Origin of the sequence: Enterobacter sp. Ap-867, from assembly GCF_011752855.1 — a bacterium.
Classification (GTDB): domain Bacteria; phylum Pseudomonadota; class Gammaproteobacteria; order Enterobacterales; family Enterobacteriaceae; genus Cedecea.
The window spans coordinates 514,372-572,042 of sequence record NZ_VWWS01000002.1 but is presented as its reverse complement, the minus strand read 5'-3'; the positions used below and the strand labels follow the sequence as shown (position 1 = coordinate 572,042).

The following is a 57,671-nucleotide window of genomic DNA, read 5'->3' as shown; positions in this document are numbered from 1 at the left end:
GTCCAGCAGGCTTGGAGAAGCGCGGCCGGTACGGATTTTGCTGATTTGGTTTTTAAACGCTTCGACGCATTTATCCATACGCACTTCAGCATCTTTTCTGATATCGCTAATCACGTTACGAATCCTTGAAAACTGGTTTAAGGCAGACCACGCTTATTCTCTGCAGCTGCAACGCCGCAGGCTAAGTATAGCCCTGTTTATTCCTGGCTGTAGATAAAGCCAAATCTTACCCTGATTACCGGGCAACTGAAATTATTCAGTAATTAAAGTGCCTTCTTTCTCACCCATTACCACACGACGCAGCGCACCCGGCTTGTTCATGTTGAACACGCGGATCGGCAATTTGTGGTCACGAGCAAGGGTGAACGCGGCAAGATCCATCACTTTCAGCTCTTTATCCAGCACTTCACTGTAGGTCAGCTGATCGTACATGGTTGCAGCAGGATCTTTTGCCGGATCGGCGGTAAACACGCCATCCACTTTAGTGGCTTTCAGTACCACGTCTGCTTCGATTTCGATTCCACGCAGGCAGGCCGCAGAGTCAGTGGTAAAGAACGGGTTACCGGTACCGGCAGACAGGATAACTACGCGGTTAGCGCGCAGCAGGCTGATCGCTTCAGCCCAGCTGTAGTTATCACAAACGCCATTCAATGGAATAGCGGACATCAGGCGGGCGTTCACATAGGCGCGGTGGAGCGCATCGCGCATCGCCAGGCCATTCATTACGGTCGCCAGCATGCCCATGTGGTCGCCCACGACGCGGTTCATGCCGGCTTTAGCCAGGCCCGCACCACGGAATAAATTGCCACCGCCGATTACCACCCCGACCTGAATGCCAAGTTCCACCAGCTCTTTAATTTCCTGAGCCATACGGTCCAGAATACTCGCGTCAATACCAAAGCCTTCTGTGCCTTGCAGAGCTTCGCCGCTCAGTTTGAGCAGAATACGTTTGTAGACGGGTTTTGCATTGGTAGCCATGTTTCTTTCCTGAGAACAGTCAACGAATGGGGGATGGTTAATTCTGGCGACATTCTGTCGCATTTCAGTCTGCTCGCCTAACGGAGCGCTCTGAAATTGTAAGGCTGGATAAAAAGGAACCGCCGGTTGGCGGTTCCTTTTAAACCATTAAGACTGCTTGGACATGGCAGCAACTTCTGCTGCAAAGTCAGTCTCAACTTTCTCGATACCTTCACCCACTTCGAAGCGGATGAAGTTAGTTACGTCAGCATTGTGCTCTTTCAGCAGCTGAGCAACAGTTTTGCTTGGGTCCATGACGAACGGCTGACCAGTCAGAGAAACTTCACCGGTGAATTTCTTCATGCGGCCTTCAACCATCTTCTCTGCGATTTCTTTGGGTTTACCGGACTGCATCGCGATGTCCAGCTGAACCTGGTACTCTTTCTCTACAACTTCTGCAGAAACGTCTTCAGGCTTAACGAACTCAGGCTTGCTTGCAGCGATGTGCATGGCCAGCTGTTTAACCAGCTCTTCATCAGCACCTTTAGCGGCAACCAGAACACCGATACGTGCGCCGTGCTGGTAAGAACCCAGAACTTCGCCTTCCAGGGAAGAAACGCGACGGATGTTGATGTTCTCACCGATTTTAGCAACCAGTGCAACGCGCTCTTCTTCAAACTGCGCTTTCAGAACTTCAACGTCGGTGATTTTACCCGCGACTGCTGCATCCAGAACTTTGTTAGCAAATGCCTGGAAACCGCCGTCTTTAGCAACGAAGTCAGTCTGGCAGTTAACTTCCAGAATCACGCCGTAGTTGCCGTCGATCTTAGTGATGATCACGCCGTCAGCAGCAACGTTGCCTGCTTTTTTAGCCGCTTTGATCGCACCGGATTTACGCATGTTCTCGATTGCCAGCTCGATGTCGCCGTTGGCTTCGGTCAGCGCTTTTTTACAATCCATCATGCCAGCGCCAGTACGCTCACGCAGCTCTTTTACCAGGGATGCGGTAATTTCAGCCATTCTAAAATCCTCGGAGATGTTGCCTGCCCGGCGCATTGGCCAGACGGGCTTAAAAGTGAAAAAGGGGCCATAAAAAGGCCCCTAACCAAACTAGATACTACCTGGTTAAATAAGGGCTCTAACGAGCGTGCCTTATTATTCTGCTTCTACGAAGCTTTCTTCCGCCTGGGAAGCCAGATCCTGAGAACGGCCTTCACGAACGGTTGCAGCTACAGCGCCCAGGTACAGGCTAACAGCACGGATAGCATCGTCGTTACCAGGGATAACGAAATCAACACCGTCCGGATCAGAGTTGGTATCAACGATAGCAAATACTGGGATACCCAGGTTGTTTGCTTCTTTGATAGCGATGTGCTCGTGATCGGCATCGATAACAAACAGTGCGTCCGGCAGGCCGCCCATGTCTTTGATACCGCCCAGGCTGTTTTCCAGCTTGTCCAGCTCACGAGTGCGCATCAGCGCTTCTTTCTTAGTCAGCTTGTCGAAAGTACCGTCTTGAGCCTGAGTTTCCAGGTCTTTCAGACGTTTGATGGACTGACGAACGGTTTTCCAGTTAGTCAGCATGCCGCCCAACCAGCGATGGTTCACGAAGAACTGATCGCAGCTGTTAGCAGCGTCTTTCACCGCTTCGCTTGCAGCGCGTTTAGTACCAACGAAAAGGATTTTGCCTTTGCGAGAAGAAATCTTGTTCAGTTCAGCCAGAGCTTCGTTGAACATTGGTACAGTTTTCTCAAGGTTGATGATGTGAACTTTGTTACGTGCGCCGAAGATGAAAGGCTTCATTTTCGGGTTCCAGTAACGGGTCTGGTGACCGAAGTGAACACCAGCCTTGAGCATGTCGCGCATGGAAACAGTAGCCATGTTTTAAAACCTCTATATAAAGTATGGGGTTATGCCTCCACGTATCCCATATTGCCGACCCCAAAGGGCACCCCGGAATATGTGTCGATACGTGTGTGTTATTTACACAAAGTGAGCGTATTTGGCTGTACCCGAAAAATCGGAATACAAGTCCGGCGCGCTTTATACCATAAATGGCGCCCAGACTCCAATAGTTGTTGCCGTGATACGCACTTGATGATTCTCAATTTTGCAGGGAGACGCCCCCCCTGATACCATTACAGCAACTTCCCTGCTCATTTCATGTCGACGTTATCGACATCTGCGGATCTGATATGGCTATCTCAATTAAGACACCTGAAGAAATCGAAAAAATGCGCGTCGCTGGCCGCCTGGCTGCCGAAGTGCTGGAAATGATCGAATCCCACGTTAAACCGGGCATTACCACCGGCGAGCTGGATCGCATCTGTAATGATTACATCGTGAATGAACAGCAGGCTATTTCCGCTTGTCTGGGCTATCACGGCTTCCCAAAATCCGTTTGTATCTCTATCAACGAAGTGGTTTGCCACGGCATTCCAGATGATGAAAAAGTGCTGAAAGACGGTGATATCGTCAATATCGACGTGACCGTTATCAAAGACGAATACCACGGCGACACCTCTAAGATGTTCATCGTAGGCAAGCCGACGATTCTCGGCGAACGCCTGTGCCGCATCACCCAGGAAAGCCTGTATCTCGCGCTGCGCATGGTGAAACCGGGCATCCGCCTGCGCACGCTCGGCGCGGCAATCCAGAAGTTTGTTGAAGCAGAAGGTTTCTCCGTCGTACGTGAGTACTGTGGCCACGGCATTGGTCGCGTATTCCATGAGGAACCTCAGGTACTTCACTATGACGCAGATGACGGCGGCGTAGTGCTTCAGCCGGGCATGACCTTCACTATTGAACCGATGGTTAACGCCGGTGATTACCGCATTCGCACTATGAAAGACGGCTGGACGGTGAAAACCAAAGATCGCAGCTTGTCTGCTCAATACGAGCATACTATTGTGGTGACGGAGAACGGCTGCGAGATTATGACCCTGCGTAAAGATGACACCATCCCGGCAGTGATTTCGCATAACGAATGATGCCCTGACGTCAGTCAGCAATCTAAGCCGGCCCTGAGCCGGCTTTTTTTATGGGTAGCGCACAATGAGTCCAGCTTTGCCAGAGCAGTTTGCCAACACCACCGAACCCGAGATCGCCGGCCAGCCGGACTATCCAAACAGCTGGCAGGAAGCCGAACTTAACTGCGCAGACATCAAGTCGCACTTAGACACTTTCCAGAAATGGCTGGGTAAAGCCTTCGATAGCGGCGTTTCCGCTGAACGGCTTATAGATGCCCGCACCGAATTTATCGATCAGCTGCTGCAGCGGCTGTGGATTGCCTACGGCTTTGCCGATGTTCCCGAAGCCGCGCTGGTTGCCGTGGGCGGCTATGGCCGCGCCGAGCTTCACCCGCTGTCGGATATCGATCTCCTGATTCTGAGTAGAAAACGGCTAACGGACGCCCAGGCGCAGAGTATCGGCGAGTTGCTGACCCTGCTTTGGGACGTGAAGCTGGAAGTGGGCCACAGCGTACGTACGCTGGAAGAGTGCCTGCTGGAAGGCTTGTCCGATCTGACGGTCGCCACTAACCTCATCGAATCTCGCTTGTTAATTGGCGATGTCGCCCTGTTCCTTGAGCTTCAGAAACACATTTTCAGCGAAGGTTTCTGGCCGTCGGCAAAATTCTTTGCCGCCAAAGTCGAAGAGCAAAACGAGCGTCACCAGCGCTATCACGGCACCAGCTACAACCTTGAGCCCGACATCAAAAGCAGTCCTGGCGGCCTGCGTGACATTCACACGCTGCAGTGGGTTGCCCGCCGTCACTTCGGCGCCACCTCCATGGGCGAAATGGTGGACTTTGGTTTCCTGACTGAAGCAGAGCGTAAAGAGCTGGATGAATGCCAGCATTTGCTGTGGCGCATTCGCTTTGCCCTGCATCTGGAAGTCAATCGCTACGACAACCGGCTGCTGTTTGACCGCCAGCTTAGCGTGGCCCAGCGCCTGCACTACAGCGGCGAAGGCAACGAGCCGGTCGAACACATGATGAAGGACTTCTACCGCGTCACTCGCCGCGTGGGCGAATTGAACCAGATGCTTTTGCAACTGTTCGATGAAGCCATTCTGGCGCTCGATGCCAGCGAAAAACCGCGCCCGCTGGATGATGACTTCCAGCTTCGCGGCACGCTTATCGATCTGCGGGATGAAACCCTGTTTATGCGCGAGCCGCAGGCTATTCTGCGCATGTTTTACATGATGGTGCGTAACCGCGACATCACCGGCATTTACTCCACGACGCTGCGCCACCTTCGTCACGCCCGCCGTCATCTTACCCAACCGCTCTGCTACATCCCGGAAGCGCGCGAGCTGTTTCTGGTGATGCTGCGTCATCCTGGCGCGGTAAGCCGTGCGCTGGTGCCAATGCATCGCCATAGCGTGCTGTGGGCCTATATGCCGCAGTGGTCGCATATTGTCGGTCAGATGCAGTTCGACCTGTTCCACGCCTACACCGTGGATGAACACACCATTCGCGTCCTGCAAAAGCTGGAAAGCTTCGCGAAAGAAGAAACTCGCTCTAAGCACCCGCTGTGCGTCGATCTTTGGCCGCGCCTTTCCCATCCTGAGCTGATTTTAATCGCCGCTCTCTTCCACGATATCGCCAAAGGGCGAGGCGGCGATCATTCCGTGCTGGGCGCGCAGGACGTGCTGAAATTTGCCGAGCTTCATGGCCTTAACTCCCGGGAAACTCAGTTGGTTGCGTGGCTGGTCCGTCAGCATCTACTGATGTCCGTCACCGCTCAGCGCCGTGATATTCAGGATCCTGAAGTCATTAAACAGTTTGCCGAAGAGGTGCAGACCGAAAACCGCCTGCGCTATCTGGTCTGCCTGACGGTGGCGGATATCTGCGCAACCAATGAAACGCTGTGGAACAGCTGGAAGCAAAGCCTGCTGCGTGAGCTGTACTTCGCCACCGAGAAACAGCTGCGCCGCGGGATGCAGAACAGCCCGGATATGCGCGAACGTGTTCGTCACCACCAGCTTCAGGCGCTTGCCCTGCTGCGGATGGACAACATTAATGAGGAAGCGCTGCATCACATCTGGGCGCGCTGCCGGGCAAACTACTTTGTTCGCCATACGCCAAACCAGATCGCGTGGCATGCCCGGCATTTGCTGAAGCACGATCTTAGTCAGCCAATGATCCTGCTGAGCCCGCAGGCAACGCGCGGCGGCACGGAGATCTTTATCTGGAGCCCGGACAGGCCTTATCTGTTTGCCGCCGTCTGCGCCGAACTCGACCGTCGTAATCTCAGTGTTCACGACGCGCAGATCTTCACGACCCGCGACGGTATGGCGATGGACACCTTTATCGTGCTCGAGCCCGACGGCAGCCCGCTGTCCATTGACCGACACAATATTATTCGCCACAGCCTCGAACAGGCGATCACCCAGACGACCTGGCAGCCACCGCAGCCACGCCGTCAGTCGGCAAAACTGCGTCACTTTACCGTCGATACCGAAGTCAATTTCCTGCCAACGCACACCGACCGGCGTACGTTCCTTGAGCTGATTGCGCTCGATCAGCCGGGTCTTTTGGCCAGGGTGGGTGAAGTGTTCGCCGACCTCGGTATTTCGCTCTACGGGGCGAGAATTACGACAATTGGTGAGCGAGTAGAAGATTTATTTATAATCGCCACCGCAGACCGGCGTGCACTTAATAATGTGCTCCAGCAGGAAGTGCAGCAACGGTTGACAGCGGCCCTTAATCCAAACGATAAATAACGGTCTTTTATTTTTTACCTTTTTAGCCCGAAAGCGACAGTCAAGTTGATTGTCGCCCAAAAGTTGAAAGGTAAGTCACAATCAGGAAATGTTCATCATGCAGCAGCTACAAAATGTAATCGAAACCGCTTTCGAGCGTCGCGCCGAGATCACCCCGGCAAATGTTGATACCGTGACCCGCGAAGCGGTAAATCAGGTGATTGCCCTGCTCGACAGCGGTGCGCTGCGCGTTGCTGAAAAAATTGATGGCCAGTGGGTTACTCACCAGTGGCTGAAGAAGGCGGTACTGCTTTCTTTCCGCATTAACGACAACAAAGTTATCGAAGGTGCAGAAAGCCGCTATTTCGATAAAGTCCCGATGAAATTCGCCGACTACGACGAAGCGCGCTTCCAGAAAGAAGGTTTCCGCGTTGTGCCACCGGCGGCAGTACGCCAGGGCGCGTTCATCGCACGTAACACCGTGCTGATGCCATCCTACGTCAATATCGGTGCTTATGTTGATGAAGGCACCATGGTCGACACCTGGGCAACCGTGGGCTCTTGCGCGCAGATCGGTAAAAACGTTCACCTGTCCGGCGGTGTCGGCATCGGTGGCGTACTGGAACCACTGCAGGCTAACCCAACCATCATCGAAGACAACTGCTTCATCGGCGCGCGTTCCGAAGTGGTTGAAGGCGTGATCGTTGAAGAAGGTTCCGTGATCTCCATGGGCGTTTACATCGGCCAAAGCACCCGCATCTATGATCGCGAAACCGGTGAAGTCCACTACGGCCGCGTGCCAGCAGGCTCCGTTGTCGTTTCCGGCAACCTGCCTTCTAAAGACGGCTCTTACAGCCTGTACTGTGCGGTGATCGTGAAGAAAGTAGACGCCAAAACCCGCGGTAAAGTGGGCATCAACGAACTGCTGCGTACCATCGACTAAGTTTTTTGCACCAAAAGGCGGGTTATCCCGCCTTTTTTGCATCTGGCACTAGCGGAAAAGGAATTTTCCGTTAACTCTCTAATGGTTATTGATATTGAAGGGTACCGCTTATGTACGATAATTTAAAAAGTCTGGGTATTACCAATCCTGATGAAATCGATCGTTACAGCCTCCGGCAGGAAGCCAACAACGATATCCTGAAAGTCTATTTCCAGAAGGATAAGGGCGAGTTTTTTGCCAAAAGCGTGAAGTTTAAATACCCACGCCAGCGCAAAACCGTGGTGGCCGATGGCGTAGGCCAGGGCTACAAAGAAGTGCAGGAGATCAGCCCCAACCTGCGCTATGTCATCGATGAACTCGATCAGCTTTGCCAGCGTGACCGCACCGAAGTCGATCTTAAGCGTAAGATCCTCGACGATTTGCGCCACCTCGAGTCCGTGGTGACCAACAAGATCAGCGAAATTGAATCCGATCTGGAAAAACTGACTCGCAATAAGTAGTGCAGAACTCAATAAAAAAAGGGCCGCAAACGCGGCCCTTTTCAGCTCTACACGAAGATTACTGCATCAGAAGGTAAATCTGCGCATCACCGCGCTGGATGCTCAGCGCCATCACCGACGGCTTGCTGTCCATCACTTTACGCAGCTCAGCGATATTGTTCACCGCCTGCTGGTTCACGCCGACGATAATGTCACCTTTTTTCAGGCCAATACGCGCGGCCGGGGTATTTGGCTTCACGCTGGTGACCTGCACGCCTTTCTGGTCTTTACCGCCGCGGTTGCTCATCTCCGCACCTTCAATACCGGTGAAGATAGTGGCGGCATCAACCTGATTCTGAGTGCTTTGCTGCAGCTCCAGACTCACCGTCACTGGCTTGCCATCACGCAGCAGACCCAGCGAGATTTTGCTGCCCACTGGCATAGAACCCACTTCTGCGCGCAGTGCGGCAAAACTACTGATCGCCTTGCCGTTCAGCGTGGTGATCACATCCCCTGCTTTGATCCCTGCTTTAGCCGCGGAAGAGTTCGGCATGACCTGGCTGACAAACGCGCCACGCTGAGCGTCGACTTTCATCGCTTTCGCCAGCTCGGAGTTCAGCTCAGTGCCCATAATCCCCAGCTCGCCGCGACGAACCTGACCGTACTGCACCATCTGAGCGGTCAGGTTTTTCACCATGTTACTCGGGATAGCAAAGCCGATACCGATGTTGCCGCCGTCCGGGGCCAGAATCGCCGTGTTGATACCGATAAGCTCGCCGTTCAGGTTAACCAGCGCCCCGCCGGAGTTACCGCGGTTGATCGCCGCATCGGTCTGGATAAAGTTTTCGTAGTTTTCCACGTTCAGGCCGCTACGGCCCAGCGCAGAAACGATACCGGAGGTCACGGTTTCGCCCAGGCCATATGGGTTACCGATGGCTACGGTGTAATCACCTACGCGCAGCGCGTCGGAGTCGGCAATTTTAATCGCCGTCAGATTTTTAGGATCCTGCAGCTGAATCAGCGCGATATCGGAGCGTGGGTCTTTACCCACCACTTTGGCGTCAAACTTACGGCCATCGCTTAGCTGAACTTTAATCACAGTGGCGTTATCCACCACGTGGTTGTTGGTCACGACATAGCCTTTCGCCGCATCAATAATTACCCCAGAGCCCAGGGCCATAAATTTCTGCTGCTGGCTGCCTCCGTCACCACCACCGCCCTGAGCGCCACCGCCCTGGCAGAAAGGTGAGCTTTGGAACGGCGAACCGTCCTGGCAGAACGGGGAATTGTCGCCGAAGAATTGCTGGAAATTACGCCCCATACGCGGAGTATTTACCGTTGTGCTCCCTTCAACGTTGATACTCACCACTGAAGGCATCACCTGCTCCAGCATCGGCGCAAGGCTTGGCAGCGGCTGCGCAGCAGATGCGGAAGAGGCCGTCTCAGCGGCGGAGGCAGACATCGGACTCAGCGCCAAACCCAGACTAAGAGCCAGCGCACTCATTGCTAACGTGGTTTTTTTCATGGAATCATCTCAACTTTCAAATAACGCAAAATTGCTGTGTTGGTACACCATTCAGAGTGAAGTTTACGCGCTAAGTTCAGCGCTTAAGTGCATGGAAAAAGTAAAAATTTATTCTCTATCTTTACAAAACTCCCGAGAAAACTCACTCCACCGCCATCAGGCGTCGATACTCATCCCAGGCATATAAATCGGTCATTCCACTGATGTAATCCTGAATAAGCCTTGCACGGAAATAGTATTCCCACACGGAAAAATCAAGGCTTGCCGGGTGCAAAGCGCTCACCGCTTCTACATAGGCAAGCCTATGTTTAGTTGAAAGTTTGTGGAAAAGTCTTGATTCAATAGGCAGACGACGCAGGCTTTCCTTGCTCACCAGCTCCGTGAAGTCCTCCGTTGAAAGCTCGAGTAAGGGACTGTAAATATCCAGTAAACCGCTGATAACCCGATAACCCTGCAGCTCCAGTTGCTCAATATCCGGGTGGCTGAAGACCTGCCGCACGGCCACCTGCTTGTACAGCTCCAGCAGTCGGGCATACGGGCTGTCGTCCTCCAGCAGCGCATGATTGAACTCGCCGGAATAAATCTCAGGCAAATTGTCGATAAAACGCTGGGCGGCATACGGCGCCAGTTTGTTTAGCGTATTGACGCGCAGGTACATAAAGAACTGATCTTCCGCACTGCGGCGCATTTGGTTGGTGCGGGATTTCTCCCAGGCATCTTTGACTACCAGCTCAAAGAGATCGCCTTTCTTCTGCTCGCCCCAGGACTCGCTCAGATGCTGATAAAGCTGCTCGACGCTGAAAATACGTTTCTCAACGGCATCTTCGAGATCCGCCACGCAGTAAGAAATATCGTCCGCTGCCTCCATGATCCAGGTTAGCGGAAAACGGCTGTACTCGCCCAGGTTCAACTCTTTGCGCAGGCGCTCGATGTATCCTTCTTCCGACAAATAAAAGCCCGGCTTCTTCATCAAATAAGCGTGGCTTGCTGGCGGCTTTTGGGCAAACCAGGCCGGGCGGGTGTATTTGAGAATGCAGCCGACCTGCGCCCAGGTCAGGTTCATCCGCAGCAGGCTGTGCACCAGCCGGATGCCTTGCGCATTCCCTTCAAAATGGCACAAGTCCTGGCGAACTTTGCTGCGTAACGTATTTAATCCCTCTTCGCCTTCGCGCAGCCGGAGCACATCCACCTTGCAGCGATCGTCACTGCGTGGTTGCCCGCCGCTGTCTTTCGGCTGCAGACGCTGGCGGAACCAGTCGTTAATCGCCGACTCGCCAAAATGCCCGAACGGCGGATTGCCGATGTCATGCATCAGGCAGGCCATTTCCACTATGCTTTCAAACGGGCCAGTTAGCTCATCCAGCCCATATTTCCCCAGCGCCTTCTGCTCTTTCAGGCGGCTAAGGATCTCTTTGGCAATGTAGCGCCCGACCTGCTGCACCTCCAGCGAATGGGTAAGACGGGTGCGCACGGCAGCATTACGCTCCAGCGGGAAGACCTGCGTTTTCTGCTGCAGGCGGCGAATTGCGGGAGAATTAATGATCCTGCCGCGATCGCTTTCGAAGATACGCAGGATCTCAAGTTCGCTCTTCTCTCCTTCGGGCGAGCGGAAGCGTCGGTGCCAGTTAATTTTTTTGCGGAAGTCTATTTCGCTCATGCCCACTCCTGTTCCGTTGATAAGGAGACTGTATGCCATGATAGACTATGCCCCGAAAATTGAGTCATGTTCCACCACATTAGCGAGTATCTCTATGAAAGCAGGCATTATTGGTGCAATGGAAGAAGAAGTTACGCTGCTGCGTGACAAAATCGAAAACCGTCACACTCTGAGCATCGCCGGTTGCGAAATTTATACCGGGACGCTGAACGGCGTTGAAGTCGCGCTGCTGAAGTCCGGCATCGGCAAAGTTTCTGCGGCCATGGGTGCTACGCTGCTGCTGGAACACTGCAAGCCAGACGTGATCATCAACACCGGTTCCGCAGGTGGCCTGGCGCCGACGCTGAAAGTGGGTGATATCGTGGTATCTGAAGAAGTGCGTTATCACGATGCTGACGTCACTGCTTTCGGTTACGAATATGGCCAGATGGCGGGCTGCCCGGCAGCTTTCATTGCCGATAAAAAGCTTATTGAGGCAGCAGAAACCTGCATTAAAGAGCTGGATCTGCACGCGGTTCGCGGCCTGATCGTCAGCGGCGATGCGTTTATTAACGGCTCAGTGGCGCTGGCAAAAATTCGCCACAACTTCCCGCAGGCCGTGGCGGTAGAAATGGAAGCGACGGCCATCGGCCACGTTTGCCATAACTTCAACACGCCGTTTGTGGTTGTACGCGCCATCTCCGACGTGGCCGATCAGCAGTCCCACCTGAGCTTCGAAGAATTCCTGGCCGTCGCCGCCAGGCAATCCACCCTGATGGTGGAAAAACTGGTTCAGCACCTGGCTCGTGGCTAAGCTCATCCCTTGGCGCGGGGCGACCGCCCTGCTCCTTTGCCTACCGGCGCTGCTGTTTGCGGCGCCTCGTGTCATCTCCCTCTCTCCCGCTAATACAGAACTGGCCTTCGCCGCCGGTATCACCCCTATTGCGGTGAGCGCTTACTCTGATTACCCGCCGCAGGCAAAGCAGATTGAACAGTTAGCCAACTGGCAGGGCGTGAACTTCGAGCGCATCGTTGCCCTGAAACCGGACGCAGTCCTCGCCTGGCGAGGTGGTAACCCGGACAGGCAGGTAAACCAACTGGTTTCGCTGGGCATTAAGGTCATCTGGCTGGATCCTAAAAGCGTTGCCGACGTTGAGGCCGCGCTGCGTCAGCTAGCCCCGCTCAGTCCAACACCAGAAAAGGCAATCAAAGCCGCAGAGACGCTATCCCGGCAGTTTGCAGAGCTAAAAACTCGCTACAGCCATACCCAAAGCAAAAAAGTGTTCCTGCAGTTCAGCCAGCAGCCGCTGTTTACCACCAGCAAAGATTCCATTCAGAACGAAGTCGTTGAGCTTTGCGGTGGGCGCAATATTTTCGCTGACAGCCGGGTTCCCTGGCCGCAGGTCAGTCGCGAGCAGGTTCTGACGCGTCAGCCGCAGGCTATTATTATCTCGGGCGATGCGAGCAATATTCCGTCGGTGCAGCAGTTCTGGAGTAATCAGTTGAAAGTTCCGGTTATTGCCGTGAATGATGACTGGTTTACTCGCTCGGGCCCGCGTATTATCCTCGCCGCAAAACAGCTCTGCGAAGAGCTGGCGAAAGCTTAACGTCATGCTCTGAGGGTCATAAATGCTGGTCTATTGGCTGGATATTGTCGGTACCGCCGTGTTCGCTATTTCCGGCGTTTTGTTGGCCGGAAAGCTGCGGATGGATCCCTTTGGCGTGCTGGTGCTTGGGGTGGTTACCGCGGTAGGCGGGGGAACTATCCGCGATATGGCGTTAGCCAACGGCCCGGTATTCTGGGTGAAAGATCCCACGGACCTTGTCGTCGCCATGGTGACCTGTATGCTGACGATCGTCCTGGTTCGCCAGCCGCGACGCCTACCTAAGTGGGTACTTCCCGTGCTGGATGCCGTCGGCCTGGCCGTGTTTGTTGGCATCGGCGTCAATAAAGCGTTTCTGGCCCATGCCAGCCCGCTGGTTGCAATCTGCATGGGCGTAATCACTGGCGTAGGCGGCGGGATCATCCGCGACGTATTGGCTCGTGAAGTCCCGATGATTCTGCGCACCGAGATTTATGCCACCGCCTGTATTATTGGCGGTATCGTCCACGCCACGGCTTACCACACCTTTAACGTCCCGCTGGAGCAGGCCAGTATGATTGGTATGGGGGTCACGCTGGCGATTCGCCTGGCGGCCATCTACTGGCACCTTAAACTGCCGACCTTTGCGCTAAATGACCGACAATAGCGATAAAAAAAGCCGCGTTTGATACGCGGCTTTTTTATTTCAGCAACTTATCAGATGCTGAAGGAGGAACCACACCCACAGGTGCTTTTCGCATTCGGGTTAGTCACCACGAAGCGGGAGCCTTCCAGGCCTTCGCTGTAATCCACCGCGCCACCGACCAGGTATTGCAGGCTCATTGGATCCACAACCAGGGCAACGCCCTGCTTCTCGATGGTCATATCGCCGTCGTTGATCTGGTCGTCAAAGGTAAAGCCATACTGGAAGCCGCTGCAACCACCACCGGTGATATAGACGCGAAGTTTCAGATTCGGGTTCTCTTCGTCTGCAATCAGACTTTTCACTTTATTGGCTGCGGCTTCGGTAAACTGCAGCGGCAGCGCTACTACGTCATCACTCATTTTTTGCTCCCAACAATTAACAAGTCGGGCAGAAAACAACCCGCACTTTTGCGGCATTATCTAATACCCGAGTAATTCGTTCAAGTATTCTGCCCGGCGGAAGCCTGCTCGCCTGCTCGCGCTTTCTCAGCTTCTTGTTTTGCCAGAGTTCTTGCCAGAATCACCGAGTATAGCGGTTTCCCGCCCAAAAATTGTGCCAACAGTGTCGCCCCAAGACAGGTGATAATCATTGGCAAAATGAGCTGGTAATTATCCGTCATCTCAAGCACCAGCACGATAGCGGTGAGCGGTGCACGCAGTGAGGCGGCGAGTAACGCTCCCATTCCGGCAATCGCAAAGGTGCCCATATCAAGATGATACGCGGGGAACCAGGCGGCACAAGCCGTGCCAAACGCGGTGCCAAGCAGCGTGCCCAGCGCCAGCATCGGGGCAAAAATACCGCCCGGTGCACCGGAGGAGAAACAGAGTAAAGTGGTGATGACCCGAGCGATGAACAGGAACAGCAGCATGCCGATGGTGTAATTCCCCACGGCCGCAATCGGGATAAGGCTAAACCCGCCGCCGGACGCCGCCTGCTGAATAAGCCCCAGCACACCGCAAAGCCCGCCAATAAGCCCGCCGATCAGCACCCACTTCTTAATGTTGCCGCCGTGAATGCGCTGGAACATATCCTGAGCGCCGATCACCAGCCGGTTAAACACCACGCCGACAATGCCAAAAATCATGCCGAGGATGAGATACAGCCAGAGCGTGTTGACCGGTGCATCCGCCAGCTTACCCACCTGAATCACCGTGGTTTCGGTATTAAAGATCCGGAACACGATGCTCGACATAATCACGCCGATAAACACCGCTTTTATCGAAACCAGGTTATAGCGGAACTGGGTACGCATCTCTTCGATGATAAACAGGATCCCGGCCAGCGGCGCATTAAATGCCGCAGACAGCCCGGCAGCAGCGCCAGTTGCCAGCAGCGAATGACGAGCTTCCGCACTTTTCATGCGGAAAATGTCCGTCACCATACGCCCGATGTTACCGCCAAGCTGTACGGTCGGCCCTTCACGCCCCAGCACCATTCCCGCGCCGAGCGTGCCCATCCCGCCGATGAATTTCACCGGGATCACGCGCCACCAGCGCACCGGCCGCAAATCCTCCAGTGCCCCTTCGATTTCAGGAATGCCCGACCCACCGGCTTCAGGCGCGAAACGACGCACCAGAAAATAGCCGACCATCGCCAGCAGCGCCGAGCTGATAAACGCCAGCGGCCATACCAGCCAGGCGCTGTCCGCGACCTGCGCCAGCATACCGATACGGTGCTGAAGCACCCAGTTAACCGACTTCTCAAACGCCACGCCGACCAGGCCCGCCAGCGTGCCAACCACCGCGGCCATCAGCAAAATCATTAGCGGCATTTTATCCTGGCCAATCAGACGACGCAGAATCGCTCCGCGACGCTGTTGGACGCTTTGCGCCTGATCGAGAGAGTTATGGGCTAAATTCATGGTTCCGAACCGGTTAGTCATACAAATAAGGCGGGCATTTTACCCACAGAAAAGACCTTCGTCTTATTAAATTAGCTAATAAACCGTAACGTTTGATTTGGGCAAATATTTCAACGCGAGGCAGGTTTCACATAGAATAGCCCGCTGTCACCATTTCCACGAATCAGGAGCCGATTCATGAGTAAGTCTGAAAACCTGTACGCCGCAGCCCGCCAGGTCATTCCCGGCGGCGTTAACTCTCCGGTACGCGCCTTTACTGGCGTAGGCGGAGTGCCTCTGTTTATCGAGCGTGCGGACGGGGCTTACCTGTATGACGCAGACGGTAAAGCCTATATCGATTACGTTGGTTCATGGGGCCCAATGGTACTCGGCCACAACCACCCGGCGATCCGCAACGCGGTCATTGAAGCCGTTGAGCGCGGCCTGAGCTTTGGGGCGCCAACCGAAATGGAAGTGAAAATGGCGGAGCTGGTTTGTGAGCTGGTGCCGACCATGGACATGGTTCGTATGGTGAACTCCGGCACCGAAGCCACCATGAGCGCTATCCGCCTCGCTCGCGGCTACACTGGCCGGGATAAAATCATCAAATTCGAAGGCTGCTACCACGGCCACGCGGATTGCCTGCTGGTGAAAGCCGGTTCCGGCGCTCTGACGCTCGGCCAACCAAACTCTCCGGGCGTGCCGGCTGACTTTGCGAAGCACACCCTGACCTGCACCTATAACGATCTGGCCTCCGTGCGCGAAGCCTTTGAGCAATATCCTCAGGACGTGGCCTGTATCATCGTTGAACCCGTCGCGGGCAACATGAACTGTATTCCTCCGCATGCGGACTTCCTGCCGGGCCTGCGAGCGCTGTGCGACGAATTTGGTGCACTGCTGATTATTGATGAAGTGATGACCGGCTTCCGCGTGGCGCTGGCGGGCGCTCAGTCTTACTACGATGTAGAACCAGACCTGACCTGCCTCGGCAAAATCATCGGCGGCGGGATGCCAGTCGGCGCCTTCGGTGGCCGTCGCGAAATCATGGACGCGCTGGCACCAACGGGCCCGGTTTACCAGGCGGGCACGCTCTCCGGGAACCCTATCGCCATGGCGGCGGGCTTCGCTTGCCTGACAGAAGTGTCGCAGCCCGGCGTTCACCAGACCCTGACCGAGCTGACGGAGATGCTGGCTAACGGCCTGTTGAATGCGGCTAAAGCAGAAAACCTCCCACTGGTGGTGAATAACGTCGGCGGCATGTTCGGCCTGTTCTTCACCGATGCCGAAACCGTCACCAGCTATAAAGACGTGGTTGCCTGCGATGTAGAGCGCTTCAAGCGCTTCTTCCACCTGATGCTGGAAGAAGGTGTATACCTTGCGCCGTCCGCGTTTGAGGCGGGCTTTATGTCCGTGGCGCATAGCAAAGAAGATATTCAGCGGACCCTCGAAGCGGCACGCCGCGTGTTTGCGAAGCTGTAATTTTACCCTCACCCGGCCCTCTCCCTGCAAGGGCGAGGGGGAAAACAGCAGATTTATGCTCTTTTCAGTTCCCTCTCCCCTTTGGGGGGAGGGTTAGGGTGAGGGGTTACCGCCCCTGCTTTCTCAGCAAATAAACGAAATAAGGCGCACCGATAAACGTCGCCAGCAGCCCCGCCGGCACCTGATTCGGGAAAAGAATCATCCTGCCGCACCAGTCCGCCAGAATCATTAACATCCCGCCAAAAATCCCGGCCATCGCTATCTGCGGCATTGCCCTGCGGAAGCCAAGCATGCGAGCAATATGTGGCGCCATCAGCCCGACAAAACTCAGCGGGCCGACGATTAACGTCGCCGTGGCGGTAAGCGTTGCCGCCAGCAACAGCAGCGCAAAGCGCGATGGTGTTAACGCCATTCCCACCGCCCGTGCGGTGGCACCGCCCAGCGGTAAAATTACCAGCCAGCGGCGCAGTAGCGGCGTGATGGCTAACAGCCCAACCATGACACCCAACGTTCTGACTGCCTGCTCGCCTGTAACGTTATACGTCGAGCCAGAAATCCAGGTCAGCAGCGTCGCCATACGCGGATCGCCGCTTGCCATCAGCATCATCAATAGCATGGTAAAGGCGGTGCTGAGCGCCATCCCGGCCAACAGCATACGCTGAGGAGAAAACCCGCCTCGTCCGGCAGCCATCATGATGATCAGCAGCGTTACCGCCGCCCCAAGACTGCCCGCCGGCAACAGCCAGACAAACGCGTTCCCCGGCACAATAAACAGCATCAACACCACGCCGAAGGCCGCGCCGGAGCTAATACCCAAGACTTCCGGACTTGCCATCGCGTTGCCGGTTAACCGCTGGATAAGGCAGCCCGCAACTGCCAGCATCACGCCTGCGGTCAAAGCCGCCATAACGCGCGGCCAGCGCCACGGCAGCACATCGTCAAAGAGCGCACCACTTAACCATCGCCAGCCGTGTGCGTCACGCCCCAGTGCCAGCGCGGCGGCAATCACCAGCAGCAGAATGCCAAGTCCCGTGGCCACCCAAAGCAGCACACGCTGGCGTTCAGCCTGAACATGATCTCCGGCGCTCATGGACGGCGCACCGCTGGTACGCAGACGAGGCAGCAGCCACAGCAGGATAGGTGCGCCAATCAGCGCAGTGACCGTCCCGGTAGAGACTTCACCCCACACGCTGGAAAGCCAAACTACCACCTGGTCAGACAGCCAGAGAATAAGCGCCCCAATTAGCGGAGCCAGGCACAAACGAGCAACCAGGCGCCGAGCCCCCAGCATTTTTGCCAGCAGCGGCGCAAACAGCCCGATAAAACCAACGATCCCGACCGCATTAACCAACTGAGCACTGATCACAATCGCCAGCGCCAGCGTCACCAGCCTGACCAGCGAAAGCGCCAGGCCCAGATTACGCGCCACGCCATCATCCAGTCCCATCAGCGTTAACGGACGCAGCAGCAGCAGCGTTAGCAGCAGGCCGCCCAGCAGGCGTGGCCACAGACTCTCAACGCTGCTCCAGTCCTGTTGATTGAGCGATCCAGTGCTCCACAGGAACATATTCTGCAGCTGGTCATGGTGGAAGATTGCCAGCAGTTGGTTGACCGCCCCGCAATAAAGACTCAGCACCAGGCCCGCAAGAATCAGCGTGACCGGCGACAACCGCTTGCCCCAGGCGATGCCAAAGACAAGCAGGCCAACGACCGCCGCACCAATCAGCGCCGCAAAGGGCTGGGCAGCCAGCGGCAGCACCCAAAGCGTAGCAACCGTGACGCCAAGCTGAGCCCCGCTGGCTACACCAAGCGTTGTCGGCTCCGCCAGAGGATTGCGCAGCACCTGCTGGAACAGCACGCCGACGAGACCCAGCCCGGCACCAACCAACAGCGATATTGCGAGACGCGGCAGCAGGCTGAAGTGAAACAGCATCTGTTGAACATTGTCGATGTCCGGCTGGATAAAAGCACTGCGCCACTGCGAAGAGGGTAAGACGCCATGCATGTTATGCAGCGTCAGCCATAGCGCGCAGACAAACAGCACCAGCAGCAGGCTGGAGGGGAAAATAACGTGACGTTTCATCAGGTCAGGCTCCTCAGGCCATCGTCCAGCACGCGGGCGAAGTGCATAGCCGACATCGTCGTGCCATAAAGCCAGACGGCGGGAACTTGCTGAAAACGGTTCTGGCGGATAAACGGCATCGCTTTCCACAGCGGCGTGGCCGTTACCTGGCGGGCTACCGCTTCGTTTCTATGGTCGAAGCACAGCACATCGGCGTCTTTGATCGACGCAAGGCGTTCAATCCCAACAACCGCCGTCCCCCAGAAGTTCGTTTCTTCTTGCCAGGCATTCGTCACCCCCAGCAAATCCATCACCTGCTGGAACAAACTATGTTTGCCCACCACCAGCGCATGGCGATTATCCAAAAATGACATCAGCAGCACTGGACGATTGCCGCGCGCGGCAAAGCGAGGCTTCATGCTGGCAATAAACGCATCAAATTCGGCCAGATGCCGACTGGCGGCCTGCTGCATACCCAGCGTATCCCCCAGTTGAATGAGCGATTTACGCGCAATATCCAGCGGCTTGCCGGAGCCATCGTTAAAATTGAACCCAAGCCCAGGGGCGATACGGGTGATTTTTTCCGGCGAAGGGCCGTAGCCCGCAGAATAGAGAATCAGCGATGGTTTTAGCTGCGCCATCAGCTCGAGGTTAGGTTCGGTGCGCAGGCCAACATCAATCACGCCTTCCGGCAGCTTAGGTTCGTTCACCCAGATTTGGTAATTAGGGATGTCGGCGACGGCCATCGGCGTGACGCCGAGCGCCATCATCAGCTCAACGGGCAGCCATTCCAGGGCGATGATGCGTTTTGCATCCGGCACCGCCGCCTGCGCGGCAGGTAATTTTAGCAGCAGCGGTGAAAGCGCCATCGCCGCCAAAAGGCGGCGACGGGTTAAAATAAAGTCATTCATACGGCTCATCAATAAACAAAACTCACCGGCGCAGCCCCCGCCGGGTGCGGCAGGATGCCCATCGGAATACCGTAGATATGCTCCAGCGTATCACTTTGCATTAAGGCTTCCGGCGTCCCTTGCGCGATCATTTCGCCACCGCGTAGCGCCACCAGATTGTCGCAGTACCGCGCAGCCATATTAATGTCGTGCAGAACGGCAACCACCGTCAGGCCGCGCTCCTGGCTAAGGCGATGGATCAGCGCCAGCACGTCCACCTGATGAGCGATATCCAGCGCAGAGGTCGGCTCATCCAGCAGCAGGCAGCGGCTATCCTGCGCCACCAGCATGGCGATCCATGCCCGCTGGCGCTCGCCGCCGGACAGGCTGTCCACCAGACGATGCGCGAACGGCTTCAGCCCTACCAGACTGATTGCCTCATCCACCAGCTCACGGTCAGCCACCCCAAAACGCCCTAAAGCCCCATGCCACGGATAACGACCAATCGCAACCAGCTCACGCACCGTCATACCCTCAGCGGCAGGAAGCTGCTGGGGAAGATAGGCCACCTGCCGGGCAAAAGCTTTGCTGCCCCAGCTGTCCAGCGGCTGTGAGTTCAGCAGAATTTCACCCTCAGAAGGTTTCTGGTGGCGACCCAGCATTTTCAGCAGCGTCGATTTACCGGAGCCGTTATGGCCAATCAGGCCAGTGACTTTACCCACCGGGAAGGTGATAGACAGCGGATGGAGTAGCGTGCGGCCGGGCACGCGAAACGTGACATCAGTGAGGCTAAAAGTCGTGTCGGGATGAAGCTGTTTATCCTGCATGGTAGCCATCTTAGTGAAGGGCACGGCGAACCGTGCCCGGGAGACAAGTTAGAAGCGGAAGGTCGCGGTAGCAACCACCTGACGCTCAGCGCCCCAATAGCATGCATAGTCACGATAGCAACTTGAAACATACTCACGGTTGAACAGGTTGTTGACATTTACAGCGACGGAAGAGCCAGGTAAACCAAATCGAGCCAGATCATACTTAACCATAGCATCGGCAACCGTATAACTTGGCACGTTAAAGGTGTTATTAACCTGTGGGCCAGAAGCATAGAAGCTCGAGGTTGCCCCAACATAACGAGCACCAGCCCCGAACGTGAACCCGCTCAGAGCAGTTTCGTGGAAGGTGTAATCAGCCCAGAGAGAGGCCATGTTACGTGGAACTTCTGCCGGACGCTTACCTTGATACAGTGTGTCATGCGTATACTCAGCATCGGTGTATGTATAAGCGGCAGTCAGGTTGATATTTGCGTTAACAGCAGCTTTAGCTTCAAGTTCAAAGCCACGAGAACGAATCTCTCCCCCCTGAACACTAAAGGCATTATCGTTAGGATCTACGGTTAAATTTTTATCTTTTGTCAGCTGATAAACGGCAGCGGTGACGGTGACTGGCATATCTTTTGGTACATATTTCACGCCAGCTTCATACTGTTTCCCTTTAGAGGGATCAAATGGCTTACCTTGTTTAGTAGAGCCTGAAACCGGTTCAAAAGATTCGCTATAGCTTACGTAAGGAGAAATACCATTATCAAACAGATAATTAAGACCACCACGCCAGGTGAACTGGTTATCACTTACTTCAGCTAACGTGCCGGATGAGCGAGTAAAGGTGGAAGTTTTAGCAAAATCGTACCGTCCCCCCAGCGTCAGAACAAACTTGTTCCACTCCGCCTGATCTTGCATGTAAAGCCCCGTCTGCTGTTGACGGTTAATTACTGCATAAGGGAAGTTAGCCACAACGTTCGCATTACCGTACTGCGGATTGCTCATGTTGAGCGGATCAGCAGAACCGTATAGAGCATCAATATCGTTGCGCATACGCATGTAATCCACACCGGTTAACAGAGTATGGTCAACAGCTCCTGTGGCAAATTTAGCCTGTGCCTGAGTATCTACAGAGAAGTTACTAAGATCTTCGTCAGAACGAACATAAGCGCGGCTGATTTGTCCAGGCGCAATATAGCCATTTCCGTATACAGAATCATAAAGCGTATGGATTCGCGTGTAGCGCAGATTCTGGCGAACGGTCCAGGTATCGTTGAACTCGTGCGCAAAGCTATATCCAACCATTTGCTGGCGACGAGACATTTTGTTGTCTCTCTCACCTTCATTGAAATCCGTTGGTAATTTGTGAGAGTTGCCATTGGCATCAACATAAGGAACAACAGTTCCCTGACGAGGAAGCCAGCCGTAATAACCTGCGTTAGGATCGCTTTGGAAATTACTTAGGAAAGTGAAATCTGTTTTGTCATCAGGACGCCAGCTAAAGGATGGAGCAATAGCGTAGCGGTTGGATTTAACCATATCTTGCTGAGCATTTTGACTACGGCCCAGCCCTGTCAGGCGGTAGGAAAACTCACCACTATCATCCAACGCATCGCTGAAATCAAAACCTGTCTGCCACAGGTTGTTGGTACCCATTTTAAATTGAATTTCGTGCAACGGCTCAGTCGTTGGACGTTTGCTGACCATACTAACTACGCCACCAGGATGGCTTTTACCATAAAGCACAGAAACAGGGCCACGGAGCAGTTCAACACGCTCCAGGAAATATGGATCCATAGAAGCTTCGGAATAGTTATCCCCTTGCAGCTTCATCCCATCCAAATATTGGTTCGTATTTACAGTAGATGATGTGGTGAAACCACGAATAGATACAACGTCGTAAGTTGAAGAGCTCCCACGAGTAGAGAACACGCTTGGTGTGTAATCAAGAGCTTCTTTTACCGTCTGCGGTTGCCGGGTATCCATCTCTTCACGAGTCACCACCGAAATAGACTGCGGGGTCTTTTCAATAGGGGTATCGGTTTTGGTCGCCGTGGCGCTGCGTTTAGCGGCGATGGTTGGCGATGGCCCCCATGCGCTTTCGGCAGGCGCTGCGGCGGCTGAAACGGTGATAGTGTCTTCTTTTTTGGTCGTGCCGGTGTCCGCCGCGAAGCTATTAACGCTGACGGTGCCCACCGCCGCCGCCACAAACAGGGCAAGCTTACGGACAGGGTTTTTGGCTGGCTGACCTGGGAGTGAACGCGCCATGATATTTTCTCTGGTGAAGTGGTAAATGATAACGTAAACGATAATTATTATTATGCCCGCAGGATAATAGACGAAACGCTGGCTGCATAGCAAGCACCTCACACCCTCAGGCTTATTAAGGGAATAAGAAATAACCAGATGGTTTATGTGGTGTTAATTGGGCGTGAAATTTAAGATAAGAAACGCGTTATGGCGGACAAAAAAGCAAAAAAAACCTCCCCCGGTTAGGGAGAGGTTTGTAAGTGAAGCGAGGCTTAATTGCTGCCGAACATGTCCTTAATCCAGCCGGCAACGCCGTCGCTCTTCTGTTCCTGAGCGGGCTGTTGCTGCTGAGGCTGCTGCTGCGGTTGTTGCTGCGGCTGCTGGCCTGCTGGCGCCTGGCTGAATGGATTAGCCGACTGCTCTTCCTGCTGACTTTGCTGGCAAAGCGCGCTCGGGTTCGTCGTCCAGACAGGCAGCACACGGTCACCACCGCCGCTACACATGAAGTAACCCGCGCCGTTGACGCCCATGTCCACGATATCTTCCGGCTGGGTCAGATCCAGCGGGATCGGCGACTGGTTTGACAGATAACGCTGGTACAGCGACATTGCGCCGCTGGCACCGTACAGCTTGGTTGGCTGGTTGTTATCACGTCCTACCCAGGTAATGGTCACTTCACGGCCATCAACGCCGGCAAACCAGGTATCCACGTTGTTGTTGGTGGTGCCCGTTTTCCCGGCCAGATGCAGGTTCGGGTATTTCCCGCCCAGCGCACGGCCTGTACCGCGAGCCACCACCTGCTGCATACCAAACAGCGTCAGGTAAGCAGCCTGCGCAGGCACCGCCTGCTCCGCCTGTGGGAAGCTCTGATACAGCACGGTGCCGTCTTCAGCAATCACCGACCGCAGCGCGGAAAGCGTGGCGCGGTTCCCGCCACTGGCAATCGTCTGGAACGCCTGCGCAACCTGAATAGGCGTCAGGTTCAGCGCCCCCAGAATCATCGCCGGCACCGGATTAAGCTGGTCTTTGGGTACCCCAAGCTTGGTCCAGGTATCGGTAATGGCCGGCAGGCCCAGCGTCATACCCAGGTTTACGGTTGGCACGTTCATCGAACGCGTCAGCGCATCCACCAGCATCACTTGCCCGCTGTACTGGTGGTTATCGTTCTGCGGCGACCAGACCTGGCCATTCGACAGTTTGATGCCAATCGGGGCATCGGCAAGCCAGGTGTTCAGGCGGAACTTATCCGGCTGGCTCAACGCCGTCAGATAAGTGGCCGGTTTTGCCAGCGAGCCAATGGAGCGACGAGCCTGCAGCGCACGGTTAAAGCCCGCAAACTGCGGTTCCGCGCCGCCGACGACCGCGCGAACTTCACCGGTAAAGCGGTCAACAATGACCATCGCCGCTTCCAGGTCGTTCAGCTTACGGGAAGCACGCAGCACCGGAACGCCTTCGGTCACTGCTTTTTCTGCCGCATCCTGAGACACGGAGTCAAAGGTGGTGAAGATCTTCACGCCGGACAGGTCTTTTACCTTGTCGCCCAGCTTATCCTGAAGCTCCTGACGCACCATCTGCATAAAGGCTGGCTGTGGCGAAATCACGCCGCCGCGAGGCTGCACGCCCAGAGGACGCGCGCTCAACATGTCGTACAGCTCCTGATCGATAACTTTCTGTTCCTGCAGCAGGCGCAGGACCAGGTTACGACGTTCAAGCGCCAGCTTCGGATTTCGCCATGGGTTATACAGCGATGCCCCTTTCACCATACCTACCAACAGCGCCTGCTGGTCGAGGCTAAGCTCTTCCACCGGGCGGCCGAAGTAATACAGGCTGGCCAGCGGGAAGCCACGAATCTGATCGTCGCCGCTCTGGCCGAGGTACACCTCGTTCAGATACAGCTCAAGAATGCGATCTTTGTCGTAGCGAGCATCCATGATCAGCGCCATGTAGGCTTCGTTGGCTTTACGCCACAGCGTACGCTGGTTGCTCAGGAAGAGGTTTTTCACCAGCTGCTGAGTCAGCGTACTGCCGCCCTGCACCGCTCGCCCGGCCGTCAGGTTTGCGACAACGGCGCGGCCAATAGAGTAAATGCTGATCCCGTCGTGCTCATAGAAATGGCGGTCTTCGGTAGCAATCAGCGTGTCCACCAGCAGATCCGGGAAGCCGGAACGCGGCACGAACAGGCGCTGCTCGCCGTTTGGCGAAGAAAGCATGGTGATCAGCCGCGGGTCGAGGCGGAAGATACCGAAGCTGCGGTTATTATCCATGTTCTGGATGGATTCCAGATGGCCACCGTCGAACACCAGGCGAGCGCGAATCTGCCCTTCTTTACCGTCCGGGAAGTCAAACGGGCGGCGAATCAGCTCGATGTTGTTCCCCTGCACGGTGAACTCGCCCGGGCGCGTCATGCTCGACACCTGCCGGTACTGCGTCGCTTCCAGCAGCTTCACCATCTCCGCTTTGCTGTAAGGCATATCTGGCTCAAGGTTTACCATGCGGCCATAGACCGCCGCCGGAAGCTGCCAGACTTTGCCGTCAATGCGGCTGCGGATCTGCTGATCGAGGTACACACCGTAAATAACCAGCACCACAAAGAAGATGATCGCCAGCTTCACCAACAGCCAGAAGAAACGGCGTTTTTTCGACGGGCGGCCCGAGCCTTTCCCCTTACCTTTTCCTTTACGCGGCGGCATAGGTTCTTCGTCCTCGTAATCATCGTCTTCGTACTCGTCGTCATACTCCTCTTCCTTGAGTCGACGACGGCTCACCTTCTCTTTCGCCGGACGCGTTGGTTTTCCTTTACGTCCAATAGGCTCGCGGTCATTCCCCGCCATGCATCTTCTCCACAAAAGTTCAGGCGCAAAGGCCCGATTCTCCGTTCTTCCGCGCAATGCGAAAGAAGAAATCTCTCAAAAAAAACAACCGGACATTCTTTTCAAGAATGCCTTTTCATGCTCGCTAGCTATCCCATTGGGGAGAGCATCAGGAATACTTTTTCGTCCGGCGCGTCGGGGCAGTATTCGCCGGATCGTCCGGCCAGACGTGCTTCGGGTAACGTCCCTTCATCTCTTTTTGCACTTCGCGCCAGGCCCCGTTCCAGAACGCCGTTAAATCACGGGTGATCTGCAGCGGCCGCTGCGCCGGAGATAATAGCTCAAGCACCAGCGGAACGCGCCCCTCGGCGATGCAAGGCGTCTGTGCTTCACCAAACATTTCCTGAATACGCACCGCCAGTACCGGCGGATTTTCGCTGTCATAGCGAATCGCAATCTGGCTTCCGGTCGGCACAGTGTAATGAGTTGGCAGGGCACTATCCAGCCGTTGACGCATTGGCCAGTCAAGCAAGTTACCCAGCGCCCGGCTAAGGTCGATATTTTTCAACGCACGTAGCGAATGCACGCCGCGCATTTCAGGCAGCAGCCAGTCTTCGAGCTTTGCCAGCAGGGAGTCATCGTCCACCGCAGGCCATTTCTGCTCCGGCAGCCAGCGAGCCGCGCAGCTCAGGCGCAACCGCAGCTGCTGGGCTGGAACGGACCACTCCAGCAGGCCCAGCCCGCGTTCACGAATGCCGTTTAAAATCGCCTGCTGCATTTCCTCTTCGGAAGGCTTCGCTAACAGCTGAGTTTTCACCACTAATTTGCCGATCTGACGCCGCCGCCAGGCTTTTAACGCCCCCCGCTCTTCATCCCACTCCACCGAATCACTTTCCGTCAGCAGATGCGGGATACGAACGACAAGCTCTTCAACATCCAGCGGCAGCGCCAGCAGGATGCGGGCATCCGGCGACTGGCTGCCCTGCAGCAAAAGCGGCGCTATCAGCCATTCATGCCGCGTCATGGCGTCATCCTGCTCCAGCATCGCACCCATGCCGTTGGCTAACTGATAGCGACCTTCTGCCCCGCGCCGCCGGGCGATACGGTCGCTAAACCCGCTTGCCAACAGCGGCATGGCTAGCGAGATATCCGGCTCCCCGCTTCGGGCATTTATTCTTTTCAGCAGTTGAGCGGCGCGCTGCCGCCAGTTACCGTTCCTGCTGTCGAAAAGTGACCGCAAATCGCCGCCGCCCTGAGTACGCGGCGGTTCCTCCAGGATTGCCGCCAGCCACGCGGCTGTGGCCTGCTCATCCGGCGTTTTGGCCGTCACCAGCATTGAGGCAAGACGCGGGTCGTTACCCATTTTCGCCATTTTTTGCCCTTCTGCCGTCAGGCGTTGCTGTTCGTCAACGGCCCCTAGCTGACGTAGCAGACGTTGAGCTGCCGCCAGGTTGACCTCCGGCGGCACATCAAGCCAGGTTAGCTGGCGCACGTCCTGGCAGCCCCATTGCAATAGCTCCAGCAGCACGCCGGATAAATCACTTTGTAAGATTTCCGGTTCGCTCTGGGCCGCCGCACGTTCGGCCTGGTCGGCGGCGATCAGATGCAGGCATATACCCGGCTCCAGACGCCCGGCGCGTCCGGCCCGCTGGGTCATTGAGGCTTGACTCACACGCTGAGTGGCCAGCCGGGTCAGCCCGGTACGAGCGTCAAAGCGAGCGACGCGCTCCTGCGCTGCATCCACCACCAGGCGAATGCCTTCAATGGTCAAACTGGTCTCGGCAATGTTAGTCGCCAGTACGACCTTCCGGGTTCCCACCGCGGCGGGCAGAATCGCTTTACGCTGCTCGCTCAAAGGTAAAGCGCCGTACAGCGGGCAAAGCTGAACATCGCTCGGCACTCGCTCTTTGAGTTGTTCCTGTACACGCTGAATTTCACCCACGCCGGGTAAAAACAGCAGCAGCGATCCTGACTCTTCACGCAGCAGCCCGGCCACGGCGGCGGCAACTGCGTCATCAAAGCGCTGATGCGCTGGCAAAGCCATGTAGCGGCGCTCAACCGGGAAAGCACGACCTTCAGAGGTAATCACCGGTGCATCCGGCAGGCATTGCTGCAGACGCTGGTTGTCCAGCGTCGCCGACATAATCAGAATTTTAAGGTCATCGCGAAGCCCGGCCTGCACGTCCAGCAACAGCGCCAGGGCGAGATCGGCCTGTAAACTGCGCTCATGAAATTCATCCAGGATCACAAGCCCAATACCGTTGAGCTCGGGATCCTGTTGGATAAGCCGCGTTAGAATCCCTTCGGTCACCACCTCAAGCCGGGTGTTTGGCCCCACACAGCTGTCAGCTCGCATCCGGTAGCCGACAGTTTCACCCGGTTTCTCACCCAATAACTCGGCCAGTCGCTGAGCAACATTGCGGGCAGCAAGGCGACGAGGTTCAAGCAGCAGAATGCGGCCTTCCAGCTTACTCTGCTGAAGGATTTGCAGCGGCAGCCAGGTAGATTTACCTGCGCCGGTAGGGGCATTGAGCAATACTTGCGGGGCGTACTCGAGCGCTTTCAGCACTTCCGGAAGTACGGCCGCAACCGGTAATGAGGACACAAACGGCTCCAAAGGGTTAACATCGGCAGTCGCGCATTGTAGCATCCCGCCAAACCATAACCGAGAGACAAGCATGGCCGAAAATCGACGCCTGTTTTTTGCCCTGACGTTACCGTCCGAGGTTCAGCAGCAAATCATTCACTGGCGAGCCGCCCAGTTCCCGGCGGATGCTGGCCGACCGGTAGTTGCGGCCAATCTGCACCTCACGCTGGCGTTTTTGGGGGATGTCTCCGAAGAAAAACGCCAGGCACTGTGTCGCCTCGCCGGAAGAATTAACCAGCCCGGCTTTACGCTGCGCCTGGACGATGCCGGGCAATGGCTTCGCTCAAGCGTCGTCTGGCTGGGGCCACGCCAGGCTCCGCGCGGCCTGTTGCAACTGGCCAATATGCTACGCTCCCAGGCCGCTCGCAGCGGCTGCTATCAGTCTCCGCAGCCGTTTCATCCCCACGTGACGCTTTATCGCAATGCCATACGCTCCGTGGCGATCCCCGCCCCGGGCTTTAGCTGGCAATTTCAGGTGAATGAATTTTCGCTGTACGAGTCCGTTTTTGAACAGGGTAGAACCCGCTATCAGGCGCTGGAGCGCTGGTCGCTCACTAATAAGGAAGAGTAGATGGAGTTTTCACCCGCGCTGCAGCCCGCCACGCTAATTAAACGCTATAAACGCTTTCTGGCGGACGTTGTAACCGCCAACGGCGAAACCATGACGCTGCATTGCCCCAATACCGGAGCAATGACAGGCTGTGCCACGCCGGGCGACACGGTTTGGTATTCCACATCGGCCAGCCCAACGCGCAAATACCCCCATACATGGGAGCTTACTCAAACACAAAAGGGTGAGATAATTTGCGTCAATACGTTACGAGCAAACACTCTGGTCAGAGAGATGCTGACGACATATCCTCCGACACAACTGGCGGGCTATGACAGCCTTCAGGCCGAAGTAAAATACGGTGAAGAACGCAGCAGAATTGACTTTATGTTACAAGCGAGTAACAAGGTTAACTGCTATATTGAAGTGAAATCAGTCACGTTGCTCCAGCAGGATAAAGGCTATTTTCCCGATGCTGTTAGCCTGCGGGGCCAGAAGCATTTAAGAGAGTTGATGAATGTGGTTCAGCAAGGAGAGCGCGCGGTGCTACTGTTTGCGGTTTTACATTCTGCTATCAATAGCGTCTCGCCAGCCCGCCACATTGATGAGAAATATGCGCGGCTGTTAACCGAGGCACAGCAGTGTGGGGTTGAAATTATCGCCTGGAAAGCAGAACTTTCTGCCGAGAGGATCACTCTAACTACGCCGTTGCCTGTCTATTTATAATCAGCATCTGGTTAAGGACAGATAACGTATTGTCTTTTTTATAGTCGGGTCGTTTCGCAAATAAGCTTTTCTTCACACGGTTGTCAAGAGAGGAGTTTATATAATTGCCAACCTGAAAAGCATCTGCTATTTATAGCGGCCTGATTTTACCCCGACAGGGGACCGATAAGTGCGTGTTAAGGAGAAGCAACATGCAAGAAGGGCAAAAGCGTAAAACGTCGTCCCTGAGTATTCTCGCCATCGCTGGGGTGGAGCCATACCAGGAGAAAACGGGCGAAGAGTACATGAACGAAGCCCAGCTGTCGCACTTCAAGCTTATTCTTGAAGCATGGCGTAATCAGCTCAGGGACGAGGTAGATCGCACCGTTTCGCACATGCAGGATGAAGCGGCTAACTTCCCGGACCCGGTAGACCGTGCGGCCCAGGAAGAAGAGTTCAGCCTCGAACTGCGTAACCGCGATCGTGAACGCAAACTGATCAAAAAGATCGAAAAAACGCTCAAGAAAGTGGAAGACGAAGATTTCGGCTACTGCGAATCCTGTGGTGTAGAAATCGGCATTCGTCGCCTTGAAGCACGTCCGACCGCTGATTTGTGTATCGACTGCAAAACGTTGGCAGAAATCCGCGAAAAACAGATGGCCGGCTAACGGCCCTCGGAAATGCCAAACCTCTATGGCGGGAGACTCTCCCGCCATATTACTTTATTGCACCCCAAAAAATGTCAGCTCAACTCTACATTGGCCGTTTTGCCCCCTCACCTTCCGGGGAACTGCATTTTGGCTCACTCATTGCCGCTCTTGGCAGCTACCTCCAGGCTCGCGCTCAACAGGGTCGCTGGCTGGTACGCATCGAAGATATCGATCCTCCTCGCGAAGTTCCCGGCGCCGCCGACACCATCCTCAAACAGCTTGAGCATTACGGCCTGCACTGGGATGGCGATGTGCTATGGCAATCCCACCGCCATGAGGCCTATCGCGCCGCGCTGAACTGGCTCCGGCAGCAAGGGCTGAGCTATTACTGCACCTGCACTCGCAGCCGTATTCAGCAGATCGGCGGTTTCTACGACGGGCATTGCAGAACCCTTGGTAATGGGCCACAAAACGCCGCAATGCGCCTGGTGCAAAACAACCCGGTGCTGAGCTTCCAGGACGGCCTGCGCGGGCAATTGCATGCCGATGAGTCTTTGGCGCGGGAAGATTTCATCATTCACCGTCGTGACGGTCTGTTCGCCTATAATCTTGCTGTCGTGGTGGATGACCACTTCCAGGGCGTGACGGAGATCGTGCGCGGTGCAGATTTGATAGAGCCGACGGTACGGCAAATCTCGCTATATCAGCAGTTTGGCTGGCCCGCTCCCGGCTATATTCATCTGCCACTGGCGCTCAACGAGCAGGGCTCTAAGCTTTCGAAGCAGAATCACGCGCCCGCGCTGCCGCAGGGCGATCCTCGCCCGCTGCTGGTGGAAGCGTTGCGCTTTTTAAATCAACAAGTAGCGGACGGCTGGCAAGATCTGACGCAGGAAAGGCTGCTGGAGCAAGCCATAATGAACTGGTCGCTTAATAGTGTGCCGGTGAATACATCATTCTCAAATGCCCCACACTGAGCTATGATTAGCCGCTGTTTTTTTTGTCCCTATGATTGACACTGCCGAGGTGGACTATTTTTACCCGAGTCGCTAATTTTTGCCGCAAGGTGCTTAACCGCGATGACGTCGTGGTCGAGGAGACCGAAACTCTCCCGCACATTACTGTTATCCCGCGCGATCAGCACGCTATTTCCCGCAAAGATATCAGTGAAAATGCCCTCAAGGTACTCTACCGTTTAAACAAAGCAGGCTACGAGGCTTACCTCGTCGGCGGCGGCGTCCGCGACCTGCTGCTGGGCAAAAAACCGAAAGATTTCGACGTCACCACCAGCGCGACGCCAGAACAAGTTCGCAAACTGTTCCGTAACTGCCGCCTGGTAGGCCGCCGTTTCCGCCTGGCTCACGTGATGTTCGGGCCTGAAATCATCGAAGTGGCCACCTTCCGCGGCCATCATGAAGAGCAGCAGTCTGCCGACCGTCAGACCTCGCAGCGTGGCCAGAACGGCATGCTGTTGCGTGATAACATCTTTGGTTCTATCGAAGAAGATGCTCAACGCCGCGACTTCACTATCAACAGTCTTTACTACAGCGTGGCCGATTTCTCCGTGCGGGATTACGTCGGCGGCCTGAACGATCTGAATAAAGGCATTATTCGCCTGATTGGCGACCCGGAAACGCGTTACCGCGAAGATCCGGTGCGAATGCTGCGCGCCGTGCGCTTTGCCGCCAAGCTGAATATGACCATCAGCCCGGAAACCGGCGAGCCGATTCCTCGCCTTGCCACGCTGCTGAACGATGTGCCCCCGGCGCGTCTCTTTGAAGAATCGCTCAAACTTCTGCAGGCCGGATACGGGTTTGAAACCTACCAACTGCTGCGTGAATATCAGCTCTTCCAGCCGTTGTTCCCGATCATCACCCGCTATTTCACCGAGCAGGGCGACAGCCCGATGGAACGCATTATTGCGCTGGTGCTGAAGAACACCGATACCCGCATTCATAACAATATGCGCGTAAATCCGGCGTTCCTGTTTGCGGCGATGTTCTGGTATCCACAGCTGGAAATGGCGCAAAAGATTGCCCAGGAAAGCGGCCTCGCCTACTACGACGCCTTTGCGCTGGCGATGAATGAAGTGCTGGATGAAGCCTGCCGTGCGCTGGCGATTCCAAAACGCATTACTACGCTGGTGCGCGATATCTGGGGCCTGCAGCTTCGTCTGTCCCGCCGCCAGGGTAAACGCGCCTGGAAGCTGATGGAGCATCCTAAATTCCGGGCGTCTTACGACCTGCTGGCGCTGCGCGCGGAAGTCGAGAACAACCAGGAACTGCTGCGTCTGACCAAATGGTGGGGCGAGTTCCAGGTCGCTGCGCCGCCAATGCAAAAAGATATGCTGAACGACCTTGGCGATGAGCCTGCAGCTCGCCGCCGCACGCGTCGCCCACGCAAACGCGCGCCACGTCGCGAAGGTAATTCATGACCCTCGCGTATATCGCGCTGGGCAGTAACCAGGCGTCGCCGCTGGAGCAGGTTTCATCTGCTCTTGACGCCCTGGCCGCCATTCCACAAAGCCGAATGGTGGCCACTTCTTCGTTTTACCGCACCCCCCCGCTCGGCCCGCAGGATCAGCCAGATTATCTGAATGCTGCCGTGGTGCTGGACACCGACCTGTCTGCCGAAGCCCTTCTGGACCATACCCAACGTATTGAACTGGAGCATGGCCGCGTGCGCAAAGCAGAGCGCTGGGGGCCGCGGACGTTAGATCTCGATCTTATGCTGTTTGGCGATGAGGTGATGCACACCGAACGCCTGACTGTACCTCATTACGACATGAAGAACCGCGCGTTTATGCTGGTTCCTCTGCTGGAAATAGCACCGGAATGCCGCTTTCCCGACGGGCAGTCTGTTGCCGCGATACTGGCTAGCCTCTCCCAGGAGGGCATCACCCGCTGGTAAACAGCGCGCCCGTATCCTGTTCTAACCTTTCTCCGGGGATGATGATGAAACCCACTACCACCTCCACCCTGCGTAAGCTCAAGCAGGATAACAAGAAATTCGCCACCCTTACCGCCTATGACTTTAGCTTCGCTAAGCTGTTTGCTGACGAAGGCGTCGGCGTTTTGCTGGTTGGCGATTCGCTGGGCATGACGGTTCAGGGCCACGACTCTACGCTGCCGGTCACGGTGGCAGACATTGCCTACCACACTCGTGCGGTTCGCCGCGGTGCGCCAAACTGCCTGCTGCTGGCTGACCTGCCGTTTATGGCCTACGCCACGCCGGAGCAGGCGTTTGCCAACTCCGCAGAGGTCATGCGCGCCGGGGCTAACATGGTGAAAATCGAAGGCGGCCGCTGGCTGGCTGACACGGTGAAAATGCTGACGGAGCGCGCCGTTCCTGTATGTGGTCATTTGGGATTAACGCCGCAGTCGGTCAATATTTTTGGCGGGTATAAAGTTCAGGGCCGCGACGAACAGGCCGCGCAAACGCTGCTGGATGACGCTCTGGCGCTGGAAGCCGCTGGCGCCCAGCTGCTGGTGCTGGAGTGCGTTCCCGTTGAGCTGGCTAAACGCGTAACCGAAGCGCTTTCTATCCCGGTGATTGGCATTGGCGCGGGCAACGTCACGGACGGGCAGATTCTGGTGATGCATGATGCCTTTGGGATTACCGGCGGCCATATTCCTAAGTTTGCGAAGAATTTCCTTGCTGAGACCGCCGATATTCGCACCGCGGTGCGCCAGTACATTAGTGAAGTCGAATCCGGCAGTTATCCGGGCAACGAACACAGTTTTTACTGACAGGAGATAGGTTGTGCTGATTATCGAAACGTTACCGCTGCTGCGTCAGCAGATTCGCCGCTGGCGCCAGGAAGGAAAACGCATCGCCCTGGTGCCGACCATGGGCAACCTGCACGATGGGCACATGACGCTGGTGGAAGAAGCCAAAGCCGTGGCTGATGTGGTCGTGGTCAGTATTTTCGTGAACCCGATGCAGTTTGACAGACCGGACGACTTAGCCCGCTACCCGCGCACCCTGCAGGAAGATTGCGAAAAGCTGAACCGCCGCAAGGTGGATATGGTCTTTGCCCCGGCGCCGGTTGACGTTTACCCTCAGGGCCTCGACACACAGACATTTGTGGATGTGCCGGGCATCTCCACCATGCTGGAAGGCGCCAGCCGCCCAGGGCATTTCCGTGGTGTTTCCACCATTGTCAGCAAACTGTTCAACCTCGTTCAGCCCGACGTTGCCTGCTTTGGCCAAAAGGATTATCAGCAGCTAGCGCTGATCCGCAAAATGGTCGCCGATATGGGCTACGACATTGAGATTATTGGCGTGCCGACCGTGCGCGCTAAAGACGGCCTGGCGCTCAGCTCACGTAATGGCTACCTGACAGCAGATCAGCGTAAAATCGCCCCGGGATTGAGCAAGGTCATGAACGGCCTGGCGGAAAAACTGCGCGGCGGCGACCGTGATACCGAAGAGATGCTGATCCTCGCGGCAACAGAATTGAACGAAAAAGGTTTCCGTTCTGATGACCTGCAAATCCGCGATGCGGACACTTTGCTGGAGCTGTCAGCGGAAAGCAAACGTGCGGTGATCCTGATGGCGGCCTGGCTCGGTCAGGCCCGACTGATTGATAACGTCACCGTCGATCTGGCGCAGTAGACAGCCTAAATAAAAAGGGCAATACTGCCTCGAATATCCACGGCGCGGGTGATATCCGCGCTTTTTAAGCCCAGTAACAAAGGTTCAAGTTTATGATTCGCACCATGCTGCAAGGCAAGTTACACCGCGTCAAAGTGACTCAGGCGGACTTGCATTACGAAGGCTCCTGCGCCATCGATCAGGACTTCCTTGAGGCGGCAGGCATTCTGGAATATGAAGCCATCGACATCTACAACGTCACCAACGGGAAGCGTTTTTCTACCTACGCTATCGCCGGTGAACGTGGCTCTAAAATCATCTCCGTTAACGGTGCGGCGGCACACTGCGCCGACGTCGGTGACATCCTGATTATCGCCAGCTACGTTACTATGCCAGATGAGCAGGCGCGCAGCTGGCAGCCAAAAGTGGCCTACTTTGACGGTGAGAATGAGATGAAGCGTCTCGCGAAAGCCGTGCCGGTTCAGGTCGCGTAACAACCGCCCTCGCCTAACCCTCTCCCCACGCGGGATGTACAGTCCGGGGACATGGTAGACAGGTGTTCGCAGACATGGTGAACACTTTTTAACATCCTTTACCCATGGTGATCGACTTATTCTTCAGGTCGATCACCCCCACTTTCGTGCTGTACCACCACACTTCATAACACCCGTCTTCCATCGTCTCTTTCAGTCCCACATATTCTCCTCTGAATGCTTTACCTGCCTTCAGACTGCTGCCCCTGAAGCTCAGCTTTCCGCTGATATCGACCTTCCGTACCTCCACTCCCTCATCGTATTCCGGTGGCTTAACGTCTGCACTGTACTGCCGGGACGATGGCTGATATCGCGAAGCCGGTGCCTTCATCGCGAGGGCCTCGTGGGGCCGCTCCAGGTTATACACCGTCCGCCAGTGGTCGAAGGCCCGTTGCAACTGCTGGCTGTCCGTAAACCACTGGCCCTGCAGCACTTCCGCCTTCAGACTGCGGTGAAAACGCTCCAGCTTGCCCTGTGTCTGTGGGTGGTAAGGCCGGGAATGGCTCCCCCGGATACTCTGGCGCATCAGCCACAGTTCCAGTGCTGTCCAGGTCCCGGTGGTATCTCCCCACGGCGCACCGTTATCCATCGTCATCCTCTCCGGCAGGCCATAGCGTTCAAAGACATTAATCAGTTGGGTCTGCACGGTGACACGGCGTTCATCGGTACAGTGAGCCAGACAGAGTGAAAAGCGGGAATGATCGTCCAGCAGCGTCAGCGGATGGCTGCGGCCACCGGCAAAGGAAAAGTGGCCCTTAAAATCCATCTGCCAGAGCTGGTTAGGCGCACTGTGTTCATAGCGGCCGGTAGCCGGGATGCCGGGAGGAACACCGGGCAGCAGACCGTGACGGGCCATCAGCTTATGAACGGTACTGAAGGCGGGCAACTGATGCCCGTGGTCTTCAAGCCAGCCCTTAATCTTGCGGGCCCCCCAGCGTGGATGTGTGGCATGTGCCATCCGCAGCAGGTCGGTAATGCTGTCGTCGGTTCTTGCGGGAGAAAAGTGTGGTGCACGTGAACGGTCAGCAAGACCGGCAGTGCCGTCCTGTAACCAGCGATGAAGCCACTTGTAGCCAGTGGCAGGAGAAATGCCATAGCGACGGCACAGAAGACGAATGTTCGCCCCGTCCTGCGAGGCGAGCAGAACAAACTCAGAACGTAATGACATGGTATCTCTCGCATCCCACGGCATAAGCGGCTCCATAAACGGGTTCTTATGCCTTAGTTGTAAGTGTCTACCATGTCTCCGAACAAGTGTTCACGATGTCCCCGGACCGTACACGGGAGAGGGGATCGAACAACCCCAGTTTAGCTCACGTACTCACGATTCAGGCTGATTGGTAATCGTCCTCGACATCGTCTCCAGAGAATCCGTCCTCATAATATAAAGCCGCTTCAGCAAGAACGGGTTGTCGCCCGGTTTCACCTTCCCACGCACCGTGGTTACCGCCATATGGAATCCTGCATCGTTCGCCGCTTTTACCGCAATATCGTTATAGCCGCCAAACGGATAAGAGAGATAAAGCACGTGCGGATTGAACTGCGACAGCGCACGGCGCGAGTGCTCAAAATCAAACAGGATATTGTGGTAACTACGGCTCAGAAGAATCGGGCGGCGGTAGTTATCCACGCGATGCAGGAAATGCGTGTGCGACTGAATATCGAACACGCTTTGAATCGCCTCCAGCTCAGAAATACTCATAAACTGCAGAGACTTTGGATTCCACGGCTGTGGATGGCGCTTAATGCGCGACGAGATAATGTAAGCCGTCGCTTTAAAGCCGTACTGTTTCAGAATCGGGAACGCGTAACGGTAGACTGATTTCAACCCGTCATCAAAGGTGATCACCACCGAGCGAGCCGGGAGATTCATACGGTTACGCAGATAACCTTCCAACTGATACATCGTCAGCGTGGTGTAGCCCATGTCACGCAGCCAGGTCATCTGGTTACTGAACGCAACCACCGAGGTGGTCGTCGACGTATGGCGGAAACGCGTATTTTCCTCATCACGCAGAATGTGGTGATAGGTCAGAACCGGAATGCCGTTATCCGGCTGCGCGTCCAGGCTGCTGATGTAGCCCAGGCGATTGCCAATGCGAATTTGGTACCAGGTCTGGTTCAGGCGATCTTTGAGCTTGCCGATGATTGGGTAACGCAGGTTATCTGCCAGCGTGCCAAACACCGCTGACGAGGTGGCCGGCTCGCTATAGATAGCCACGTCGCGGAAGGTGATCAAGTTTTGGTTACTCAACGGATTGTTGAGATCCCCCAGCCGGTCTTCCACTCGCTGCTTGCCTTTTACCGGGCCAAGATGCGCCTTGTCGATAAACCCGGTACCGAAGCCGAAATTAAACTCGTAGTAATCTGCGGCCGTCGGCACCACCGCCAGGATTTGCCCCTGGCCGATACGGCCGACGGAAATCACATTATCACCCACCTGCGCCCAGATATCGGCATCTTCGGTGGTTTGCATATATTGGGCGGGAGTGTCATGGCTACTGAGCAGGCTAGCCTGAGCAGTTCCGATGCTGATGACCAGCATGACGCAATAAACAAGGCGAGTTAACATGGCAAATTAGTCAGTTTTTGTCGGAAAGACGGAAGGAAGTCATTAGTTTAGCAAAAGACAGAGGAATACCAACCTCAATAGATACATACCCTTAATAATTGTGCAGCAATACAAACGGCGGGTTCTTTTGCTGCTGATGCCAAAGGCTGGTCACCGCCTCCCCGCCCTGCTCCACAATAAGCTGCCGAAAAGCTTCGCTGGAGATATTTTCCCGCTGCTCACGCATCGCTAAAAGCAGCGGCAGCGTTACCCCGGCGATAACTTCGCAATGCTCATGCTTATGGTTCATCAATGCCGCTGCCCGGTAAGGTTCCGCCCCGGTGAGATCGGTCAGAAAGATAACGCCGTCGCCCGAATCGCAGTGGTGAAGAGCATCGCACATCATCCGGCTGAGCATATTGGTGCTTAACCCGTGCCAGAAATTCACCGCACAGCACTGAGGCTGCGGCCCAAAGCGCTGCTCGAGAGCATCCAGTATCTTTTGTGCGTAGTCGTCGTGTCCGGCAATGACCCAGCCAAGCATAAAGTCTCTCCTGTTTATGGAGCGACAGTGTGCCAGAACGCTGAATAAGTAGCCTGATGCGTATCAATTTGGCGTAAAAAAATCCCCCTAAAGAGGGGGATTTAATCAGGAACTATTAGGTCCGGAGCCCGCGACCGCGCTGGATGAGATACCAGCACAACAAGTAAAACACGACGATAAAGATTGCCAGCACACCGACGGTGGTCACCAATGGCACATCGGTAATGCCCAGGAAACCAAAACGGAAGCCGCTAATCATGTAGACGATGGGGTTCAGGTGCGAGAGCGCCTGCCAGAACGGAGGCAGCAGGGTCAGGGAGTAAAACACCCCGCCCAGATAGGTCAGCGGCGTCAGCACGAAGGTCGGGATCAGACTGATATCATCGAACGTTTTGGCAAAGACGGCGTTCAGCAGACCGGCCAGCGAGAACAGAATAGCCGTCAGTACAAGCGTCAACGCCACGAACAGCCAGGAATGCACCTGGAACGGGACGAAGAACAGCGACACCGCCGTGACCAGGATCCCCACGCACAGACCGCGCGCGACGCCGCCACCAACATAGCCCGCGATGATCACGTGCGTGGGTACCGGTGCCACCAGCAGCTCTTCGATATTGCGCTGGAACTTCGCGCTGAAGAATGAGGAAGCGACGTTGGCGTAGGCGTTGGTGATCACCGCCATCATGATCAGGCCCGGCACGATGAACTGCATATAGGTGAAGCCGTGCATTTCGCCGATACGCGAGCCAATCAGGTTACCAAAGATAATGAAATACAGGGTCATGGTGATGACCGGCGGAACCAGGGTCTGGATCCAGATACGGGCGAAGCGGTGAACTTCTTTGGTCCAGATGCTTTTCAGCGCCACCCAGTACAGCTGCATCATGCCTGATCCCCTTGTTTACCGTTTACCAGCGTCACGAACAACTCTTCGAGACGGTTAGCTTTGTTACGCATACTCTGTACCTGTATCCCCTGCGCGCTTAGCTGGCTGAACACGCTGTTAATCCCCTGTTCACGCAAAACTTCGACTTCCAGCGTGGACGTGTCCACCAGCCGATACTGGTAACCGTGGAGCTTAGGCAGTGGACTTTTAGGGGCCAGATCCAGGATGAAGGTTTCTGATTTCAGCTTGGAAAGCAGCGATTTCATCGAGGTGTTCTCTACCAATTCACCACGCTGGATAATGCCGATGTTGCGGCACAGCATTTCGGCTTCTTCCAGATAGTGAGTAGTCAGAATAATGGTAGTGCCTTTGTCGTTGAGATCTTTCAGGAAGCCCCACATAGAGCGGCGCAGCTCGATGTCTACGCCGGCAGTAGGCTCGTCCAGAATCAGCAGCTTAGGTTCGTGCATTAACGCACGGGCAATCATCAGGCGACGCTTCATCCCTCCCGATAACATCCGCGCACGTTCGTTGCGTTTTTCCCACAGATCGAGCTGTTTTAAATACTTTTCGCTGCGCGCTATCGCTTCGCTGCGCTCAACGCCGTAGTAGCCAGCCTGGTGCACGACGATCTGCTGCACCGTTTCAAACGGGTTGAAGTTGAATTCCTGGGGAACCAGGCCAAGCTGGCGTTTGGCGTTGACCACGTCTTTTTGCAGATCGTAGCCAAACACCCGCACGCGGCCGGAGGTTTTATTCACCAACGAACTGATAATGCCGATAGTGGTGGATTTTCCCGCACCGTTAGGGCCGAGCAGCGCATAGAAATCACCCGCTTCAACGCGAAGATCTATGCCACGTAGCGCCTGGACGCCACCGGGATAGGTTTTCGTTAACTGTTCCAGTTCCAATGCAATTGTCATGGATATTCGCTTACCTTATTCGGTACTTGTTTGAAAATTCGTTGAGTTACCCTATATTACCCCATCGCACTTCTCGGGTGACAGGCGTTAACCTCACATGAAAGACATTGATTCCCTTATCAGCAATAATGAACTTTGGTCAAAAATGCTGGTTGAGGAAGACCCCGGTTTCTTCGAAAGACTTGCCCAGGCACAAAAACCTCGCTTTCTCTGGATTGGCTGCTCCGACAGCCGTGTTCCCGCCGAACGACTTACCGGCCTGGAGCCAGGCGAACTCTTTGTTCACCGTAACGTGGCAAACCTCGTTGTTCATACCGATCTGAATTGCCTTTCCGTTGTGCAGTACGCTGTAGACGTCCTTGAAGTTGAGCACATTATTATCTGCGGTCACTACGGCTGCGGCGGCGTTCAGGCTGCGGTAGAAAACCCGGAGCTGGGCCTAATTAACAACTGGCTGCTGCACATTCGCGACCTGTGGTTCAAGCATAGTTCGCTCTTAGGGGAACTGGCACCGGAACAGCGGATGGACACGCTCTGCGAATTGAACGTCATGGAGCAGGTATACAACATCGGCCATTCCACCATCATGCAGTCTGCCTGGAAACGCGGCCAGAAAGTCACGGTTCACGGCTGGGTCTACGGTATTCACGACGGGCGCCTGCGCGACCTTGAAGTGACGGCCACCAGCCGCGAGTCACTCGAGCAGGGCTACCGCAGCGGCATAGCCAACCTGAAGAATACCCACCATAGCCACCGGAATCGCGCAGCTTCGCAATAATTCCGTGAAATGTGGATAGCAAAAAGGGCCTTTTAAGGCCCTTTTTTGTTTGCTTACGACGATTGATTACTCGTCCAGCATCACCACTTTGCCAACGAACGGCAGGTGGCGATAGCGCTGGGCATAGTCGATGCCGTAGCCAACGACGAATTCGTCTGGGATAGAGAAGCCAACGTATTCAACGTTAACATTCACTTCGCGGCGAGTCGGTTTGTCCAGTAGCGTACAAATGGCCAGAGATTTTGGTTCACGCAGGCTCAGGATCTCGCGCACTTTACTCAGGGTGTTGCCGGAGTCGATGATATCTTCCACGATCAGCACATCTTTCCCACGGATATCTTCGTCCAGATCTTTCAGGATCTTCACGTCGCGAGTGGTGGACATGCCGCTGCCGTAGCTTGAAGCGGTCATAAAATCGACTTCATGGGAAACCTGAACTTCACGGCACAGATCCGCCATAAACATAAATGAACCACGCAGCAGACCCACCAGCACCATGTCACTGCCGCTGTCGCGATAGTGTTCGGTGATTTGACGACCCAGTTCAGCGACACGGGCTTTGATCTCCGCTTCCGGGATCATCACTTCAACAGTATGTTTCATATCTCTAACCATATGATTTAAAAACAAATCATTTAATGCTGGTTCACCTGCAGCCAACACAAAATAGTGAGGCGTGGAGTATACCAGCAAATCGCCTTCACATCCCCACTTGAAAAAAAAGCCATAAATGTGACAACCATCACACTTGTTAATAACTATAATTAAATGCTATCAAAACTTTATGAGTGTGATAATTGTGAAAACAAATAAAACCGGATCGCAACTATTTGTGACCCTCTCGGCCCTCTTTGCTGTACTTTGCGGGCTCTATTTACTCTTTGGCGGGATATGGTTAGTGGCTATAGGCGGGTCGTGGTATTACCCGATCGCCGGCCTGGTGATGCTCGGTGTCGCCTGGCTGCTGTGGAAGAGCAAAGCCTCCGCGCTTTGGCTCTACGCGGCCCTGCTGCTGTGTACGATGGCCTGGGGCGTCTGGGAAGTCGGCTTCGACTTCTGGGCGCTGACGCCGCGCTGCGACGTGCTGGTGTTCTTCGGCGTCTGGCTTCTGCTGCCGTTTGTGTATCGCCGCCTGGTGATTCCAGCAAGCGGCGCGGCACCATCGCTGGTGGTTTCCCTGCTGATTACCGCCGTTGTGCTGGTCTGGGCGGGCTTTAACGACCCGCAAGAGATCAACGGCACGCTGAATCTGGATAATGCCGCAGCTACCGCTGAGTCTTCCATTCCTGATGCCGACTGGCCAGCTTATGGCCGCAATCAGGAAGGGCAGCGTTTCTCTCCGCTCAAGCAGATCACCACGCAGAACGTGGGCCAGTTGAAGGAAGCCTGGCGTTTCCAGACCGGCGACGTGAAGCGTGCTACCGACCCGGGTGAAATCACCAACGAAGTCACCCCGATCAAAATCCGCGATATGCTTTACCTGTGTACCGCCCACCAGCAGCTGTTCGCACTGGATGCCGCCACCGGGAAAGAAAAGTGGAAGTTTGACCCTCAGTTAAATACCGACCCTTCGTTCCAGCACGTGACCTGCCGTGGCGTTTCTTACCACGAAGCCACCGCGGATAACGCCCCTGCGGATGTAGTGGCCGACTGTCCTCGCCGCATCCTTCTGCCGGTGAACGATGGCCGCCTGTTCGCGCTCAACGCCGATACCGGCAAGCTGTGTGAGAGCTTTGCGAACAAAGGTATTCTGAACCTGCAGACCAACCAGCCGGTGACTACGCCAGGTATGTACGAGCCGACTTCACCGCCTATCGTGACCGACAAGGTGATTGTGATTGCCGGGGCAGTGACCGACAACTTCTCTACCCGTGAGCCTTCCGGCGTTATCCGTGGTTTTGACGTTAATACCGGTAAACTGCTGTGGGCGTTTGACCCAGGCGCGAAAGATCCAAACGCTATCCCGGATGACGAGCATCATTACACGCTGAACTCGCCGAACTCGTGGGCTCCGGCGGCATATGATGCAAAACTGGATCTGGTTTACCTGCCGATGGGCGTGACCACGCCGGATATCTGGGGCGGCAACCGCACGCCTGAGCAGGAACGCTACGCCAGCAGCATCGTGGCGCTGAATGCCACCACCGGTAAGCTGGCCTGGTCCTATCAGACCGTCCACCACGACCTGTGGGATATGGACATGCCTGCCCAGCCAACGCTGGCGGATATCACCGACAAAAACGGCAACAAGGTGCCGGTGGTGTACGCCCCGGCTAAAACCGGCAACATTTTTGTTCTGGACCGCCGCGACGGTAAATTAGTGGTACCAGCCCCGGAACAGCCTGTTCCACAGGGTGCCGCCAAAGGCGACCATGTTTCCCCTACCCAACCATTCTCCGAGCTGACCTTCCGTCCGAAGAAAGATCTGAGCGGGGCGGATATGTGGGGCGCGACCATGTTCGATCAGTTGGTCTGCCGCGTGATGTTCCACAGCATGCGCTATGAAGGCATCTTTACCCCGCCTTCCGAAAAGGGGACGCTGGTGTTCCCGGGCAACCTGGGCATGTTCGAGTGGGGCGGGATCTCCGTTGACCCAAATAATCAGGTCGCGATGACCAACCCAATGGCGCTGCCGTTCGTGTCTAAGCTGATTCCACGCGGGCCGGGTAACCCAATGGAACCACCAAAAGATGCGAAAGGCTCAGGCACTGAATCCGGCGTTCAGCCGCAGTACGGCGTGCCGTATGGCGTCACGCTGAACCCGTTCCTGTCGCCGTTCGGCCTGCCGTGTAAACAGCCGGCCTGGGGCTACATCTCTGGCGTTGACCTGAAAACCAACGAAATCGTGTGGAAGAAACGTATTGGTACCGTGGAAGACAGCATGCCGTTCCCAACCGGTATTCCAATGAAATTCCGCATGGGGATGCCAATGCTGGGTGGCCCAATCTCCACCGCCGGTAACGTGATGTTCATTGGTGCTACCGCAGATAACTACCTGCGCGCGTTTGATATGCGTGACGGGAAACAGCTGTGGGAAGCGCGTCTGCCAGCCGGTGGACAGGCTACGCCGATGACGTATGAAGTGAACGGTAAGCAGTATGTGGTGATTTCCGCAGGTGGCCACGGTTCCTTCGGCACGAAGATGGGGGATTATATTGTGGCGTACGCTCTGCCGGACGACGCAAAATAAAACATTGCGGGTGGCTCAGGCCACCCGCTCTTTCTTTTATGCGACAGTAAAACCAAGCATCATTCCGGTATCTTCATGCTCCAGCAGATGGCAGTGCGCCATATAGGCCGCTTCCTTTGGTGCAGCATGATCGAACTTCACCAGCACTTCGCTGCGCGCACCTTCCACCTTCACCGTGTCTTTCCAGCCCTGACGATGCGCCGCCACCGGTTTGCCGTTTTCGGACAGGATACGGAACTGAGTACCGTGAATATGGAACGGGTGCAGCATCATGTCGCCTTCCCCGGATATCGTCCACTTCTCGTATTTCCCTTTTTGTGCAGCAAACGCCGGGGTTGCCATATCGAAAGCTTTGCCGTTGATTTTGTTGGCATTGTGGAAATCAAAGCCGTGGCCCATGCCGCCGTGATTCATCTTCCCCATGTTGCCGTGGTCCATGTTCTTCATGCTGCCATGGCTCATACCGCCCATATCACCGTGGCCGTCCATCGACATGCCCGCCATCGCCTGCATGCCATATTTATCCATCAGCGCCTGCATGCCCATCATGTCGAGCATCGGATCCATCATCAGTTGCAGCCAGCGTTCAGTTGCGCCTTCCAGCGACGGGAGCGCAGGCACGTTGACCAGTTTGTCCGGCAACGTGCCAGAGGCTGCGATAATCAGCGGCTGAATGCGAACCACCGGAGCAGGTTTGTCGAAAGGTACCACGGTCATGCCCATTTGCTTCACCGGCAGGGTGACAATATCAAAAGGCTTGCCGTCACGGGTATCGACCAGCACCTCGAACCGTTCCCCCATCAGAATTTCCAGCTCCGTGACTTTGACTGGCTCTGCCAGCAGTCCGCCGTCGCTGGCGATGACATAGAGCGGGCGATTGTCGCTGGCAGCAATGTTCAACGAGCGGGCATTACAGCCGTTAAGCAAACGCAGGCGCAGCCAGCCGCGCGGATTGGTGTGCTGGGGATAAACGGCGCCGTTGCATAGCAGCATGTCGCCAAACCAGCCTACGGCCGCGCTCATGACGTCCAGCTGGTAGTCAATTTCTCCGTCCTTACCGAAACGTTTATCCTGGATAATCAGCGGAATATCATCGATGCCCCACTGCTTCGGCAGCATCAGTTGGGCACTTTCGTTATCTTCAATCAATACGAGGCCACCAAGCCCCATGGCCACCTGATGCCCGGTTTTACCATGCTGATGCGGGTGGAACCAACAGGTCGCCGCACGCTGCTGCGGCGTAAAGGTGACGCTGCGTTTTGCACCGGCGGCGATAACGCCCTGCGGGCCGCCATCGACTTCGCCGCCGACCTCAAGCCCATGCCAGTGCAGCGTGGTTTCTTCTGCCAGGTTATTATGGATATCGACCGTGACCGCTTCCCCTTGCGTTAGCTTTAACGCCGGGCCAAGCAAAGCACCGTTATAGCCCCAGGTCGTGGCAGATTTCCCGGCAAAAACGCTCTTTCCTGCGTTTACGGTGAGGCGAATGCTATTTTTGGCATCCGGGGCAAGCAAAGGTGGGATAGGCAACGCCGGACGATTGGCCGCCAGCGCGGCACGGCTCCAGAGTGGCAGCGCGCTGAAAGCCCCGAGCGCCGCGGTATATTTTAGAAAATTACGGCGATGCATAGTCAGTTCCTTTAGTTGGCATACTTGTCGGCGAGCATAAACCTTTCCCTAACGGTAAGGTCAAGTTTTAAGCTCATAATAAATATCGTCGACGCCCATTTAACTGTGTTAACGTTTCGTATCTGAGAAAAAGTGGTAGACGTGATGAAGATGGGAGTTAGGGCGTTATTACTGGGCATTTTGCTGGCTTTTTCTACCAGCAGCCTGGCGCTGAGTGAGTCTGAAGCAGAAGATATGGCCGATCTGACTGCGGTATTTGTGTTCTTAAAAAATGATTGTGGCTACCAAAACCTCCCTAACGGCCAGATCCGACGCGCGCTGGTCTTTTTTGCCCAACAAAATCAATGGGATCTCAGCAACTACGATAGCTGGAACATGAAAGCATTAGGTGAAGACAGCTACAAAGATTTGAGCGGTATTGCCATCCCCACGGCAACAAAATGTAAATCTCTGGCGCGCGATTCCTTAAGCCTGCTGGCCTACGTTAAATAACGCTTTCCCCGCCTGGCCTGAAATAATGACCGTGAAACCACGGTCATTGGCTCTAAGACCAAACAATGTGGCGGCGGTATCGGCCCCAGCGCGTTAACGCTGCTGCAGGAATTCCCGGTAAGCCTGTACCACCTGCAGGAAGTCCTCTACGCCGCAAAAAGAGAGGCTCTCTTCGTCGTAGTAGCTCATTCCCTCTTCCATCTCATCCCCGGAGATTTCCAGCTGGTTAGCGCGAACGATGACCTCTTCCTCGTCCAGCCACAGCGTATATTCGTGCCCGGCACGCTGCCACTGCCTCTCGCTGCCTTTCACGGAAAGCACGGCCTGCTCGACTTCATCCAGAAGCGCCAGGTTACCCTTCACTTCCTCATTAAACCAGTGGCCGACAACCTCGTGCCCCATTGACATACGCACCTTCACCATACCGGTGATGTCACGCAGAAATTCATAGTCCATCGCTGTTTCCTCTACATCGCGGGGGAAATCCTCACCCACGCCTATAGGCTTAATTATCGCAGCAAAGTCAGGGGAAAACAGCGTGGCGAGTAGAAGGACGAGAAATAAAAAGGAGAAACGCAGAAGGGTCTGGCGCCCTCACCCAGGCCCTCTCCCACAGGGAGAGAGAGCACAGAGTGAGGGTATTTAGCCTTTAAACGGCGGTCTGGAAGATGACGCCGTCCGCTTTCTCGGTGTACTGAGACAGCTGGTCAAAGTTCAGGTAACGGTAAGTGTCTACCGCCGTTTTATCAACCTGAGTCATGAAGGTCTGATATTCGTCAGGAGTTGGCAGTTTACCCAACAGGGAAGCCACGGCCGCCAGCTCAGCAGACGCCAGGAAGACATTTGCGCCGGTTCCCAAACGGTTCGGGAAGTTACGGGTTGAAGTCGACACGACCGTCGCGCCATCTGCCACACGAGCCTGGTTACCCATGCACAGGGAGCAGCCTGGAATTTCGATACGGGCCCCGCTCTTACCGAACACGCTGTAATAGCCTTCTTCCGTCAGCTGAGCCGCGTCCATACGAGTTGGCGGCGCCACCCACAGGCGAGTTGGCAGCTGACCTTTGTGGCTGTCCAGCAGTTTACCCGCCGCACGGAAGTGACCGATGTTGGTCATGCAGGAACCGATAAACACTTCGTCGATCTTCTCCCCGGCCACGTCGGACAGCAGACGAGCATCGTCCGGGTCGTTTGGCGCACAGAGGATTGGCTCTTTGATATCGTTCAGATCGATGTCGATCACTGCCGCATATTCTGCATCAGCGTCGGCTTCCATCAACTGCGGATCTGCCAGCCATTTTTCCATGCCCTGAATACGGCGCTCAAGCGTACGACGGTCGCCGTAACCTTCGGCAATCATCCACTTCAGCAGCACGATGTTGGAATTCAGGTACTCTTCGATCGGCTCGCGATCCAGCTTAATGGTGCAACCTGCGGCAGAACGCTCTGCGGAAGCATCGGTCAGCTCAAACGCCTGCTCAACTTTCAGCGTCGGCAGACCTTCGATTTCCAGGATACGGCCAGAGAAGATGTTTTTCTTGCCTTTCTTCTCCACGGTCAGCAGGCCCTGTTTGATCGCGTACAGCGGGATCGCATGTACCAGGTCACGCAGAGTGATGCCAGGCTGCATTTCGCCTTTAAAGCGAACCAGCACGGACTCAGGCATATCCAGCGGCATAACGCCGGTCGCCGCGGCAAACGCCACCAGACCAGAACCTGCCGGGAAGGAAATCCCGATTGGGAAACGGGTATGGGAATCACCGCCGGTGCCAACGGTATCCGGCAGCAGCATGCGGTTCAGCCATGAGTGAATAACGCCATCGCCCGGGCGCAGAGACACGCCGCCACGGTTCATGATGAAGTCAGGCAGCGTGTGGTGCGTTGTCACGTCCACCGGCTTAGGATAGGCCGCGGTGTGACAGAAGGACTGCATCACCAGATCCGCAGAGAAACCAAGGCAGGCAAGGTCTTTCAGCTCATCACGGGTCATCGGCCCGGTGGTGTCCTGGGAACCTACGGAAGTCATCTTCGGTTCGCAGTAAGCGCCAGGGCGAATACCTTCCACGCCACAGGCGCGGCCAACCATTTTCTGCGCCAGCGAGTAACCGCGTGTGCTGGCGGCAACATCTTTCGCCTGAACAAATACGTCGCTATGCGGCAGGCTCAGTGCTTCGCGCGCTTTGGTGGTCAGGCCACGGCCGATGATCAGCGGAATACGGCCGCCGGCGCGAACTTCGTCCAGCAGCACGTCAGTTTTCAGTTCAAAGTTAGCGATCACCGCGTCGGTTTCGTGGTTACGCACTTCACCTTTGTACGGGTAAATGTCGATCACATCGCCCATATTCAGATCGTTAACGTCAACTTCGATCGGCAGTGCGCCAGCATCTTCCATGGTGTTGAAGAAGATGGGGGCGATTTTGCCGCCCAGCACAACGCCGCCGCCGCGCTTGTTCGGCACGTTCGGAATATCGTCACCCATGAACCACAGCACGGAGTTGGTAGCGGATTTACGGGAAGAACCGGTGCCCACAACATCGCCCACGTAGGCCAGAGGGAAACCTTTCTTCTGCAGCGCTTCGATCTGTTTGATAGGGCCAATTACGCCAGCCTGATCCGGCTCAATGCCTTCGCGGGCGTTTTTCAGCATCGCCAGGGCGTGCAGCGGGATGTCCGGGCGGGACCATGCGTCCGGGGCCGGGGACAGGTCATCGGTGTTGGTTTCACCGGTGACTTTAAAGACGGTAACGGTGATTTTCTCGGCCAGTTTAGGGCGAGACAGGAACCACTCGGCTTCGGACCAGGACTTCAGCACTTGCTGAGCGTAGGTGTTGCCCGCTTTGGCTTTCTCTTCTACGTCGTAGAAGTTATCAAACATCAGCAGCGTATGGGACAGCGCTTTGGCGGCAATCGGTGCCAGCTTTTCGTTATCCAGCGCGTCAATCAGCGGATGAATGTTGTAGCCACCCTGCATGGTGCCCAGCAGTTCAACGGCTTTTTCAGGGGAGATCAGCGGGGAAGTGGCATCGCCTTTGGCAATGGCAGCAAGGAAACCGGCTTTCACGTAGGCGGCTTCATCAACGCCCGGCGGTACACGGTTAGTAATCAGATCTAACAGGAATGCTTCTTCACCTGCTGGTGGGGTTTTCAGCAGCTCAACCAGTGCGGCCATTTGGGTGGCATCTAAGGGTTTTGGAACAATCCCTTCTGCGGCACGTTCAGCTACGTGCTTACGGTATTCTTCTAGCACGACGGTTCTCCTCGCTCTCATTGTCATTTGGCGACACCGGATCTCTCTCTTCACGCTCCTGTGAGACAGCAGTTTGTAGGGTAAATGCCCGGTACCGCGTCGGGCAGCATAGCAGGATTTTCAGGGGGTGTTAATCTGTTTACAAAAAAGCAACATTAAAACGTTGCTGAATCGTTAAGGGGGAATAGATTACTTTTTGATATGACCCTCAGACACAAAAAAACCGCCTTTCGGCGGTTCGTTTGCCCTGACAAAGTGGTAGCACACGATGAAAGGAAATGTTTTGTGGCAAGCCCCAAACGCTGTCTATTCTGCATTTGAAAATGAATCACGGCAAGATGAATTGTACCTTTTGCGTACAACGTTATAAAAACAACTGCAACTTACTGCAAATTAAAAATGATGATTCAGCGTTCAAGCGATCTACCGTAACGTTACTCTTGGCCTGCTTCGCTGGCGTAGCAGCCAGTCGCCGGGCATGGGAGCAGATCTACCGCTCTACGTGGCAAGCCTCAAACACTTGCCTGATTCTGCCTTTCCCGGTGAAGAAGAAATCGCCGTAGCCCAAAGGGTATACACGCAATGGAAATGCGTTTGCTGTACGCGCTGCTTCTGTTGTTAGGTTCACTGCTTTCGCTGAGCCAGGGTGGCTGGAATATTTCAGACATTACCGTTCAGTTCGTTTTGAACCTGGGCAATTAAGCTACTGGCCGCTCGCAAGGGCGGCCTTTTACGGGCAAAAAAAACGGCCCCAAAGGGCCGCTTTATCAGACGCTGAAAGTTACTTTTTCTTCGCTTTCGCGTTTGGCAGGTCGGTGATGCTGCCTTCGAAGACTTCAGCCGCCAGGCCAACGGATTCGTGCAGCGTCGGGTGAGCGTGGATGGTGAGCGCGATGTCTTCTGCGTCACAACCCATCTCGATAGCCAGACCGATTTCGCCCAGCAGCTCGCCGCCGTTGGTCCCGACAATCGCCCCACCGATAACGCGGTGAGTCTCTTTGTCGAAAATAAGCTTGGTCATACCGTCTGCGCAATCGGAAGCGATAGCACGGCCAGAAGCAGCCCACGGGAAGGTGGCGGTTTCGTAGCTGATGCCTTTCTCTTTCGCTTCTTTCTCAGTCAGACCAACCCATGCAACTTCTGGCTCGGTGTAAGCGATAGATGGGATCACTTTCGGATCGAAGTAGTGCTTCATCCCGGCGATAACTTCTGCGGCAACGTGGCCTTCATGAACACCTTTGTGTGCCAGCATTGGCTGACCGACGATGTCGCCGATAGCAAAGATGTGTGGCACGTTGGTGCGCAGCTGTTTGTCAACGCGGATAAAGCCACGGTCGTCAACTTCAACGCCGGCTTTGCCTGCATCGAGGTTTTTACCGTTAGGCACGCGGCCGATAGCCACCAGAACCGCGTCGTAACGCTGTGGTTCTGCAGGGGCTTTTTTGCCTTCCATGGAAACATAGATGCCGTCTTCTTTCGCTTCAACGGCAGTCACTTTGGTTTCCAGCATCAGGTTGAATTTCTTGCTGATGCGCTTGGTGAAGACTTTAACGATGTCTTTGTCTGCGGCAGGGATAACCTGGTCGAACATTTCAACCACGTCAATGTCTGAACCCAGCGCATGGTATACGGTGCCCATTTCCAGGCCGATGATACCGCCGCCCATTACCAGCAGGCGTTTAGGTACGGATTTCAGCTCCAGCGCATCCGTGGAATCCCACACGCGTGGATCTTCATGAGGAATGAACGGCAGCTCGATCGGACGGGAACCCGCCGCGATGATAGCGTTGTCGAAGTTGATCACGGTTTTACCGTTTTCACCTTCCACTTCCAGGGTGTTAGCCCCGGTGAATTTACCCAGACCGTTTACCACTTTCACTTTACGGCCTTTGGCCATACCCGCCAGGCCGCCGGTCAGCTGAGTGATAACTTTCTCTTTCCAGGTACGAATTTTGTCGATATCGGTTTTCGGCTCACCGAAAACGATGCCGTGTTCGGCCAGTGCTTTTGCTTCTTCGATAACTTTAGCAACGTGCAGCAGCGCTTTAGAAGGGATACAGCCGACGTTCAGACAAACACCACCAAGGGTGCTGTAACGCTCTACGATGACGGTTTCCAGACCTAAATCCGCGGCGCGGAATGCTGCGGAGTAACCTGCCGGGCCTGCCCCAAGTACTACGACCTGAGTTTTGATTTCTGTGCTCATCATGACCTCTTAATTTATACCCGTCGTCCACCGGGTCGTTCTATCCGCCCGCAGTTTACAAAATTGTTAACAATTTTGAAACAACAAACGGCTCACGAATTGTCGCTTTCGCCAATAACCTCACAAACACCATGAGATTACCAGAAAAAAGCCGGCCGATTGGCCGGCTTTTCAATTACATCACCAGGCGGCGAATATCAGACAACATGTTGTTGATGATGGTGATGAAGCGAGCTCCATCAGCGCCGTCGATTACGCGGTGGTCGAAGGAAAGAGACATCGGCATCATCAGACGCGGCGTGAACTCTTTACCGTTCCAGACTGGCTCCATCGCAGACTTGGAGACACCCAGGATAGCCACTTCTGGCGCGTTAACGATCGGCGCGAAGTGAGTAGTCCCGATACCGCCCAGGCTGGAGATGGTGAAGCAGCCGCCCTGCATTTCGCCAGCGGTCAGCTTGCCGTCGCGAGCTTTCTTGGAGATAGCCATCAGTTCGCGAGACAGCTCAGTGATGCTCTTCTTGTTCACGTCTTTGAAGACTGGAACAACCAGACCATTCGGGGTATCAACCGCCACACCGATGTTGATGTATTTTTTCAGCGTCAGCTTCTGGCCATCTTCGGACAGGGAGCTGTTGAAGCGAGGCATCTGCTCCAGCGCGGCCGCAACGGCTTTCATGATGAACACTACAGGAGTGAACTTCACGTCCAGCTTACGCTTAGCGGCTTCGTCGTTCTGCTGCTTACGGAACGCTTCCAGATCGGTAATATCGGTTTTGTCGAAGTGGGTAACGTGCGGGATCATCACCCAGTTACGGCTCAGGTTAGCACCAGAGATTTTCTGGATGCGGCCCATTTCCACTTCTTCGATTTCGCCGAACTTGCTGAAGTCAACTTTCGGCCATGGCAGCATGCCTGGCAGACCACCGCCGGTCGCAGCCGGAGCTGCTTCAGCGCGTTTAACAGCGTCTTTCACGTAAGCCTGAACGTCTTCACGCAGGATACGACCTTTACGGCCGGTGCCTTTCACTTTCGCCAGGTTAACACCGAACTCGCGAGCCAGACGGCGGATCAGCGGAGTCGCATGAACGTACGCGTCGTTTTCAGCGAATTCAGATTTACCTTCTGCTTTAGCAGCAGGTGCAGCGGCTTTGGCTGCCGGGGCTGGTGCCGCAGCGGCTGGAGCTGGTGCAGCAGCAGTTGGAGCCGCAGCAGGTGCAGCGCCTTCTACTTCGAAGACCATGATCAGGGAGCCGGTGGACACTTTGTCGCCGGTGCTGATTTTGATTTCTTTCACGGTACCGGCGAATGGTGCAGGCACTTCCATGGAAGCTTTGTCGCCTTCTACGGTGATCAGTGACTGCTCAGCGGCAACTTTGTCGCCCACTTTCACCATCACTTCAGTGACTTCAACTTCATCACCGCCGATGTCCGGGACGTTAACTTCTTTAGAGCCGGAAGCCGCAGGTGCTGCGGCAGCAGCCGGAGCAGCAGCCTGTGCTGGAGCGGCAGCAGGTGCGGCACCCGCCACTTCGAAGACCATGATCAGAGAGCCGGTAGACACTTTGTCGCCGGTGCTGATTTTGATCTCTTTCACCACGCCCGCGAACGGCGCAGGGACTTCCATAGAAGCTTTGTCGCCTTCTACGGTGATCAGAGACTGTTCAGCGGCAACGGTGTCGCCCACTTTCACCATGATCTCGGTAACTTCTACTTCGTCACCGCCGATGTCTGGCACGTTAACGTCTTTTGCGCTCGCGGCAGCAGGTGCTGCGGCCGGAGCGGCTTCTTTCTTCTCTTCTGCCTTAGCAGGTGCAGCGGCTGCTGCACCTTCGGCGGAATCGAAAATCATGATCAGTTTGCCGGTCTCGGTTTTGTCGCCGACAGAGACTTTGATCTCTTTCACGACGCCAGCCTGTGGAGACGGAACTTCCATAGAGGCTTTATCGCCTTCTACAGTGATCAGCGACTGTTCAGCTTCAACTTTGTCGCCAACTTTGACCAGAATCTCGGTGATTTCAACTTCATCAGCGCCGATGTCTGGTACTTTGATTTCGATAGCCATTGTCTCTTTACCTCTTACGCCAGACGCGGGTTAACTTTTTCTGCATCGATGTTGAATTTAGTAATTGCGTCAGCAACCACTTTCTTATCGATTTCGCCACGTTTAGCCAGTTCGCCCAGGGCTGCTACGACCACGTAAGAAGCATCAACTTCGAAGTGGTGACGCAGGTTTTCGCGGCTGTCAGAACGACCGAAGCCGTCGGTGCCCAGTACGCGATAATCATCAGCAGGTACGTAAGTACGAACCTGCTCAGCGAACAGTTTCATATAGTCAGTAGAAGCAACCGCCGGAGCGTCGTTCATCACCTGAGCGATGTAAGGTACGCGCGGAGTTTCCATTGGGTGCAGCATGTTCCAGCGCTCACAATCCTGGCCATCACGAGCCAGTTCGGTGAAGGAGGTTACGCTGTACACGTCAGAGCCCACGCCGTAGTCGTTCGCCAGGATCTGTGCTGCTTCACGCACGTGACGCAGGATAGAACCGGAGCCCAGCAGCTGAACTTTACCTTTGCTACCTGCAACGGTTTCGAGTTTGTAGATACCTTTACGGATACCTTCCTCGGCGCCTGCTGGCATAGCCGGCATGTGGTAGTTTTCGTTCAGGGTGGTGATGTAGTAATAAATGTTCTCTTGTGCTTCACCGTACATACGGGTCAGACCGTCGTGCATGATGACAGCCACTTCGTACGCGTAAGACGGATCGTAAGAGATACAGTTAGGAATAGTCAGAGACTGAATGTGGCTGTGGCCATCTTCGTGCTGCAGACCTTCACCGTTCAGCGTAGTACGACCGGAAGTCCCGCCGACCAGGAAGCCGCGAGCCTGTTGGTCGCCAGCCTGCCAGCACAGGTCACCGATACGCTGGAAACCGAACATCGAGTAGTAGATGTAGAACGGAATCATCGGCAGGTTGTTGGTGCTGTAAGACGTCGCAGCCGCCAGCCAGGATGCGCCAGCACCCAGTTCGTTGATCCCTTCCTGCAGAATCTGGCCTTTCTCGTCTTCTTTGTAGTATGCAACCTGCTCGCGGTCCTGCGGGGTGTACTGCTGGCCGTTCGGGCTGTAGATACCGATCTGACGGAACAGACCTTCCATACCAAAGGTACGCGCTTCATCGGCGATGATTGGAACCAGACGGTCTTTGATAGACGGGTTCTTCAGCATCACGTTCAGGGCACGAACGAAGGCGATGGTGGTGGAGATCTCTTTGTTCTGCTCTTCCAGCAGCTGAGAGAAGTCTTCCAGCGCAGGCAGTTCCAGTTTTTCGGAGAAGTTAGGCTGACGAGCAGGCAGGTAGCCTTTCAGCGCCTGACGACGTTCGTGCAGGTACTTGTGCTCTTCAGTGCCTTCTGGGAAGGTGATGTAAGACAGGTTTTCTACCTGCTCATCGGTCACTGGCACGTTGAAACGGTCGCGGATGTAACGCACGCCGTCCATGTTCATTTTCTTCACCTGGTGAGCGATGTTTTTACCTTCTGCGGTATCGCCCATGCCGTAACCTTTGATGGTGTGGGCCAGGATAACGGTCGCTTTACCTTTGGTTTCCTGCGCTTTTTTCAGTGCAGCGTAGACTTTCTTCGGATCGTGACCACCGCGGTTCAAGGCCCAGATCTGCTCATCAGTCCAGTCTGCAACCAGCGCTGCGGTTTCAGGGTATTTGCCGAAGAAGTGCTCACGAACGTAGGCACCGTCTTTGGATTTGAAGGTCTGGTAGTCACCGTCAACGGTTTCGTTCATCAGTTGGATCAGTTTACCGCTGGTATCTTTACGCAGCAGCTCATCCCAACGACCGCCCCACATCACTTTGATAACGTTCCAGCCAGCACCGCTGAAGATGCCTTCCAGTTCGTTGATGATCTTGCCGTTACCGGTGACCGGACCATCCAGACGCTGCAGGTTACAGTTGATGATGAAGCACAGGTTGTCCAGCTTCTCACGGGTCGCGATGGTGATCGCGCCTTTAGATTCTGGCTCATCCATTTCACCGTCGCCCAGGAAGGCGTAAACGGTTTGCTCAGAGGTGTCTTTCAGGCCACGGTGTTCCAGATATTTCAGGAATTTAGCCTGGTAGATCGCACCGATTGGGCCCAGACCCATGGAAACGGTCGGGAACTGCCAGAATTCTGGCATCAGTTTAGGGTGCGGATAAGAAGACAGACCTTTACCGTGAACTTCCTGACGGAAATTGTTCATCTGCTCTTCGGTCAGGCGGCCTTCAAGGAAAGCACGTGCATAGATGCCCGGAGAGATGTGGCCCTGGAAGTACACCAGATCGCCGCCGTCTTTCTCGTTGGCTGCACGGAAGAAGTGGTTGAAGCACACTTCGTAAACGGTCGCAGAAGACTGGAAGGATGCCATGTGGCCACCCAGTTCCAGATCTTTCTTGGATGCGCGCAGAACGGTCATGATGGCGTTCCAGCGGATAGCAGAACGGATACGGCGTTCCAGATCCAGATTGCCCGGGTATTCCGGTTCGTCTTCAACGGCAATGGTGTTCACATAGTTGCGAGCACCTGCAGAAGCAGCGACTTTCACACCGCCTTTGCTGGCTTCGGACAGCAGCTGATCGATCAGATACTGTGCACGCTCAACACCTTCTTCACGGATAACCGATTCGATCGCCTGTAGCCAGTCGCGAGTTTCAATCGGATCCACGTCATTTGGGAAACGTTCTGACATGGGGGTATTCCTTATCTGTCTAATACGTTGATTTATCTGGAACCTGTCCCATTGCGCTCTTGCCCGAATGAATTCGGGTAACTGAAGAAAAGAACGCAATAAGACAGGTTCTGTGTTTAGTTGCCGCGCGCTAAAAGTTTGGCGCTTAATCCTTACGTTGCTGAAGGAGACGGAGAGAGCGCTCACGACGGCTCTGCTCACGGCTGCGATCCAGCAATATTTCCTCAATAAACGCCAGGTGACGGTGCGACGCTTCTCGCGCCTGCTCCGGCTGGCGAGCCATAATCGCCGCAAAAATGCTGGCGCGATGGCTGCTCACTTGCGCCAACATCTCGCGGCGCGCGTAGAGCAATTCAAAATTCTGGCGAACGTTCTGTTCGAGCATAGGCTCCATGCAGCGCAATAAATGAAGAAGCACAACATTATGCGCGGCTTCGGTTACGGCAATTTGATACTGCATGACGGCATCGGCTTCGGCGTCTAAATCACCGGACTCCTGAGCCTGCTGGATGGCAATATGGCAATCACCAATGCGCGAGAGATCTTCTTCGGTTCCGCGCAGCGCCGCGTAATAAGCAGCAATACCTTCAAGCGCATGGCGGGTTTCAAGCAGATCAAACTGGGATTCGGGATGGTCTGAGAGCAGTTCGACCAGCGGGTCGCTCAGGCTCTGCCAAAGGCTGTTCTGGACAAAAGTACCGCCGCCCTGGCGACGAAGCAGCAAACCCTTGGCTTCGAGACGCTGGATGGCCTCGCGCAGCGAAGGACGGGAAACATCAAATTGTTTCGCCAGTTCGCGTTCAGGTGGAAGTTTTTCGCCCGGGCGTAGAGTGCCCTCAAGGATGAGAAACTCCAGCTGCTGCTCTATCACATCGGATAATTTTGGTTGGCGGATTTTGCTGTAGGCCATCGTTCCCTATCTCTGCCATTAGCCCGGAGTCAATTGGTAAGACCAATTTCACGTTCGTGAGGCTAAAAGTAACAAAGTATTCACCTTCTGTCCATATTGGTTTTGATTGAAATCATGAAAGCAGGCACATTTTAACAATAACAAAAGAAGGGATTTTCAAAACCATAACTTGGGCACTAACTCGCGTTTACCCACAAAGCGGTAAGTTAACGT

Annotated in this window: 47 protein-coding genes (1 of these 47 running past the window's edge); 20 read left to right on the top strand and 27 right to left on the bottom strand. The window is 55.2% G+C overall.

Features of this window, described 5'->3' with window-relative positions:
- From frr to rpsB, 4 genes are all read right to left on the bottom strand, one after another.
- Positions 1–114 carry the 5' end (the start) of a ribosome recycling factor gene (gene frr, locus F3J26_RS10230; RefSeq protein WP_008456929.1) on the bottom strand. 444 nt of this gene lie to the left of the window's left edge, so only the first 114 of its 558 coding nucleotides appear in the window; the start codon lies at positions 112–114; its stop codon lies beyond the left edge, outside the window.
- A 138-nt stretch (positions 115–252) separates the two neighbouring features.
- On the bottom strand, positions 253–978 hold the full coding sequence (gene pyrH / locus F3J26_RS10225; protein ID WP_008456928.1) for a UMP kinase: 726 nt from the start codon (positions 976–978) through the stop codon (positions 253–255).
- A gap of 147 nt (positions 979–1,125) precedes the next feature.
- A complete protein-coding gene (tsf, locus tag F3J26_RS10220; protein WP_008456925.1) occupies positions 1,126–1,977 on the bottom strand; it encodes a translation elongation factor Ts in 852 nt (283 codons plus the stop codon).
- Positions 1,978–2,112: 135 nt separating this feature from the next.
- On the bottom strand, positions 2,113–2,838 hold the full coding sequence (gene rpsB, locus F3J26_RS10215) for a 30S ribosomal protein S2 (protein WP_008456923.1): 726 nt from the start codon (positions 2,836–2,838) through the stop codon (positions 2,113–2,115).
- Between the two features lie 314 nt (positions 2,839–3,152).
- On the opposite strand from rpsB, the gene map reads away from it, so the two are divergent.
- From map to F3J26_RS10195, 4 genes are all read left to right on the top strand, one after another.
- Complete coding sequence (gene map, locus F3J26_RS10210; RefSeq protein WP_039300527.1) at positions 3,153–3,947, top strand: type I methionyl aminopeptidase; 795 nt, start codon at positions 3,153–3,155, stop codon at positions 3,945–3,947.
- 64 nt (positions 3,948–4,011) lie between these two features.
- Positions 4,012–6,684, top strand: coding sequence for a bifunctional uridylyltransferase/uridylyl-removing protein GlnD (gene glnD, locus F3J26_RS10205; RefSeq protein ID WP_034808526.1), 2,673 nt, complete (start codon positions 4,012–4,014; stop codon positions 6,682–6,684).
- Between the two features lie 97 nt (positions 6,685–6,781).
- Positions 6,782–7,606: a 2,3,4,5-tetrahydropyridine-2,6-dicarboxylate N-succinyltransferase gene (gene dapD, locus F3J26_RS10200; protein WP_008456915.1), complete on the top strand. Its 825-nt coding sequence runs from the start codon at positions 6,782–6,784 to the stop codon at positions 7,604–7,606.
- A gap of 110 nt (positions 7,607–7,716) precedes the next feature.
- The gene (locus F3J26_RS10195; RefSeq protein WP_008456913.1) at positions 7,717–8,106 is read left to right on the top strand and encodes a DUF3461 family protein; all 390 of its coding nucleotides are present in this window, start codon (positions 7,717–7,719) and stop codon (positions 8,104–8,106) included.
- A 58-nt stretch (positions 8,107–8,164) separates the two neighbouring features.
- On the opposite strand, the gene degP is transcribed toward F3J26_RS10195, so the two are convergent.
- Both degP and dgt read right to left on the bottom strand, forming a co-directional pair.
- Positions 8,165–9,610: a serine endoprotease DegP gene (gene degP / locus F3J26_RS10190; protein ID WP_008456911.1), complete on the bottom strand. Its 1,446-nt coding sequence runs from the start codon at positions 9,608–9,610 to the stop codon at positions 8,165–8,167.
- A 142-nt stretch (positions 9,611–9,752) separates the two neighbouring features.
- A complete protein-coding gene (gene dgt / locus F3J26_RS10185) occupies positions 9,753–11,267 on the bottom strand; it encodes a dGTPase (protein WP_166993603.1) in 1,515 nt (504 codons plus the stop codon).
- Between the two features lie 94 nt (positions 11,268–11,361).
- Between dgt and mtnN the strand changes: the two genes are divergently transcribed.
- Genes mtnN through F3J26_RS10170 form a run of 3 tightly spaced genes read left to right on the top strand, consistent with a single transcriptional unit; the run spans position 11,362 to position 13,496 of the window.
- Positions 11,362–12,060 (top strand): 5'-methylthioadenosine/S-adenosylhomocysteine nucleosidase, encoded by a 699-nt coding sequence (mtnN, locus tag F3J26_RS10180; protein ID WP_166993601.1) that lies wholly within the window; start codon positions 11,362–11,364, stop codon positions 12,058–12,060.
- On the top strand, positions 12,053–12,853 hold the full coding sequence (gene btuF, locus F3J26_RS10175; RefSeq protein ID WP_166993599.1) for a vitamin B12 ABC transporter substrate-binding protein BtuF: 801 nt from the start codon (positions 12,053–12,055) through the stop codon (positions 12,851–12,853). Before mtnN ends, btuF begins: the two co-directional genes overlap by 8 nt.
- A 22-nt stretch (positions 12,854–12,875) precedes the next feature.
- Positions 12,876–13,496: a TRIC cation channel family protein gene (locus F3J26_RS10170; RefSeq protein WP_166993597.1), complete on the top strand. Its 621-nt coding sequence runs from the start codon at positions 12,876–12,878 to the stop codon at positions 13,494–13,496.
- A 50-nt stretch (positions 13,497–13,546) separates the two neighbouring features.
- On the opposite strand, the gene erpA is transcribed toward F3J26_RS10170, so the two are convergent.
- On the bottom strand, positions 13,547–13,894 hold the full coding sequence (gene erpA, locus F3J26_RS10165; protein WP_008456903.1) for an iron-sulfur cluster insertion protein ErpA: 348 nt from the start codon (positions 13,892–13,894) through the stop codon (positions 13,547–13,549).
- A gap of 80 nt (positions 13,895–13,974) precedes the next feature.
- Positions 13,975–15,396 (bottom strand): H(+)/Cl(-) exchange transporter ClcA, encoded by a 1,422-nt coding sequence (gene clcA / locus F3J26_RS10160; protein ID WP_166993595.1) that lies wholly within the window; start codon positions 15,394–15,396, stop codon positions 13,975–13,977.
- A 177-nt stretch (positions 15,397–15,573) separates the two neighbouring features.
- Here clcA and hemL point away from each other — a divergent pair, with 177 nt between their 5' ends.
- Positions 15,574–16,854, top strand: coding sequence for a glutamate-1-semialdehyde 2,1-aminomutase (gene hemL, locus F3J26_RS10155; RefSeq protein ID WP_166993593.1), 1,281 nt, complete (start codon positions 15,574–15,576; stop codon positions 16,852–16,854).
- 106 nt (positions 16,855–16,960) lie between these two features.
- On the opposite strand, the gene fhuB is transcribed toward hemL, so the two are convergent.
- The 6 genes from fhuB to hrpB form a co-directional block, all read right to left on the bottom strand.
- Positions 16,961–18,937, bottom strand: a complete 1,977-nt coding sequence (gene fhuB / locus F3J26_RS10150; RefSeq protein WP_502706583.1) for a Fe(3+)-hydroxamate ABC transporter permease FhuB — start codon at positions 18,935–18,937, stop codon at positions 16,961–16,963.
- On the bottom strand, positions 18,937–19,836 hold the full coding sequence (fhuD, locus tag F3J26_RS10145) for a Fe(3+)-hydroxamate ABC transporter substrate-binding protein FhuD (protein WP_166993591.1): 900 nt from the start codon (positions 19,834–19,836) through the stop codon (positions 18,937–18,939). The genes fhuB and fhuD overlap by 1 nt, the downstream gene beginning before the upstream one ends.
- The gene (fhuC, locus tag F3J26_RS10140; protein WP_008460370.1) at positions 19,836–20,633 is read right to left on the bottom strand and encodes a Fe3+-hydroxamate ABC transporter ATP-binding protein FhuC; all 798 of its coding nucleotides are present in this window, start codon (positions 20,631–20,633) and stop codon (positions 19,836–19,838) included. The genes fhuD and fhuC overlap by 1 nt, the downstream gene beginning before the upstream one ends.
- A gap of 48 nt (positions 20,634–20,681) precedes the next feature.
- Entirely contained in the window at positions 20,682–22,889 is a 2,208-nt protein-coding gene (gene fhuA / locus F3J26_RS10135; protein WP_166993589.1) for a ferrichrome porin FhuA, read from the bottom strand.
- Positions 22,890–23,143: 254 nt separating this feature from the next.
- Positions 23,144–25,702, bottom strand: coding sequence for a bifunctional glycosyl transferase/transpeptidase (gene mrcB / locus F3J26_RS10130; protein ID WP_008460368.1), 2,559 nt, complete (start codon positions 25,700–25,702; stop codon positions 23,144–23,146).
- A 148-nt stretch (positions 25,703–25,850) separates the two neighbouring features.
- The gene (gene hrpB, locus F3J26_RS10125; RefSeq protein WP_166993587.1) at positions 25,851–28,286 is read right to left on the bottom strand and encodes an ATP-dependent helicase HrpB; all 2,436 of its coding nucleotides are present in this window, start codon (positions 28,284–28,286) and stop codon (positions 25,851–25,853) included.
- Positions 28,287–28,359: 73 nt separating this feature from the next.
- Here hrpB and thpR point away from each other — a divergent pair, with 73 nt between their 5' ends.
- The 9 genes from thpR (at position 28,360) to panD (ending at position 35,320) form a co-directional block, all read left to right on the top strand.
- Positions 28,360–28,899 (top strand): RNA 2',3'-cyclic phosphodiesterase, encoded by a 540-nt coding sequence (gene thpR, locus F3J26_RS10120; protein WP_166993585.1) that lies wholly within the window; start codon positions 28,360–28,362, stop codon positions 28,897–28,899.
- Positions 28,900–29,604, top strand: coding sequence for a DNA/RNA nuclease SfsA (sfsA, locus tag F3J26_RS10115; protein ID WP_166993583.1), 705 nt, complete (start codon positions 28,900–28,902; stop codon positions 29,602–29,604). It abuts the gene before it with no gap.
- Positions 29,605–29,795: 191 nt separating this feature from the next.
- Complete coding sequence (dksA, locus tag F3J26_RS10110; RefSeq protein ID WP_008460361.1) at positions 29,796–30,251, top strand: RNA polymerase-binding protein DksA; 456 nt, start codon at positions 29,796–29,798, stop codon at positions 30,249–30,251.
- A gap of 71 nt (positions 30,252–30,322) precedes the next feature.
- Positions 30,323–31,207: a tRNA glutamyl-Q(34) synthetase GluQRS gene (gene gluQRS, locus F3J26_RS10105; RefSeq protein WP_166993581.1), complete on the top strand. Its 885-nt coding sequence runs from the start codon at positions 30,323–30,325 to the stop codon at positions 31,205–31,207.
- A 56-nt stretch (positions 31,208–31,263) separates the two neighbouring features.
- A complete protein-coding gene (gene pcnB / locus F3J26_RS10100) occupies positions 31,264–32,664 on the top strand; it encodes a polynucleotide adenylyltransferase PcnB (RefSeq protein ID WP_336707856.1) in 1,401 nt (466 codons plus the stop codon).
- The gene (folK, locus tag F3J26_RS10095) at positions 32,661–33,140 is read left to right on the top strand and encodes a 2-amino-4-hydroxy-6-hydroxymethyldihydropteridine diphosphokinase (protein WP_008461854.1); all 480 of its coding nucleotides are present in this window, start codon (positions 32,661–32,663) and stop codon (positions 33,138–33,140) included. Before pcnB ends, folK begins: the two co-directional genes overlap by 4 nt.
- Positions 33,141–33,184: 44 nt before the next feature.
- Positions 33,185–33,979, top strand: a complete 795-nt coding sequence (gene panB, locus F3J26_RS10090; protein ID WP_166876740.1) for a 3-methyl-2-oxobutanoate hydroxymethyltransferase — start codon at positions 33,185–33,187, stop codon at positions 33,977–33,979.
- Between the two features lie 13 nt (positions 33,980–33,992).
- Entirely contained in the window at positions 33,993–34,847 is an 855-nt protein-coding gene (gene panC, locus F3J26_RS10085) for a pantoate--beta-alanine ligase (protein WP_166993577.1), read from the top strand.
- Between the two features lie 92 nt (positions 34,848–34,939).
- Positions 34,940–35,320 (top strand): aspartate 1-decarboxylase, encoded by a 381-nt coding sequence (gene panD / locus F3J26_RS10080; RefSeq protein WP_008461846.1) that lies wholly within the window; start codon positions 34,940–34,942, stop codon positions 35,318–35,320.
- Positions 35,321–35,408: 88 nt separating this feature from the next.
- Here panD and F3J26_RS10075 read toward each other — a convergent pair whose 3' ends face one another.
- The 5 genes from F3J26_RS10075 to F3J26_RS10055 form a co-directional block, all read right to left on the bottom strand.
- A complete protein-coding gene (locus F3J26_RS10075) occupies positions 35,409–36,551 on the bottom strand; it encodes an IS481 family transposase (RefSeq protein ID WP_502706582.1) in 1,143 nt (380 codons plus the stop codon).
- Positions 36,552–36,680: 129 nt separating this feature from the next.
- Positions 36,681–37,931 (bottom strand): polysaccharide deacetylase family protein, encoded by a 1,251-nt coding sequence (locus F3J26_RS10070; RefSeq protein WP_008461844.1) that lies wholly within the window; start codon positions 37,929–37,931, stop codon positions 36,681–36,683.
- Positions 37,932–38,022: 91 nt separating this feature from the next.
- Entirely contained in the window at positions 38,023–38,454 is a 432-nt protein-coding gene (locus F3J26_RS10065; RefSeq protein WP_008461841.1) for a PTS sugar transporter subunit IIA, read from the bottom strand.
- A gap of 115 nt (positions 38,455–38,569) precedes the next feature.
- Positions 38,570–39,340, bottom strand: a complete 771-nt coding sequence (locus tag F3J26_RS10060) for an ABC transporter permease (RefSeq protein ID WP_008461840.1) — start codon at positions 39,338–39,340, stop codon at positions 38,570–38,572.
- The gene (locus F3J26_RS10055; protein WP_166993573.1) at positions 39,337–40,263 is read right to left on the bottom strand and encodes an ABC transporter ATP-binding protein; all 927 of its coding nucleotides are present in this window, start codon (positions 40,261–40,263) and stop codon (positions 39,337–39,339) included. The genes F3J26_RS10060 and F3J26_RS10055 overlap by 4 nt, the downstream gene beginning before the upstream one ends.
- 97 nt (positions 40,264–40,360) lie before the next feature.
- On the opposite strand from F3J26_RS10055, the gene can reads away from it, so the two are divergent.
- The gene (gene can, locus F3J26_RS10050) at positions 40,361–41,041 is read left to right on the top strand and encodes a carbonate dehydratase (RefSeq protein ID WP_008461838.1); all 681 of its coding nucleotides are present in this window, start codon (positions 40,361–40,363) and stop codon (positions 41,039–41,041) included.
- A 66-nt stretch (positions 41,042–41,107) separates the two neighbouring features.
- Here can and hpt read toward each other — a convergent pair whose 3' ends face one another.
- Complete coding sequence (gene hpt, locus F3J26_RS10045; RefSeq protein ID WP_008461837.1) at positions 41,108–41,644, bottom strand: hypoxanthine phosphoribosyltransferase; 537 nt, start codon at positions 41,642–41,644, stop codon at positions 41,108–41,110.
- Between the two features lie 181 nt (positions 41,645–41,825).
- Here hpt and F3J26_RS10040 point away from each other — a divergent pair, with 181 nt between their 5' ends.
- Positions 41,826–44,231 (top strand): glucose/quinate/shikimate family membrane-bound PQQ-dependent dehydrogenase, encoded by a 2,406-nt coding sequence (locus F3J26_RS10040; protein WP_166993571.1) that lies wholly within the window; start codon positions 41,826–41,828, stop codon positions 44,229–44,231.
- 36 nt (positions 44,232–44,267) lie between these two features.
- Here F3J26_RS10040 and cueO read toward each other — a convergent pair whose 3' ends face one another.
- Positions 44,268–45,860, bottom strand: coding sequence for a multicopper oxidase CueO (gene cueO / locus F3J26_RS10035; RefSeq protein WP_166993569.1), 1,593 nt, complete (start codon positions 45,858–45,860; stop codon positions 44,268–44,270).
- A gap of 144 nt (positions 45,861–46,004) precedes the next feature.
- Here cueO and F3J26_RS10030 point away from each other — a divergent pair, with 144 nt between their 5' ends.
- Complete coding sequence (locus F3J26_RS10030; protein WP_008461833.1) at positions 46,005–46,352, top strand: YacC family pilotin-like protein; 348 nt, start codon at positions 46,005–46,007, stop codon at positions 46,350–46,352.
- A 93-nt stretch (positions 46,353–46,445) separates the two neighbouring features.
- Here the strand turns inward: F3J26_RS10030 and yacL are convergent, their stop codons facing one another.
- The 6 genes from yacL to pdhR all read right to left on the bottom strand — a co-directional run bounded on the left by yacL (position 46,446) and on the right by pdhR (position 57,458).
- Positions 46,446–46,808, bottom strand: a complete 363-nt coding sequence (yacL, locus tag F3J26_RS10025; protein ID WP_166993567.1) for a protein YacL — start codon at positions 46,806–46,808, stop codon at positions 46,446–46,448.
- Between the two features lie 193 nt (positions 46,809–47,001).
- The gene (gene acnB / locus F3J26_RS10020) at positions 47,002–49,599 is read right to left on the bottom strand and encodes a bifunctional aconitate hydratase 2/2-methylisocitrate dehydratase (protein ID WP_166993565.1); all 2,598 of its coding nucleotides are present in this window, start codon (positions 49,597–49,599) and stop codon (positions 47,002–47,004) included.
- 781 nt (positions 49,600–50,380) lie between these two features.
- The gene (gene lpdA, locus F3J26_RS10015) at positions 50,381–51,805 is read right to left on the bottom strand and encodes a dihydrolipoyl dehydrogenase (RefSeq protein ID WP_008461828.1); all 1,425 of its coding nucleotides are present in this window, start codon (positions 51,803–51,805) and stop codon (positions 50,381–50,383) included.
- 175 nt (positions 51,806–51,980) lie between these two features.
- Positions 51,981–53,870: a pyruvate dehydrogenase complex dihydrolipoyllysine-residue acetyltransferase gene (gene aceF / locus F3J26_RS10010; RefSeq protein WP_085541982.1), complete on the bottom strand. Its 1,890-nt coding sequence runs from the start codon at positions 53,868–53,870 to the stop codon at positions 51,981–51,983.
- 14 nt (positions 53,871–53,884) lie between these two features.
- The gene (gene aceE, locus F3J26_RS10005; RefSeq protein ID WP_008461826.1) at positions 53,885–56,548 is read right to left on the bottom strand and encodes a pyruvate dehydrogenase (acetyl-transferring), homodimeric type; all 2,664 of its coding nucleotides are present in this window, start codon (positions 56,546–56,548) and stop codon (positions 53,885–53,887) included.
- Between the two features lie 145 nt (positions 56,549–56,693).
- A complete protein-coding gene (gene pdhR, locus F3J26_RS10000; RefSeq protein ID WP_039290334.1) occupies positions 56,694–57,458 on the bottom strand; it encodes a pyruvate dehydrogenase complex transcriptional repressor PdhR in 765 nt (254 codons plus the stop codon).
- Positions 57,459–57,671 lie beyond the last annotated feature (213 nt).

Coding starts and splice junctions, on each gene's coding strand:
- fhuC (WP_008460370.1), bottom strand. CDS start 20,633: ATGCAGGATAAACAGCTTCATCCCGACACGACTTTTAGCCTCACTGAT.
- F3J26_RS10195 (WP_008456913.1), top strand. CDS start 7,717: ATGTACGATAATTTAAAAAGTCTGGGTATTACCAATCCTGATGAAATC.
- dksA (WP_008460361.1), top strand. CDS start 29,796: ATGCAAGAAGGGCAAAAGCGTAAAACGTCGTCCCTGAGTATTCTCGCC.
- cueO (WP_166993569.1), bottom strand. CDS start 45,860: ATGCATCGCCGTAATTTTCTAAAATATACCGCGGCGCTCGGGGCTTTC.
- pyrH (WP_008456928.1), bottom strand. CDS start 978: ATGGCTACCAATGCAAAACCCGTCTACAAACGTATTCTGCTCAAACTG.
- gluQRS (WP_166993581.1), top strand. CDS start 30,323: ATGTCAGCTCAACTCTACATTGGCCGTTTTGCCCCCTCACCTTCCGGG.
- F3J26_RS10170 (WP_166993597.1), top strand. CDS start 12,876: ATGCTGGTCTATTGGCTGGATATTGTCGGTACCGCCGTGTTCGCTATT.
- F3J26_RS10030 (WP_008461833.1), top strand. CDS start 46,005: ATGAAGATGGGAGTTAGGGCGTTATTACTGGGCATTTTGCTGGCTTTT.
- tsf (WP_008456925.1), bottom strand. CDS start 1,977: ATGGCTGAAATTACCGCATCCCTGGTAAAAGAGCTGCGTGAGCGTACT.
- dapD (WP_008456915.1), top strand. CDS start 6,782: ATGCAGCAGCTACAAAATGTAATCGAAACCGCTTTCGAGCGTCGCGCC.
- hpt (WP_008461837.1), bottom strand. CDS start 41,644: ATGAAACATACTGTTGAAGTGATGATCCCGGAAGCGGAGATCAAAGCC.
- aceE (WP_008461826.1), bottom strand. CDS start 56,548: ATGTCAGAACGTTTCCCAAATGACGTGGATCCGATTGAAACTCGCGAC.
- fhuA (WP_166993589.1), bottom strand. CDS start 22,889: ATGGCGCGTTCACTCCCAGGTCAGCCAGCCAAAAACCCTGTCCGTAAG.
- fhuB (WP_502706583.1), bottom strand. CDS start 18,937: ATGAAACGTCACGTTATTTTCCCCTCCAGCCTGCTGCTGGTGCTGTTT.
- map (WP_039300527.1), top strand. CDS start 3,153: ATGGCTATCTCAATTAAGACACCTGAAGAAATCGAAAAAATGCGCGTC.
- clcA (WP_166993595.1), bottom strand. CDS start 15,396: ATGAATTTAGCCCATAACTCTCTCGATCAGGCGCAAAGCGTCCAACAG.
- can (WP_008461838.1), top strand. CDS start 40,361: ATGAAAGACATTGATTCCCTTATCAGCAATAATGAACTTTGGTCAAAA.
- aceF (WP_085541982.1), bottom strand. CDS start 53,870: ATGGCTATCGAAATCAAAGTACCAGACATCGGCGCTGATGAAGTTGAA.
- erpA (WP_008456903.1), bottom strand. CDS start 13,894: ATGAGTGATGACGTAGTAGCGCTGCCGCTGCAGTTTACCGAAGCCGCA.
- rpsB (WP_008456923.1), bottom strand. CDS start 2,838: ATGGCTACTGTTTCCATGCGCGACATGCTCAAGGCTGGTGTTCACTTC.
- mtnN (WP_166993601.1), top strand. CDS start 11,362: ATGAAAGCAGGCATTATTGGTGCAATGGAAGAAGAAGTTACGCTGCTG.
- degP (WP_008456911.1), bottom strand. CDS start 9,610: ATGAAAAAAACCACGTTAGCAATGAGTGCGCTGGCTCTTAGTCTGGGT.
- pdhR (WP_039290334.1), bottom strand. CDS start 57,458: ATGGCCTACAGCAAAATCCGCCAACCAAAATTATCCGATGTGATAGAG.
- F3J26_RS10075 (WP_502706582.1), bottom strand. CDS start 36,551: ATGCCGTGGGATGCGAGAGATACCATGTCATTACGTTCTGAGTTTGTT.
- hemL (WP_166993593.1), top strand. CDS start 15,574: ATGAGTAAGTCTGAAAACCTGTACGCCGCAGCCCGCCAGGTCATTCCC.
- mrcB (WP_008460368.1), bottom strand. CDS start 25,702: ATGGCGGGGAATGACCGCGAGCCTATTGGACGTAAAGGAAAACCAACG.
- folK (WP_008461854.1), top strand. CDS start 32,661: ATGACCCTCGCGTATATCGCGCTGGGCAGTAACCAGGCGTCGCCGCTG.
- F3J26_RS10055 (WP_166993573.1), bottom strand. CDS start 40,263: ATGACAATTGCATTGGAACTGGAACAGTTAACGAAAACCTATCCCGGT.
- yacL (WP_166993567.1), bottom strand. CDS start 46,808: ATGGACTATGAATTTCTGCGTGACATCACCGGTATGGTGAAGGTGCGT.
- F3J26_RS10070 (WP_008461844.1), bottom strand. CDS start 37,931: ATGTTAACTCGCCTTGTTTATTGCGTCATGCTGGTCATCAGCATCGGA.
- thpR (WP_166993585.1), top strand. CDS start 28,360: ATGGCCGAAAATCGACGCCTGTTTTTTGCCCTGACGTTACCGTCCGAG.
- fhuD (WP_166993591.1), bottom strand. CDS start 19,836: ATGAGCCGTATGAATGACTTTATTTTAACCCGTCGCCGCCTTTTGGCG.
- glnD (WP_034808526.1), top strand. CDS start 4,012: ATGAGTCCAGCTTTGCCAGAGCAGTTTGCCAACACCACCGAACCCGAG.
- F3J26_RS10065 (WP_008461841.1), bottom strand. CDS start 38,454: ATGCTTGGCTGGGTCATTGCCGGACACGACGACTACGCACAAAAGATA.
- panB (WP_166876740.1), top strand. CDS start 33,185: ATGAAACCCACTACCACCTCCACCCTGCGTAAGCTCAAGCAGGATAAC.
- lpdA (WP_008461828.1), bottom strand. CDS start 51,805: ATGAGCACAGAAATCAAAACTCAGGTCGTAGTACTTGGGGCAGGCCCG.
- F3J26_RS10060 (WP_008461840.1), bottom strand. CDS start 39,340: ATGATGCAGCTGTACTGGGTGGCGCTGAAAAGCATCTGGACCAAAGAA.
- dgt (WP_166993603.1), bottom strand. CDS start 11,267: ATGAGCGAAATAGACTTCCGCAAAAAAATTAACTGGCACCGACGCTTC.
- F3J26_RS10040 (WP_166993571.1), top strand. CDS start 41,826: ATGAGTGTGATAATTGTGAAAACAAATAAAACCGGATCGCAACTATTT.
- panD (WP_008461846.1), top strand. CDS start 34,940: ATGATTCGCACCATGCTGCAAGGCAAGTTACACCGCGTCAAAGTGACT.
- sfsA (WP_166993583.1), top strand. CDS start 28,900: ATGGAGTTTTCACCCGCGCTGCAGCCCGCCACGCTAATTAAACGCTAT.